A 46,089-nucleotide genomic window follows, 5' to 3' on the forward strand; every position below is an offset into this window, starting at 1 on the left:
CACTACTTCGAGCAGGAGAACGAGGTCTCGAAGAAGGGCGTGTCGCTGGCGCAGCAGGTCGAGCAGCGCGAGACGCTGGCGATCCAGTACACGATCGAGCTGCGCAAGATGCTGTCCGAGGTGCCGGTGCAGGACGGCGTGCGCGACTTCCTGTTCCAGGTCTGGGCCGACGTGCTGGCGGTGACCGGCGTGCGCTACGGGCCGCAGGCCGAGCAGACCAAGGCGATGAAGCGCGCCGCGGCCGACCTGATCTGGTCGGCCAGCGCCAAGGTGTCCCGCGAGGACCGCGCCGAGGTGATCCGCCGCCTGCCGCCGCTGCTGAAGACGCTGCGCGACGGCATGGGCCACGCGGGCATGAGTCATGAACGGCAGGATGAACACATCCGGTCGCTGAACAATGCGCTGGCCGCGGCGTTCACCGCCAAGACCGCGGCGATCCCGCGCGAGCGGCTCGACGATCTGATGAGCCAGCTCGAGACGCTGGAGGCGATGCTCCCGTCGCCGGAGGCCGGCGAGATCAACGAGACGCTGGTGCGCGACCTGTCCACGCACGAGTGCGAAGGCCTGGAAGTGGTGGCCGAGGGCGGCGCCGCGCCGTCGCCGGCCATGGTGGCCTGGGCGCGCGAGCTGCAGGTCGGCAGCTGGTACATGCTCGACTATCGCGGCCGCGTGGAACCGGTCCAGCTGGTGTGGCGCGGGCTGCGACACCACCTGATCCTGTTCGTGTCGCCGCAAGGGCGTGGCGTGCTGTTCCAGCTCAGCCGGCTGGCCGCCTTCCTGCAGGCGGGCCTGATGCTGCCGGCGCAGGATGAGTCTCTCACCGTGAAGGCGACGCGCAACGCGCTCGCCAAGCTCGAGGTCGATCCGAGCCGGTTGCTGGCCTGACGCGGCGCGCATTCGCGCGCGGACCTCAGTGGATCAGGCGCTCTTCGGGAGCGACGAACAACTCGTCGAGGATCAGCGCGTCGGGTTCCTCGCCCAGACTCCAGAACACCATCAGCACGATGATCTTCAGGTCCTCGAGGTCCAGCGGGCCGCCGGGGATGGCCATCGCGCGGTCGATCACCATCTCGCGCATCGCGGTCGGCAACACGCCGGCCGAGGCCAGGAAGCTGATGAAGCCCATCGAGCCTTCGCCCAGATGGTCCTGTTCCTCGCGGGTGTAGATGCGCAGGCTGCGGTCGCCGGGCTCGCCGTGATGCGACTGGGCCGAGGCGGCCAGGCCGTCCAGCCAGGACAGCGCGTCGCGGATTTCGTCGTCCTCGAAACCGACTGCCGACAATTTCCGGGTCAGTTGCGCGTGATCCGGGCAGGCGTCGGGGCGCCAGTAGGTTTCGTACAGATAGACGAGGACGTCAAACATGGCGGGGACTATACCCCACGGGTAGAAAGCCCTTCCCGCCGAAATGAACCGCCCGCGGCGCGGAAATTCCCCGAGGGATCCGCATCCGTCAGGCCCGGCGGCGGCGCTGGAAAAGGGCGCCGGGCAGCCGCGCGATGCGGCCTTCCAGTTCGAGGTCCAGCAAGGTCGCGTTGAGTTCGTCCTGCGGCCAGCCACTGCGCTGAGCAAGCTGCTCCAGCGATACCGTATCCGCGCCGATGGCGCGCAGCAGTGGGTGATCGTCGGCGGGCGGGTCGGGCTCGGAGGTCGCATCGGGAGCGAACGCCAGCGGCTCGCCGCGCGGCAGGCCGCCGGCGGGAAGCTCGGCGAGCAGGTCGTCCAGTTCCTGTACCAGGCAGGCCCCCTGCTTGAGCAGGTAGTGACAGCCCTTGGATTGAGGGGCATGGATCGGACCGGGCACCGCGAACACCTCGCGGCCCGCCTCCGAGGCCTGCCGGGCCGTGATCAGCGAGCCCGACTTCATCGCCGCCTCGACGACCAAGCAGCCCTCGGACAGCCCCGCGATGATGCGGTTGCGCTGCGGGAAGTTCGGCGCCATCGGCGGCGTGCCGACAAAGTACTCGGTGACCAGCAGACCGCGGCGCGCGACGTGGCGGGAGAGGTCGGCGTGCTCGAGCGGGAAGACCTTGTCCGGGCCGGTGCCCAGGACCGCGATCGTGCCACCGGGCGTGTGCAGCGCCGCCTCGTGCGCCGCCCCGTCGATGCCCATCGCCAGCCCCGACACAACGCAGAAGCCGGCTTCGCCCAGGCCAGCAGCGAAGTGCCGGGCGTTCTCGTCGCCTTGCGGACTGGGCCGCCGGCTGCCGACCACCGCGACGCAACGGCTGCCCAGCAGTTCACGGCGGCCGTCGAGGTAGAGCATCAACGGCGGATCGGCCGTGTGCAGCAGTGGGTGGGGATAGTCGGCGTCGCCAATGACCAGAAGGGAGCGGCGGTCTCCGCCGCTCAGCCACGCCTCGGTGCGGCGGATGCGCTGGTCGAGGTCGGCGGGCTTGGTGGCCAGGCGGTCGGCCTCTTCGGAACTCAGCAGGCCGCCCCAGCCGGCGCGGCCCGCCTTCAGCGCCGCGCCGGGAGCACCGTGCCGTGCCAGCAGGCGGCGCGCGGCGCCGCGGGTGGCGCAGGAGAGCAGATGGAGCCAGCCGCGCAGGTCGTCAGGGCTCATCGGTGCGGTCCTGACTGCGACCCGGCCGGCGAGCCCCGGCGCTCAGGGCTGGGTGAAGCGGTCGCCCGGGACGACCGCGCCGTCCGACGACAGGATCAGCGCGTACGAGACCCGATCGAAGACCTGGAACACGAACAACTGGCCTTGGCGCTCGTCGGGGAGGCGCACTTCCTCGCGGCGCGGCGTCGTCGGATCGCGAACGATGCGGCCGGCATGCCACAGCGCCAGCACATGGCCGCGCTCCAGGCCATCGCGCTGGCCCTTGTTCAGGGCCACGATCTGATTCGGGCCGGCGTTGATCGCGTCGCCGTAGATCGAGACGATGCGGCCATCGAGCGCGCCAGCGGGCGCGTGCGGCACGTAGCTCGTGTAGCCGCGCGGCGGCACCGGCGCGAGCCGGTCGCCGGCCTGCACTTCCTGACGGACCTGGGTGATCGTCAACGTGGCGGGCACTTCATCCTTCGTGCCGGCGCCGCTGCCGGCGCGGGTCAGGTCGGCGGTGCCGACGTAGACGGCCTCATAGCCCAGGACTTCCTTGGTGACCGGATCGCGCAGCGGCTTGGGCTCGCGGAACACGCGATAGGCCTGCTGGTCCGGTGCCATCGTGCCGCGCGCGTAGGCCAGGTCGCCCTTGGACATCCAGACGCGGTTTTCCTGCGCCGAGATCACGCGCGGCGCGGTCGCCAGCTCATTGCCGTTGAGCACCACCGCCTCGTTGAGGAAGGGCTCGATCAGGTGTTGCGGGATCGCGGCGATGGAGCCGTCGTACAGCGACTCGGCGCGCACGCGCGGCGACAGCTTCACGGTACCGCCCGGCGCGCCGCCGACGTCGCGGCCGACCTGCAGCCGCGCGCGGCCGTCAGACTTGATCAGCATCAGCACCTGGCCCGGATAGATCAGGTGAGGGTTGCGGATCTGGTCGGTGTTCATGCCCCAGAGCTCGGGCCAGCGCCACGGGCTCTTCAGGAACAGGCCCGAGATCGCCCACAGCGTGTCACCCGACTTGACGGTGTAGGTGTCGGGGGCGTTGGGCGCCAGCTCCGACAGCGGCACGCCCGCCTGGGCGACCTGCTGCGCCGTCTGGCGTTGGTCGGGGGTGATGGGATAGTTGCCCGCCGCATGGGCCGGCATGGCGGCAAAGGTGCCCGCCAACAGGGCTGCAGAAATCATCGTCAAGCCCAGCGGCCGCCTTTGCGTCATTCCTTGTTCTCCTGCGCCGTGATCGAAGGCCCCTCGCGGCCAATGGCGCTTTTGTGGCGAGGGCCGGATCGACCGCCAAATCGGCGAAAATCGGCCACTTCGCTGGCGGCGATTCTGCCCCGGTTCAGGGGCACCCGCAATGAAGGTGCCCGCCGTCCCTTGCAAGCCCTTACAAACAGGCGTTGTGCGCTGTCCACAGCGACGCACGCCGTCTCGCGTCCTCACCATGGCGAAACTCTCCATTCTTCGATATCCCGATCCGCGCCTGCACACGGTGGCCAAGCCCATCGCCGCCGTCGATGACCGCATCCGCGCGCTCGCCGACGACATGCTGGAGACGATGTACGACGCCGAAGGCGTCGGTCTGGCGGCCACGCAGGTGGACGTGCACGAGCGGCTGCTGGTGATGGACGTGTCCGAAGAGCGCGACCAGCCGCTGGTGCTGATCAATCCGGAGCTGGTCGCGCGCAGCGAGGAGATGATCGAAGGCGAGGAGGGCTGTCTCTCCGTGCCCACGATCTACGACAAGGTGATGCGCCACAAGAAGGTCACCGTGCAGGCGCTGGACCGCGAGGGTCACACCTTCCAGTTCGACGCCGAGGGCCTGCTGGCCGTGTGCGTCCAGCACGAGATGGATCACCTCGCCGGCAAGGTGTTCGTCGAATACCTCAGTCCCCTCAAGCGCGAGCGCATCAAGACCAAGCTGGTGAAGAAGGCCCGCGAGGACGCGAAGCGCTGATGGCCGCGCCGCTGCGAGTCGCCTTCGCGGGCACGCCCGAGTTCGCCGCCGTCGCCTTGCAGGCGCTGCTGGACGCGCGCTTCGAGGTACCGCTGGTGCTGAGCCAGCCCGACCGGCCGGCCGGTCGCGGCATGAAGCTGCAGGCGTCGCCGGTGAAGCAGCTCGCGGTGAGCCGCGGCATCGCCGTCGCGCAGCCCCGCAGCCTGCGCCTGGACGGCAAGTTCCCCGAAGAAGCCGCGGCGGGCCGCCAGGCGCTGCTGGACGCGCGTCCCGACGTGCTGGTGGTTGCCGCCTACGGGCTGATCCTGCCGCAATGGGTGCTGACGCTGCCCCGCCTGGGCTGCCTGAATATCCACGGCTCGATCCTGCCGCGCTGGCGCGGTGCAGCCCCGATCCACCGCGCGATCGAGGCCGGCGACGCCGAGACCGGCATCACCATCATGCAGATGGACGAGGGTCTGGACACCGGCGACATGCTGCTGATCGAGCGCCTGCCGATCGAGCCGGCGGACACGACGGCGTCGCTGCACGACAAGCTGGCGGCGCTGGGCGGCCGGATGATCGTCCAGGCGCTGGAGTTGGCCGCCCGTGGCGGCTTCCATCCGGTGAAGCAGCCCGAAGCAGGCGTCACCTACGCCCACAAGATCGAGAAGGCCGAGAGCCAGATCCGCTGGACCGACGAGGCCGCGCAGATCGCGCGCCGGCTGCGCGCCTTCGATCCGTTCCCGGGCGGTGTCGCCCAGGTGGACGGCGAGGCCGTCAAGGTCTGGCGCGCCGAGGTCGTCGAGGCCTCGGGGACGCTGGGCGAACCGGGCACCGTGCTGGCGGTCTCGCCGGACGGCCCGGTCGTCGCGTGCGGCGCCGGCAGCCTGCGCCTGACCGAGCTCCAGCGCGCCGGCGGCAAGCGGCTCCCCGCGGCTGCCTTCCTGCAGGCGCGGGCGCTGGCGCCGGGCGCCCGCTTCGCTTAACCCTGACTGAACCGGCGGCGAAACCGGCTTGAACCCGCCGGCCTCGCCGTCAGGTGGGACAAGCTGGGCGGTGTACCGTTCAGGACTGTGTCCGTCCGCGGCTCCGGCCGCCTTTTCCGAGGAGGTGTTTGCATGTTCAACCTGATGAAGACTGCCATCCTGATGGCCGCCATCACCGCGCTGTTCATGGCGATCGGCTCCGTGCTGGGCGGCCAGACCGGCATGCTGATCGCGCTGGTGGTCGCGGTGGGCATGAACTTCTTCAGCTACTGGTTCTCCGACAAGCTGGTGCTGAAGATGTACAACGCCCAGGAAGTCGATGCCCGCAGCGCGCCGCAGTTCTACAACATGGTCAAGGAGCTGGCCGAGCGCGCCCAGCTCCCGATGCCCAAGGTCTACCTGATCCAGGAGGACGCGCCCAACGCCTTCGCCACCGGCCGCAATCCGCAGAACGCCGCGGTCGCCGCGACCACCGGCATCGTGCGCGTGCTGTCCGAGCGGGAGCTGCGCGGCGTGATGGCGCATGAGCTGGCCCACGTGAAGCACCGCGACATCCTGATCTCCACCGTCAGCGCGACGATGGCGGGCGCGATCTCGATGCTGGCCAACTTCGCGATGTTCTTCAGCCCGCGCGACAGCGAGGGCCGCCCCGCCAATCCGATCGTCGGCCTGCTGGTGGCGATCCTGGCGCCGATCGCGGCCTCGCTGATCCAGATGGCGATCAGCCGCGCGCGCGAGTTCGAGGCCGACCGCGGTGGCGCCGAGATCTCCGGCGACCCGCAGGCGCTGGCCTCGGCGCTGGACAAGATCCATCGCTATGCCCAGGGCATCCCGCTCGAGACCGCCGAGCGCCATCCGGAGACGGCCCAGATGATGATCATGAATCCGCTGTCGGGCGGCGGTCTGCGCGGGCTGTTCAGCACCCACCCGTCGACGGAGGAGCGCATCGAGCGCCTGATGGCGATGGCCCGCCGCTGAACCGCGGCGTGCCGCAAGCACGAAACACCGCCTTCGGGCGGTGTTTTTCATTGGATCGGCGCACAGGGCGGCGGGCGCGCCGGCGGCACAATCGTCCGTTCGAGCATTCTTCAAGCGATCGCCCCCGGCGGCCGATAAAGGACAGCATGAAGGCTTCCCTCCGCTCCCTCACCGCGACCGCGCGTCCCGCGCTGACGGCGGCGCTGCTCGGCGCCGGCGCGCTGCTGGCCGGCTGCGACCAGCTTGGCATCGAGGACCCCGCCAAGGTGGCCGCCGCCAAGGTGGCCGAGGGCAAGGCCATCGGCGGCGCCTGCCGCAATGCGCTGCGCGCCATCGAGGACTGCTACGCCCTCAATCCGAAGGCGCAGAAGGCGGCGGTCTACGACGGCTGGCGCGAGATGGACGAGTACATGCGCGAGAACAAGCTGGAGGGCACGCGCCCGCTGGTGGCCAATCCTCAGGCGAGCCGCCCGGCCGGGGCCGCGCCCGACGAAGAGGAGGAGTCGCCGCGCTCGGCCAAGGGCAAGGTCGGCGAGAAGGGCGCGGACAAGGGTTCGGACAAGGGCGCGGACAAGCCGGCCGACAAGGGCGGGCACTGAGCGCCGGACCGTCGGTCGGCCGCGCAGTTGATGCCGTGGATGATGCAGTTCGTCATCCACCGGTCGCGGCCGCGGAGGGGCGCGGCGATGATGCGATCATCCGACAGATAGGAGATCGCTCATGACCACCATGTCCTTCCGCGCCACCCGCCGCCTGTTCGCCGTCGCCGCGCTGAGTCTGGCCGCTGCCGGCACGGCTCACGCCTGGTCGCTGACCTTCGGCAGCTCGCAGCGCGTCGAAGGCAACGGCGACGTCGCCAGCGAGGCGCGCGACCTCGGCGCCTTCGACGCGGTTTCGCTGTCGGGCGACTTCAAGGTCTTCGTCCGCCAGGGGCCGGCCGACAAGGTCGAGGTGAAGACCGACCGCAACCTGCTCAGCTACATCGAGACCAAGGTCGTCGACGGCAGCAAGGGCCGCACGCTGGAGATCTCGCCCAAGCGCGGCTACAGCCTGAACGCCAAGGGCTCGCCGACCGTCACGCTGGACATGCGCCAGCTGCGCGGTCTGTCGATCGCCGGCAGCGGCGACATCCGCGTCGAGCCGATGAAGACCGGCAACCTGGACGCGAGCATCGCTGGCAGCGGCGATCTGCGCGTGCACGGCCTGGAGGCCGATCACGTGACGCTGCGCGTCGCGGGCAGCGGCGACATGCAGTTCGCCGGCAAGGCCAACGCGCTGTCGGTCAGCGTGGCCGGCAGCGGCGACGTCAAGACCCGCGAGCTGGTCGTCGACGAGGCCAAGGTCAGCATCTCCGGCAGCGGCGACGTGAGCGTCCAGGCCGTGCGCAAGCTCGACGTCCGGATCGCCGGCTCGGGCGACGTCGGCTACGTCGGCAGCCCCGAGATCAGCATGTCCAACGCCGGCTCGGGTTCGGTGCGCAAGCTGAAGTAATCCGCCGTCAGCCCGTCCCGGCTCCCTTTGGAGCCGGGCGCACTGTGAACGCCCCTCGACGCGATCGCGTGCGAGGGGCGCCTCGTTTGACGCGGCCGCGACGGACAATCGCGCCCATGGCGGAAGGACTCTGGGCGCTGGCGCGCCACCCCGAATTCAAGCGCGGCGCACGCGACATGCTCGGCATCACGCTGGGCATTTCGGCCTGGGGGCTGGTGACCGGCGTGGCCATGGTCAAGAGCGGCCTGGGCGTGGGCCTGTCGCTGCTGATGAGCCTGGTGGTCTTCGCCGGGAGCTCGCAACTGGCCTCGCTGCCGTTGCTGGCCAGCGGCGCGCCGCTGTGGGTGCTGTGGGCCACCGCCTTCTGCGTGAACTTGCGCTTCGTGATCTTCAGCGCCCAGTGGCGCCTGTACTTCGAGCCGCTGCCGCGCGCGCAGCGCCTGTTCATCGGCTATTTCGCCGCCGATCTCAACTACGTCGCCTTCCTCAAGCGCTTCCCCGACCTCAAACCCGATCCCCAGCGTCAGCTCCCGTACTTTTGGGGCGGCGTCTCGATCAACTGGTTCGCGTGGCAGGTTCCCGCGATCGCCGGCATCCTGCTGGCCGACCACATTCCGACGAACTGGGGCCTGGGCTTCGCCGGCGTGCTGGCGCTGCTGGGGCTGAGCTACTCGCTGCTGAAGGATCGCAACACCTGGGTGTCGGGCGCGGTGGCCGGCTGCGCGGCGGTCGCTGCCTATGCGCTGCCACTGCGGCTCAACATCCTGGCCGCGATCGCCGCGGCGGTCGCGGCCGGGCTGCTGATGGAGAAGTGGCTGCCGCAGAACGGCGCCGGCGGCGCGGGCGGCGCCTCGGCCGGGAGATCCGCATGAGCGCGTGGGAAGCGGTGCTGGGCATCCTCGGCATGGGCGCGATCACGGTGATCACGCGCGCCTTCTTCATGATTCCGGACCGCGAGATCCCGCTGCCCGGATGGGTGCGCGACGGCCTGCGCTATGCGCCGTTGGCGGCGCTCGCCGCGGTGATCGTGCCGGAGATCGTGATGACGCAGGGCGAGCTGATCCACACCTGGAAGGATGCGCGCCTGTTCGCCGCCGCGGCCGGGACGGCCTACTTCTTCTGCAAGCGCGGCATCCTGGGCACGATCATCAGCGGCACGGCCGTGATGCTGGCGCTGCGCATCGGCCTGGGCTGGTGAGCGCGCGGCGCCGCAAGCCTGGATTGAGCCCGGTTTCAGCCGCGTTTCGTAACCCGGCTGGTCGCCGGCCCGGGGCGCCCGGCTGTTAAGCTGCGGCCCGATTTGCCGGCCGCGGCCGGCGCCCGCATTCCAACTCCCAGAAGCTTCATCCCATGAACGTCCTGCGTTTCGCCGATCTGATCGCCGCCGGCAAGGTGGCCGACCAGCGCGTCTTCATCCGCGCCGACCTGAACGTGCCGCTCAACGACGCCGGCCAGATCACCGAGGACACGCGCGTGCGCGCCTCCATCCCCGCGATCGAGATGGCCCTGAAGGCCGGCGCCGCGGTGATGGTGACCTCGCACCTGGGCCGCCCGACCGAGGGCGAGTTCAAGCCCGAGGATTCGCTCGCGCCGGTCGCCCGGCGCCTGGGCGAACTGATGGGCCGCGAGGTGCCGCTGGTGGCGAACTGGGTCGACGGCGTCGACGTGAAGCCGGGCCAGGTGGTGCTGCTCGAGAACTGCCGCGTCAACAAGGGCGAGAAGAAGAACAGCGAGGAGCTGGCGAAGAAGATGGCCGCGCTGTGCGACATCTTCGTGCACGACGCCTTCGGCACCGCGCACCGCGCGGAGGCCTCGACCTACGGCATCGCGCAGTTCGCCAGGATCGCCTGCGCCGGCCCGCTGCTGGCTGCCGAGATCGACGCCATCACCAAGGCCCTGGCCAATCCGAGGCGTCCGCTGGTGGCGATCGTCGCGGGCTCCAAGGTGTCGACCAAGCTGACCATCCTGCAGTCGCTGTCGAAGAACGTGGACGGCTTGATCGTCGGTGGCGGCATCGCCAACACCTTCATGCTGGCCGCGGGCCTGAAGATCGGCAAGTCGCTGGCCGAGCCCGACCTGCTGGCCGATGCCAAGGCCGTGATCGAGTCGATGAAGGCGCGCGGCGCCGCGGTGCCCATCCCGGTGGACGTGGTGACCGCCAAGACCTTCGCCGCCGATGCGCCGGCCACGGTCAAGGCCGCGACCGAGGTGGCCGACGATGACCTGATCCTGGACATCGGCCCCAAGACCGCCGCGCAACTGGCCGAGCAGCTCAAGGCGGCCGGCACCATCGTGTGGAACGGTCCGGTCGGCGTCTTCGAGTTCGACGCCTTCGCCCATGGCACCGAGACCATCGCGCGCGCCATCGCGGCGTCGGACGCGTTCTCGATCGCCGGCGGCGGCGACACGCTGGCGGCGATCGCCAAGTACGGCATCGAGCAGGACGTCGGCTACATCTCCACTGGCGGCGGCGCCTTCCTGGAAGTGCTGGAAGGCAAGACGCTGCCGGCGTTCGAGATCCTGGCCAAGCGCGCCCGGGGCTGATCGCCCCTTGTCCTCCCAGGGCGGTCCCGGGTCTCGGGCCCGGGAGGCCTCAGGCCGAGGCGGAGCACACCCGGTCCCGCAGGACCGGTGCCGGCGCCGGCCGCGCCGCGGGCGCTGACGCTCGCGTGCTCAGCGTGAGCGCGGCGATGACCAGTGCCGCACCGATCCACTCCTGCCAGGCGGGGTGCTGGCCGAGCGCGACGCTCATCAGCAGCGCCGACACCGGCACCCCGTTCAGGAACAGCGTGCCCCGCGGCGCGCCGAGCTGGCGCACGCCGAAGTTGAAGGCGACCACGGCGGCCACCGTCGGCACGGCCGCGATGTAGAGCAGGTGCGGCGCGACCGGCGCCAGGTCCTGCCAGCCCGGCGCGGCGATCCAGCCCGCCGCCGTCGCGGCCGCCGCGAACCCGATCTGCCACGGCAGCGCCGCGAGCGCGGTCAGGCCGGTGTACTCGAGCGGACTCAGGTCCGGCACCTTCGCCGCGCCGCGCGTGTAGCTCACCCAGCCGATCGTGCCGAGCAGCGTCAGCGCGTCGCCGAGCAGCAGGTGCGGCGGCCCGTCGCTGCGGCCCAGCACGCCGGAGACCATCACGACGCCACTCAGCGCCAGCACCGCCGCGCCAGCGACGCCCAGTCCCGGCCGGTGCCCGTCCAGCACCCAGCGCAGCAGCAGGGTCGTGAGCGGCATCGTCGCCATCAGCACCGCGCCGTGCGACGGCAGCGAGAGCTTGAGCCCCTCCAGCACCAGGATGCCGAAGAAGCCGTAGCCCAGCACGCCAAAGCCGGTCAGCAGCCGCCAGTGCGCGCGCAGCTTGGCCCAGGGCCGCTGGCCGAAGACGGCCACCAGCAGCGCCATGCCCACGCCCGCGAGCAGGTAGCGCACGGCGGTGAACCAGATCGGGTCGAGCCGGCCCAGCACCGGCTTGCCCACGAGGAAGAGGCTGCCCCACGAGATGGCGGCGAACAGCATGGCCGCGGTGGCGGCATAGGGATTGGCGGGAGTCATGGATCCCTTCGCTTTCGGAGAGGTCGATGGGAGGCAGTCTGGGCGCCGCCTCGCGCGCGGTCCATGAGCATCTTTGGAAGGGGCGTTTGAAGAATCCGAACGCGCGCCCGCGGCGACTCGTCACAATCCCGGCCCATGGAGCTGTACCAGCTGAAGAGCTTTCTGGCCGTCGTGGCCGAACGGAACCTGACCCGCGCCGCGGAGAAGGTGTTCACCAGCGTGCCGGCCGTGAGCGCCCAGATCAAGGCGCTCGAGGAGGAGCTCGGCGTGCAGCTGTTCGAGCGCAGCTCGCGCGGCATGGCGCTGACACCGGCCGGCGAGCGCTTGGCCGAGGAGGCGCGGCGCACGCTCGACGCGGCGCAGCGCCTGCGCCAGGCCGCCGCGCAGATCCGCGGCGAGGTGCGCGGCCTGCTGCGCATGGGCACCGTCACCGACCCGCTGGCGCTGCGCCTGGGCGAGGTGATGGTCAAGCTCGCCGAGCGCCATCCCGGCATCGGGCTGCAGCTGCTGCAGCGGCTGTCGCTGCACAGCGTGCAGGCCCTGCGCCGTGGCGACGTGGACTGCGCCTACGTGCTGTATGACGGCGAGCGCGCCGACGGGCTGATGGTGCACCGGTTGCGCCGCATGGAGCTGGCCGTGGCCGTGCCGCGGCGCTTCGCCGACCGCGAGTGGCCGGTGTCGCGCGACGCGCTGCTGGCGCTGCCGTGGATCGGCACGCCGCCGGACTGCGGGCTGCGCCCCGCGGCCGAACGCCTGTTCCAGAGCGCTGGCCGCGAGCCGCCGCACAGCCTGATGGCCGAGACCGAGGCGGCCGTGCGCGGCATGGTCGCCAGCGGTCTCGGCGCGGCGGTGCTGCGCATCGATCAGGCGCAGGCGGCGGTGGAAGCGGGTGAACTCCGCATCTGGCCGCACTGGCAGGACGAGACCTGGCTGTGCTGGCTCCAGCAGGAGGGGCCGGAAGATCACGCGCTGGCCGTGCTGCGCGAACTGGTCCAGGAAGCCTGGGAAGACTGAGCGGGTCGTCTGAGCGCTGAGCGGGTCATTCCTCGACCGACCGGTCGGGCTGCGATACTCCGTCGACAACAACGGAGACCGACCACGTGGACACCCTGCAGATTGCGACCGATGCGCGCGGCGTCGCGCGCGTGACGATGAACCGGCCGGAGGTGTTCAACGCCTTCGACGAGGCCATGATCGCGGACCTCGATGCCGCCTTCGAGCGCCTGGGCCGCGACCCGGCCGTGCGGATCGTCGTGCTCGACGGCGCCGGCAAGGCCTTCAGCGCGGGGGCGGACCTGCAGTGGATGAAGCGCGCGTCGGAGGCGACGCAGGACTGGAACGTCGAGGACGCGCGCCGCTTCGCCGGCATGCTCGACCGGATCGCGCGCTGCCCGAAACCCACGATCGCGAAGGTCCATGGCGTCGCGCTGGGCGGGGGCGTCGGACTGACGCTGGCCTGTGACATCGCGGTCGCCGCGGCCGGCGCGCAGTTCGCGGTCAGCGAGGCCCGCTTCGGCATCCTGCCGTCGGTGATCGGCCCCTATGTGATGAACGCCGTCGGCCCGCGCGAGGCGCGCCGGCTCGCGCTCACCGCCAGCCGCATTCCGGCCGCCGAGGCGCTGCGCATCGGCCTGCTGCACGAGGTCGTCGAGAGCGACGCGGCCGGCGGACTCGATGCGGCCGTCGAGCGCTGGATCGCCGAGCTGCTGATGAACGGCCCGCGGGCGCAGGCGGAGATCAAGGCGCTGTTCGCGCAGCTCGAGGTCGGGCCGGTCACGGCCGAGGTTCGCGAGTTGACCGCCCAGACCATCGCCCGCGTCCGCATGGGCTCGGAGGCCAAGGAAGGCTTTGCCGCCTTCCTGGGCAAGCGGCCCGCGGCCTGGGTGCCGAAGGCCGGCGGCGGCGCGGACTGACGCGCGGCGTCCACTCTTTCCGGATTCATCGGGATCGATCTTGGAGACAGCAATGACGGCATCGACGGGAACGTGGCGCATCGCGAGCGCCGACGCGGCGCAGGCACCGGTGGCGGTGATCGGCGCGGGCGTGATGGGCGCGGGCATCGCGCAGGTGGCGGCGCAGGCCGGCCATCCGGTCCGGCTCATGGACCTGCGCGAAGGCGCCGCCGCGGCGGCGATCGCGCAGATCGGCAAGGCGCTCGACAGCCTGGTGGCGAAGGGCCGCATGGCCCAGGATGCGCGCGACGCGGTGCTGGCGCGCCTGTCGCCGGCGGCCTCGACCGCGGAACTCGCGGACGCCGCGCTGGTCATCGAGGTGATCGTCGAGAAGCTCGAGCCCAAGCAGGCGCTGCTGCGCGAACTCGACGCGCTGCTGCCGCCCGATGCGCTGATCGCGTCCAACACCTCGTCGATCAGCATCACCGCGCTGGCCAACGGCATGGCGAGCCCGCGCCGGCTCGTCGGCATGCACTTCTTCAACCCGGTGCCGCTGATGAAGCTGGTCGAGGTCGTCTGGGGCGCGGAGACGGACGAATCGGCCGCGCAGGCGATCGAGGCGCTGTCGCGCCGCTGGGGCAAGACGCCGGTGCATGCGAAGTCGACGCCCGGTTTCATCGTCAATCGCATCGCGCGCCCGTATTACGCCGAGACGCTGCAGCTGCTGCAGGAGCAGGCCGGCAGCCCGGCTCAACTGGACCGCGCGCTGCGCGGGGCCGGTTTCCGCATGGGTCCCTGCGAGCTGATGGACCTGATCGGCCACGACACCAACTACCTGGTCACGCAGTCGGTCTTCGAGGCCAACTTCGGCGACAAGCGCTATCAGCCCTCGCTGGTGCAGAAGGCGCTGGTCGATGGCGGCCGCCTCGGGCGCAAGGCGGGGAAGGGCTTCTACGACGGCGCGCCCGAGAGCGCCGCGCCGGTCGCGGTGATCGATGGCGACGTCGGCGCGGTGACCCTGTCGGGACGCGGTCCGCTGGTGGAGTTGCTGGGCGGCTGGATGGCCACGCGAGACCTCAGCTTCGAGCGCGACGAGACGGCTGACTGGCAAGGCGTCGCGGTCGAAGGCGTGCAGCTGCATTTCACGCGCGGGCGCTGCGCCGCCCAGCTCGCGCGGGAGCGCAGCCAGCCCGGCCTCGCGGTGATCGACTGGCCGCTCGCGCCGGACCGGATCGACGGACTCGCGATCGCTTTCGGGCCGCGCGTCGACAACGTCCAGCAGACCCATGCCGAGACGCTGTTGCGGCGGCTGGGCTGGGCGCCGCTGGTGCTGCGCGACGTGCCGGGGCTTGCCGTCGCCCGCACCATCGCGATGCTGATCAACGAGGGCGCCGATGCCGTCTGGCAGGGCGTCTGCGACGAGTCCGGCGCTGACACCGCAATGAAGCTGGGCGTGAACTATCCCGCTGGGCCCTTCGAGTGGCTCGCGCAATTGGGCGCGCCACTCGTCGTCGATGCGCTCGAGGGGCTCTTCGAGGCCTATCGCAGCGAGCGCTACCGGATCAGCCCGCTGCTGCGCCAGCGCCTCTGGGCCTGAACGCGGCGCTTGCGCTCGCACATGCAAAAAGCGCCCCGAGGGGCGCTTTTTCGTGGGGTCTCTGAAGCCTCAGAGCAGCATGCGCAGATGCGCTTGCGCCTGCAGCAGCGGAGGCAGGCAGTGCTCGACCATCTGCTCCATGCTCATGCGGGTCGCGTGGACGCTGATGGCCATCGCGGCGACGGTGTCGCCCTTGTAATTCTTCAGCGGCACGGCCACCGTGCGCAGGCCCTGCTCCAGTTCCTGGTCGATCAGCGCATAGCCCTGCGCGCGGGCACGGGCGATCTCGATGCGCAGACGCTCCGGATGCGTGATCGTGTGCGGGGTCAGCGCGGTCAGCTCCTGGCGCGCGATGAAGGCGTCGACTTCCGCCTGCGGCTGCGCCGCCAGCAGCACGCGGCCGTTGCCGGTGCAATAGGCCGGCACGCGGGTGCCCGGCTGCAGCGTCGGCGAGACCACGCGGCCCGCGCTCGTCGCGGAGATGCAGATCACGTCATTGCCATCGAGCACGCCGGCCGAGGAGGCCTCCTTCATCGCGTAGGCCAGCTTGTGCAGCTCGGGCTCGATGATGCGGGGCAGGCGGGCGGAGTGCATGTAGCTTTGACCCAGGCGCAGCACCTTGGGGGTCAGCGCGAACATCTTGCGGTCCTGCGAGACGAAACCCAGGTGGGTCAGCGTCAGCAGGTAGCGGCGCGCGGCCGCGCGAGTCAGGCCGGTGCGGCCGGCGACTTCGCTGATGGTGAGGCGGGGACGTTCCTGATCGAAGGCTTCGATCACGGCCAGGCCTTTTTCCAGGCCGGCGACCAGGTCACGCTTGAGCGGACCGGTACGGACTTCAGCGTCGGGGGAGGGAGTGACCGCCGTGATGGCGGTCAGGTCTTCATCGTGGGCTCGAGCAGCGGACATAGGGGAGGGGGTGGACGTGCGTTTGACGCCCAAATCTGCTGGGCGTAAGCAGGTGATGTCCAGGACTATAGGGACAACCCTGTCAAGAATGTTTGCCAGGGCAATTGTTTTGATCCGCAAATCGCACCGCTATGCATCATTTTGGTGCATTTGCCGTGCAGCACGCCCCGCGGCCTGTTCAAGGTCACGTGAGAGGGCGTTCAGCGGGAAAAAAGGCGCGAAACCGCGATCGGTTGGACGCTAAGCGGGTCGTCAATAGTCAGACATCATGCTTGTCGCCGCACACCCTACATATATGAGCGGTATGCGCCATCAAACTTGTTCAGTATCCCACGCCCTGTGCGATTGGCGCCTGCGTAGTCCTACGGGCGCCCATGACTATTTTTTAATCGCCCCAAACCGTTGGATATGGATGGACGGACGCTGGGCGAGGCCGCGCTGCACCAGGATGAGGTCGTACAACATCCGCCCGCCCAGCGGGATGGATGGAAATTGTCAGACTATTGAAGCCGGATCGGCCGCGCGCCTGCTGGCGCGCGGCGAGCCGTTCAGACGCGCTCGATGACGAGCGCAATGCCCTGGCCGACGCCGATGCACATCGTGCAGAGCGCGTAGCGGCCGTTGATGCGGTGAAGCTGGTTGATCGCCGTGGTGACCAGGCGGGCGCCGCTCGCGCCCAGCGGATGTCCGAGCGCGATGGCGCCGCCGTTCGGGTTCACGCGCGGATCGTCGTCACGCAGGCCGAGGTCGCGCAGCACGGCCAGTCCCTGGGCCGCGAAAGCTTCGTTGAGCTCGATGACGTCCATCTGATCCAGCGTCAGGCCGACCTGCGCCAGCACCTTGCGGCTGGCCGGCGCAGGGCCGATCCCCATGATGCGCGGCGCCACACCGGCCGTGGCCATGCCCAGCACGCGGGCCCGCGGCGTCAGGCCGTGGCGGGCGATCGCCGATTCGCTGGCCATCAGCAGCGCGCAACTGCCGTCGTTGACACCGGACGCGTTACCCGCGGTCACGCTACCGTCCGGTCGGACGACGCCCTTGAGCCTGGCCAGCGCCTCCAGGCTGGTCTCGCGCGGATGCTCGTCCTGGCGCACGATGACCGCGTCGCCCTTCTTCTGCGCAATGGTGACCGGGCAGATCTCGGCGTCGAAGAAGCCGCTGCGCTGGGCCGCCAGCGCCTTGGTCTGGCTGGCCAGCGCCATGCGGTCCTGGGCCTCGCGCTCGATGCCGAAATCGGTGGCGACGTTCTCGGCCGTCTCCGGCATCGAATCGACGCCATACCGCGCCTTCATCGCCGCATTGACGAAGCGCCAGCCGATCGTGGTGTCGTAGATCGCGTTCGCGCGCGAGAACGCCGATTCGGCCTTGGGCATGACGAACGGGGCGCGGCTCATGCTCTCGACGCCACCGGCGATCAGCAACTGCGCTTCGCCGGCGCGGATCGCGCGGGCGGCGCTGCCGACCGCATCCATCCCCGAGCCGCACAAGCGGTTCAGCGTCACGCCCGGCACGTCGATCGGGAGTCCGGCCAGCAGCGCCGACATGCGCGCCACGTTGCGGTTGTCCTCGCCCGCCTGGTTCGCGCAGCCATAGAACACGTCATCCAGCGCTTCCCAATCCAGCGCGGGATGGCGCGCCATCAAGGCCTGGATCGGGACGGCGCCCAGATCATCCGCGCGGACAGCCGAGAGGGCCCCGCCGTAACGCCCGAACGGTGTGCGCTGGGCGTCGCAAACGAACGCGTGCATGCAAAGTCTCCTGAATATTTATGAGAATGGCGGTTCCGGGGGATCATAGGGGCCCCCAGGAAAAACCTGTGACAAGTTGCACGGCGGCGCCGGGATCATGCGGGAAGCCGCGCGGCTGACCCGCTTTTCATTTAAGTTGCGCCCCAAGGCAGCCGAAGCTGCAGGACGAGGGCGCCTGAACCCGGGCGCGGAACCACCAGAATGAAGGACAGATCGGCCGATCCGCTCATCGATGTGAACCAGCTGAAAGTCGGGATGTTCATCCATCTCGACCTCGGCTGGATGTCACATCCGTTTCCGCTCAGCAGCTTCAAGCTGAGCTCGGAAGAGCAGTTGCTGATCCTGCGCCGGCTGGGGCTCAAGCAGGTGCGCTGGAGCCCCGGCAAGAGCGACCTGCCGTTGGAGGCGACGCCGATGCCGTCGCCCGTGCCCGCGCCGGCGGTGGTCGCCGAATCCCATGGCGCCGAAGACGACGCCCGGGAGCTCCATCGCCGCCAACTGGCCGCGCAGCGCGAGGCGCTGCTGCTGTGCGAGCGCCAGTACGCCGAAGCCGCGACCGCGCTGCGCGACCTGATCGACCTCGTGCCCCGCGATCCGGCGGACGCGCGTGATCGATCCTCCGCGCTGTCCCGCGCCTTGCTCGACAAGATGCTGGTCGAGGGCGACATCAACATCCGTCTGCTCAATGAGGGCGCCGGCGACCGGGGCACCGCGCATGCGCTGAACGTGGCGGTGATCGCGCTGCTGCTGGGCCGCGCCTTCGGGCTGGGCCGCGACGAGATGCTCGATCTCGGCCAGGGCGCCCTGCTGCACGACATCGGCAAGATGGAGCTCACGCCCCGCTTCCGTCATCGCGATGACAGCTTCACCGCGGCCGAGGTCGCCGCCTACCAGCAGCACGTCGCCAAGGGCGTGATGTGGGGACAGAAGATGGGCATCGGCGCCGGTCCGCTGCTGATCATCGCGCAGCACCACGAACACGCCGACGGCAGCGGTTTCCCGCAGCGCCTGAACGCCGATCGCATGAGCATCGGCGCGCGCATCGTGGCCCTGGTCAACCGCTTCGACGGCCTGTGCAATCCGCTGTTGAGCTCCAAGGCGATGACGCCCCACGAGGCGCTGTCGCTGATGTTCGCGCAGGGCCGCAGCCGCTTCGACGCGACCATGCTCAACGCGTTCATCCGCATGATGGGCGTGTACCCGCCGGGCTCCGCGGTCCAGTTGACCGACGACCGCTATGCGCTGGTCGTGGCCGTCAACTCGTCGCGTCCGCTCAAGCCCAAGGTCATGGTTCACGATCCCAAAGTGCCGCGCGACGAAGCGCTGGTGCTGAATCTGGAAGAGCTGCCCGACCTGGGCATCCGCCGCAGCGTGAAGCCGCAGCAACTGCCGCGCGCCTCGCTGGACTACCTGAGCCCGCGCAGCCGCATCGCCTATTTCTTCGAGTCGGCCGGTCCGATGTCGGCGCCGCCACCGCCGCCCGGAGAGATGGCCGCATGAGCTTCCCGGCCGCCCGAGTCGCCGCCGCGCCGCCCGCGGCGTTCAACACCGCTTTCCTGCCGCTGATCGACGGGCTGCAGGAGGCGGTGTGGCTGGTCGACGCCCGCACCCATTGCGTCGTGGCGGTGAACGCGGCCTCGCTGCAGCTGCTCGGCCTCCCGGCGAAGGAACTGGTGGGCGCGAGCATCGAATCGCTGGCCTCGACGCCCGAGGACGCGCTGTTCTGGATGGACGCCGCGATCGGCCGCCGCGAAAGCCTGCACAGCGACACGATGATGCGGCACGCCGATGGCCGGATGCTCTGGGTGTCGCGCCGCATCAGCCATGTCTCGCAGCCGCAGGGAGATGGGCTGTGGCTGGTCGCGATGCGCGACCAGACCCAGCAGCGCCAGCACGACGAGGAACGCGAGACGCTGCTCGCCGAGCTCCGCGCGACGCTCGAATCGACCGCCGACGGCATCCTCGTCACGGACCTGGCGGGCCGCATCCGCAGCTTCAATCAGCGGCTCGCTTCGCTGTGGGGCATCCCCGAGGACCTGCTCAACGAGCGCAACGACGAGGCCGTGCAGGCCTGGATGCGGCGCAGCGTCGTCGATGGCGCCGCCTACGCGATGCGGCTCGGCGCGATCCAGGAGTCGCCGCTGCTGCACACCAGCGACCACCTCAAGCTGATCGACGGCCGCGTGCTCGAGCGCGTGTCACTGCCGCAGTGGAGCCGCGGACGGCCGATCGGCCGCGTGTACTCGTTCCGTGACCTCAGCGAGAAGCTCGCCGCGCACCAGCGCATCGAGGAGCTGTCGCACAACGACATGCTCACCGGGCTGCCGAACCGCCGTGCGCTGATGGAGCGCGTCGACTACGCGCAGGCCATGGCGCGCCGCGAGACCACGCCCTTCGCGCTGCTCAACGTCGACCTCGACCGCTTCAAGCAGATCAACGACACGCTGGGTCATTCGTACGGGGACCGCGTGCTGAAGGAAGTCGCGCTGCGCCTGAAGGAATCGCTGCGCGAGGTCGATACCGTCGCGCGTCTGGATGGCGACGAGTTCGCGCTGCTGATCCATCAGGCCGACGCGCGGGGCGCCGAGCACGCCGCGCGGCGCGTTCAGGAGGCGATGTCGCGGCCGTTCTGCTTCGACACGCTCAGCTTCACCGTCACCTGCAGCACCGGCATCGCGCTGTTCCCGGGCGACGGCGCGGGCGCCGAGGCGCTGCTCGCCAGCGCCGAGCGCGCGATGCACTGGGTCAAGGAGAGCGGCCGCGGCGCATTCCGCTTCCACCAGCCGCGCAAGGACGTGGACCTGCTGTCGCGCATGCGGCTCGACCATGCGATGCGTCAGGCCTTGCAGGAACGGGAGTTCCGCCTGCACTTCCAGCCGCAGGTCGCGCTCGAGACCGGTGAGCTGATCGGCGCCGAAGCCCTGATCCGCTGGCGCGATCCGCTGCGCGGCGACGTGCCGCCGTCCGAGTTCATCCCGGTGGCCGAGGAGAGCGGCTTCATCGTCGCGATCGGCCAATGGGTGCTGCAGCAGGCCGTGGCGCAGGCCGCCGCATGGCTTCAGCAGGGGCTGCGCGTGCCGGTGGCGGTCAATGTGTCGGCGCTGCAGTTCCAGCAGACCCAGTTCGTCGAACAGGTCGCGCAGGCGCTGCGCACCTATGACCTGCCGCCGTCGCTGCTGGAGCTGGAACTCACCGAGTCCGTGCTGCTGCGCGACGCCGAGGAGGCGCTGCACCGGATGCAGGCCTTGTCCGAACTTGGCGTGCTGATGGCGATCGACGACTTCGGCACGGGCTATTCCAGCCTTGGCTACCTGAAGCGCTTCCCCATCCAGCGTCTGAAGATCGACCGCAGCTTCGTCAAGGGGCTGCCCGGCGATGCCAGCGACGCGGGCATCGTCAACGCGATCATCCAGATGGGTCGCGCGCTGAATCTGAAGGTGATCGCCGAGGGCGTCGAGACCGAGGCCCAGCGCGAGTTTCTGGCTCGCTGCGGCTGCCATGAGTACCAGGGTTTCCTGTGCGCGCCGGCGCTGGAGACGCGTGCCTTCGAGGAGCGCCACGCCCAGATCACGGCGCAGGCCGAGGCCGCGAAGGCAGCAATCGCCCAACGCGCGGCGCCGCGTCCGGCGCGGGCCTCGGTGCATCTGCTGCGCGGCGGCTGAGCGCCGGCGCGACAGCGGCGGGAATCCGGTCCGACCCTGAGCGGGGTCGGGAGACCTCTCCACAGACACGCGCGTGAGGGCGGCACAATGCGCCGATGGCCGCCGTCAACGGCCGGGAGACAAGCGTGCTGTACAAGTTCAAGTCGAAGGCCGGTGCGGACGTGATCATGCTGGCCGCTCACGGTGACCGGGCGCTCGAGGCGCTGGGCCGGAGCGCGTCGCCGCAGGGCATCTTCCAGTCGGCCGACCTGCCCGGGCTGATCGCGCGGGGCGAGGCGGCCATCGCCCAGGAGCAGCAGGCGCACGAGCGCGCCGCCGAGGAAGCTCAGGCCGAGGGCCGCAAGCCACCGCCCAAGCCGGAGGTCATGCTCCGCCAGCGCCTGTGGCCGCTGCTCGAGCTGATGCGCGCCGCGCAGGCCGCGGGCACCGACGTGGTCTGGGGCGTCTGAGTGGAGTCCACCCTGATCCTGGCGATCCGGCACGGCGAGACCGCCTGGAACCGCGAAGGCCGGTTGCAAGGCCACCTGAACCTGCCGCTCAACGAACTCGGGCTGAGGCAGGCGCGGCGCCTCGGTGAGGCGCTGGCCGATCAGGCCATCGATGCGGTCTATTCGAGCGACCTCGACCGCGCGGCGGTCACCGCGCGCCATCTGGCCAGGCCGCACGGCCTGGAGGTTCGCCTGGACGAGCGGCTGCGCGAGCGCGCGTTCGGCGTCCACGAGGGCAGGCTCTGGACCGAGATCGAGGCCACCTTCCCCGAGGACGCGCTGCGCTGGCGCCGCCGCGATCCCGATTTCCAGCCGCCTGGCGGCGAGAGCCTGACGATGCTCGACGCGCGGGTCACCGCCGTCGTGTCGGAGCTGGCGGCTCGGCATGCCGGCCAGACCATCGCGGTGGTCGCGCACGGCGGCGTGCTGGACTGCCTGTACCGCGTCGCGACCCGGATCGACCTGCAGGCGCCCCGGAGCTGGGTGCTGGGCAATGCCAGCGTCAACCGGCTGCTGCATTCGCCGCAGGGCTTCACGCTGGTGGGCTGGAACGACGACCAGCACCTGCAGGGCCTGACGCTCGACGACCCAGGCGTGCCGGGATTCATCCCCGCCACGCCGCAGGCGCTCAAGGCCTGACCCTGGAAAGGCGGCCGCAAGCCGCCGGCATCGAAAGAGGCGCCGCATCGAGCGCCCGTCGAGGAGACCATGACCGACGCACAGATCATCGTGCTGGCCACGCCCGTGTTCTTCGCCCTGATCGGGCTGGAGTACTGGGTCGGCGTGCGCCGCGGCCGCAATACCTACCGGCTCAACGATGCGATCAGCAGCATCGCACTGGGCATGCTCAGCCAGGTGGTGGGCGTGCTGACCAAGCTGTTCACGCTGGGCCTCTACACCTGGGTCTTCGAGCGCGCGGCGCTGACGCGGCTTGACGCTGGCGCCTGGTGGGTGTGGCTGAGCGGCCTGCTGCTCTACGACTTCCTCTACTACTGGCATCACCGTCTTGGCCACACGACGGCGCTGCTCTGGGCCGCTCACGCGGTTCACCACCAGAGCGAGGACTACAACCTGTCCACCGCGCTGCGGCAGACCGGCAGCGGCTGGCTGGCCGGCTGGATCTTCTACATGCCGATGGCCCTCCTGGGTTTCCCGCCGCTGGTCTATGCCGTGGTCGCGCTGGTGGACCTGCTGTATCAGTTCTGGGTCCATACGCAGCAGATCGGCAAGCTGGGATGGTTTGATCGCTGGTTCTGCTCGCCGTCGAACCACCGTGTGCATCATGCTGTCAACGACCGCTATCTCGATCGCAACTACGGCGGAATCCTCGTGATCTGGGATCGAATGTTCGGCAGCTTCCAGGAAGAGCTGGATGAGGAGCGATGCGTCTACGGCACCCGCGACGCCTTGCGAAGCTGGAACCCCTGGACCGCCAACGTGCAGGTCTATGCGCGGCTGCTGGCCAAGAGCCGGCGCACGCCGCGCTGGCGGGACAAGCTGCGCCTTTGGTGGGAGCCCGCGCACTGGGAACCGGGCATCGGCGCGCGCATCGCGCCCGGCTACGACCCGTTCCAGCGGCCGCTGTTCGACCCCGAGGTTCCGTCCTCGCACGCCGGCGCCGCCGCCGTGGCCTTCATCGCGCTGCTCGGTGGTGTCGCGCTGTTCCTGTGGAACGCGCATCGGCTGGGCCCGCTGGCGCAGGTCGCCGTGCTGGCGGGGCTGCTGGCGGGGCAGGTCTTGACGGCCCGGCTTCTGACGCCTCGCGTCACTCAGGAACACCCCTAACGGGGAACTGTTGCAATTTCGCGTCGGGCGTGATGGGTGCGTGCAACGCACTTCTATACTCCGCACACCTTGCAGTAAAGCCATTGAGCCAGACCGGCTGAAACCTCCAACTGATGAAGGTGGGTATGAAAAAGATTGCATTCGCTGCGGCCATCGCGGCTCTCTCCGTCCCGGCGTTCGCGCAAAGCTCCGTCACGCTTTGGGGCCGCATCAACACCTCGGTGGAAAGCATCAAGCGCGGCGACAACGACCGCGTCGCCTCGGTGATCAACAACAACTCCCGTCTGGGCTTCAAGGGCACCGAAGACCTGGGCGGCGGCCTGAAGGCCAGCTTCGCGCTGGAGCACGGCCTGAACTCGGACGACGGCCGTCAGACCAACTCGGCGTTCTGGAATCGTGAAGCCAGCGTGCAGCTGTCGGGCGATTTCGGTGCGGTCCGTCTGGGCCGCTGGACCCCCGGTTCGTACTACGCCACCGCCGACTACGTGTCGATGCACAACCACGACACCGGCACGTCGGAAGACAAGCTGTACTCGGGCGCCGGCTTCACGCAGACCAACAAGGTCGGCTACTTCACCCCGAACGTCAACGGCTTCAACGGCGAGTTCGCCGTCCACGCCGGTGAAGGCGTCGATCCGCGCGGTTACGACGTCGCGCTGAACTACGACCAGGGCCCGATGCACCTGGGCGCTGGCTACAGCAAGCAAGGTTCGGCCAAGCAGTACGCGATCCGCGGCCTGTACGAACTGGGCGCGTTCACCTTCGGCGGCTACGCGCAGCGTGAAGAGTCGGGCACCCCGCAATCGCCGGGCGCCAAGGACAGCCGCTGGATCGGCCGCGCCGCTGTGATGTACACGATGGGCCAGTCGGAATTCCACCTGAACGTCGGCGGCACCAAGGCGGGCGCCTACTCGTTCAACAATGGCCGTAACGGTGGCAAGCAGTACACCGTGGCCTACAACTACAACCTGAGCAAGCGCACCAAGGTCTACGCGTTCTACACGGCCGTGGACGCGAACACCCCCAACAAGGTGGACGACCTGAGCTCGTTCGCTGTGGGTGTCCGCCACAACTTCTGATCTTCGGATCAACCAGCGGAAAGGCGCTCCTCGGAGCGCCTTTTTTCATTGGGGCCGCGCCGCCGATGGCGCGCCTTCAGCTGAGCAGCTCTTCAGTCGAAGAGCTGCCCGGCCTGCTTGGGCGGTGCGACGCCCAGGTGGCGGTAGGCTGCGAGCGTCGCGATCCGGCCGCGCGGGGTGCGCTGCAGAAAGCCCTGCTGAATCAGGTAGGGCTCGATGACGTCCTCGATGGTGCCGGGCTCCTCGCCGATGGCGGCAGCGACGTTGTCCAAGCCCACCGGCCCGCCATCGAAGCGGTGCACCACCGCCTCGAGCAGCTTGCGGTCCATCAGGTCGAATCCAAGCGGATCGACGTCCAGCATGGCCAGTGCCTTTTCCGCGATCGCGCGGGTGATGGTGCCGTCGGCCTTGACCTCGGCGTAGTCGCGCACGCGGCGCAGCAGCCGGTTCGCGATCCGCGGCGTGCCGCGCGAACGCCGCGCCACTTCCAGGGCGCCGGCCGGCTCGATCGCCGCGCCCAGCAGCGACGCCGAGCGCGTCACGATGCGCTGCAGCTCCTCGGCGGTGTAGAACTCCAGCCGCGCGACGATGCCGAAGCGGTCGCGCAGCGGATTGGTCAGCATGCCGGCGCGCGTGGTCGCGCCCACCAGCGTGAAGGGCTGCAGGTCCAGTTTGATCGAACGCGCCGCAGGCCCCTCGCCGATCATGATGTCGATCTGGTAGTCCTCCAGCGCCGGATACAGGATTTCCTCGACGACCGGCGACAGCCGATGGATCTCGTCGATGAACAGCACGTCGTTGCGCTCGAGGTTGGTCAATATCGCTGCGAGATCCTTGGGCTTCTCGAGCACCGGCCCGCTGGTCTGGCGCAGGTTCACGCCCAGTTCGGCGGCGACGATGTGGCTCAGCGTCGTCTTGCCCAGCCCCGGCGGGCCGAACAGCAGCACGTGGTCAAGGGCCTCGCGCCGCTTCTTCGCGGCGCCGATGAAGATCTCCAACTGCTCGCGCGCCTTGGCCTGGCCCACATATTCGTCGAGCAGCTTGGGCCGCAACGCGCGCTCGATCGCGTCCTCGTTCGGCGAGGCCGGGTGCGCGCTGATCAGGCGCGCCTGCTGGGGCGCGGGCGTGAAGTCGTCGGTCTGGATGCTCATGGCGCGGGGTGGGGCGGGGCGGACGTCGCGGGTCGGCCGATCATGACAGGTGCTTCATCGCCAGCTTGATGCCTTCGCTGACGCCGATGTCCGCTGGCAGCGTCTTCAGCGCGGCGCCGGCTTCCTTCTCGCTGTAGCCCAGCGCGACCAGCGCCTGCAGGATGTCCGCCTGCGCGTCGTTGGCGACCGACACAGGGAGCGACAGGTCCGGGCTCAGCTTGCCCTTGAGTTCCAGCAGCAGCCGTTCGGCGGTCTTCTTGCCGATACCCGGCACTTTCACCAGCCGGCCCGCCTCCTGCTTGGAGATTGCCTGCGCCAGGTCGCCCACCGACATGCCAGAGAGCAGCGACAGTGCCATCTTCGGCCCGACGCCGCTGATCTTGATCAGCAGGCGGAAGGTGTTGCGCTCCTCGGGGGTCAGGAAGCCGAAGAGCACGTGCGCGTCCTCGCGGATGCTCAGGTGGGTCAGCAGCGAGGCGCGTTCGCCCAGGCCAGGCAGGTTGAAGAAGGTGCTCATCGGCACGTCGACTTCGTAGCCGACGCCTTGCACGTCGATGAGGACCTGCGGAGGCGATTTTTCCGCGATGACGCCGGTGAGCTTGCCGATCATGGGCGGGGATTATCCGCGTTCGCCGGGCATTCGATGGCGATTTGCTGGATATCCGTCCAGTATTTTCCCGAGGCCGGCGGCAGTCGCCGGTGGCGTGGCTCAGTTGCGCCCGAACAGGCCCAGACGCTGCGCCTCCAGCGCGGCCTCGGCGCGCGAGCTCACATTGAGCTTGCGGTAGATCTGCTTGACGTAGTCGGCGATGGTGTGGCGCGACAAGCCCAGCTGCACGCCGATCTCCGGCAGCGTGAAGCCCTTGGCGACACGCAGCAGGACCTCGGTTTCGCGGTCGGTCAGGGAAACCTCATGCAGCACCTGCGCGGCCTGCGGCCGGCGCTGCGAGGTGAAGTAGGCGATGACCTTGCGGGCGATCGACGGCGACAGCGGCGGCTCGCCCTGGCTGATGCGCTGCAGCTGCTCGACCAGCAGTTCGCGCGACTGCTCCTTGAGCAGATAGCCGAAGGCGCCGGCCTGCAGCGCGGGGAAGAGGTGTTCGTCGTCGTCGTGGATGGTGACGATGACGGATTGGACTTCGGGCTGCTTCTCGCGCAGCGCGGAGATCACTTCGACGCCAGAGCCGTCCGGCAGGCCCAGGTCGAGCAGCGCCAGCGTGAAGCGCTGGCTGCTCACCTGCTGTAGCGCATCCTGCACTCGCGAGCATTCGGTGACGACCGCGTTGGCGAAGACCTGCTTCACCAGCACCTTGAGCCAGGCGCGGATTTCGGGAATGTCTTCGAGGAGCAGGATGTGGTTCATGGCGCGGGATTCTTGCTCAGGAAAGCGACACCCGCCGGGATGCTGGCGGGTGTTTGCAACGGTACGGCTTTCTCGCCGGGCTGACCATCCCGATCAACGCCCGAGTGTGGCGCCGGCGGCAATGGATCACGCCGCGGCCCCGATCGCGGCGGCCCGTGCGGCGCCAGGCGCGATCAGAGCGGGATCGTCAGCCGGATGACGGTGCCCCAGCCGGGGCCGGACTCGACCAGGCACTGGCCATGCATCTGCTTGGCGCGCGCCTTCATGCTGGCCATGCCATGTCCCTTGTCCAGGCGACCCTCGAGTTCGAGCGGGATGCCCTGACCGTTGTCCTGGATCACCACCGAGAAGTAGCCGTCCTGCGCCGAGCAGCTGATGACGCAATGGGTGGCGCCGCTGTGCTTGATGATGTTGCTGACCGATTCGCGCAGGATGCGCGTGGTCTGGACATAGGCGCGGGCGGGGAAGGTGTGCTCGATGTCCTCCGCGGGGGATTTCCATTCGGCCAGGATGTTGGCCTGCGCCAGCCGGGAGACGACCTCCGCGCGCCAGTCGCCGAGCGCGTCCAGCAATTGGACCGGCTTGCCGGTCAGGCCGCGCACCGACAGGCGCATCTCTTCGAGCGCCTCGCGCGCAAGTGTCGAGATCCGGTCCGATTCGCTGGTGTGGACGATGGTCAGCAGCTTGGCGCCGAGGTCGTCGTGCAGGTCGGCGGCAATGCGCTTGCGCTCGCGCTCGGTGACCTGCTCCAGCTTGGCCTCGGCGACCTGGTCGAAGTGGCGTTCGAGTTCGGCGATGCGTTCCTGCAGCCGCAGCTCGCCTTGCAGCACGGCCAGCTCCGATTGCGTCAGCGCGCGGGCGAACTCGCGCACGCGCTGCAGCCCCAACCCGATCAGCGACAGCGGCCCCAGGATGCCGGCCAGCCCGCTGCCGGGCAGGGCCCAGGCGGACACGACCGCCAGCGCGCCGAAGCCGATCAGCACGCAGCTGATGACGAAATCGGAGGGCGGATAACGCTCCTCCAGGGTGGGCAGGAACATGTCCTGCCACCGTTGCCACAGATGCCAGCCCATCACGATCAACAACTCGGCGCCCAGCCACCAGAGCGCGAAGGCGGCGACGCGCGCCGCCGGTATCGGAAGCAGCAGGGCGGCGGGAAAGAGCAGTGCCTGCGCGATCAGCAGGCGATGCAGGCGCCGGTCGCGGCGGCGCATGCGCCGCATCAGGTAGTGCACCGCGCACCAGAGCATCCAGGGGGCGAGGATCACGGCGATCGCCGATGGCCAGGGCGCCAGCGGCGCCAGCCCCACCATGAGGATCCAGCCTGGCATCAGCGCCAGCAGCCAGCCGATGTGGCGTTGCGCGCGGCGCTGCCAGATCAGCAGTCCCAGCACGAAGGCCATCAGCACCAGCGCCGACTGGAGCCCATAGGCCAGCAGCGGCGCCAGCCGGGCCCAGACCGCGGCGAAGGTGCCGGGAGCGGCACCGGCGCTGTTCCCGGTCGCCGCGTCGGCCACCTGCGCCAGGCACACCGGAACGGCCAACGACAGCGTCACGGCGATACCGGTCGCGGCACGCCGGGATCGGCCTCCCCGTCCGTGCGCGGTCTCGTCGCGGCCGGCCGTGCTCCCCTGTTGTTCTGTGGTCCGCTGCATGGGGGGCGATTGTGCAGGCGGGACAGGCACGCGGCGCACCGGCGCGCCACAATACCGCCCTCAACCCCCCTGAATACGGAGCCCGCGCCGCTTTGAACCTGCGCCACGCCTTCACCCCCGCCGACAACCGGCGTCTGTCGCACCTGTGCGGCCCCCTGGACGAGCACCTCCGCCAGATCGAGGCGGCACTCCCCGTGCGCATCACCCATCGCGCCGAGCATTTCAATGTCGAGGGCGATCGCGCCGCCGCGCAGCGGACGGTGACGCTGCTGGAGACGCTCTACGCGCGCGCCGACCGCGCCATCCCCGGCGAGAGCCTGCGGCTGGCGATCGTCGAAGCGGCCAACGATGTCACCGCGCCAGCCGCTGGCGCCGGCGCGCAGGACCCGGACGGCGACAACGTCGTGCTGCGGACCCGCCGCGCGGATCTGGCGGGGCGCACGCCCAACCAGCATCACTACCTGCGGCGCATCCTGTCGCATGACATCAGCTTCGGCATCGGTCCGGCCGGCACCGGCAAGACCTTCCTGGCGGTGGCCTGCGCGGTGGACGCGCTGGAGCGCTCGACGGTGCAACGCATCATCCTGACGCGGCCCGCGGTCGAGGCCGGCGAGCGGCTGGGCTTCCTGCCCGGCGACCTGACGCAGAAGGTCGATCCCTACCTGCGGCCGCTGTACGACGCGCTCTATGACCTGATGGGCTTCGATCGCGTCACCAAGGCCTTCGAGAAGGGTCAACTGGAGATCGCGCCGCTGGCCTTCATGCGGGGCCGGACGCTGAATCACGCGTTCGTGATCCTCGACGAGGCGCAGAACACGACGCCCGAGCAGATGAAGATGTTCCTGACGCGCATCGGCTTCGGCAGCAAGTGCGTGGTGACCGGCGACACCAGCCAGATCGACCTGCCGCGCGGCATGCACAGCGGGCTGGTCGATGCGGAGCAGGTGCTGGACGGCGTCGAGGGCATCGCGATCACCCGCTTCAACCGGACCGACGTCGTGCGGCATCCGCTGGTGGCCCGCATCGTGCAGGCCTACGAGGATCGCGCGGAAGTGGCGGCGCGCGAGGAAGCCCGCGAGCAGCAGGAGCGCGAGGCCCGCTTCGCTGAAGAGCGCGAGGAGCGCCGCCTGCGCGCGATCCAGTTGCGCGAGGCGTCCACCCGCTTCGACGACGAACCCGCGACGGCGCCCGCGAAGCCCGCCGCGAAGAAGCCAGCCGCAAAGCGTGCGGTGGCCAGGAAGAGCGCCGCCAAGGCGCCTGCCGCGAAGAAGCCTGCCGTGAAGAAGCCTGCCGTCAAGAAACCCGCGGCGAAGAAGCCGGCTCGCAAGGGAGCCGCCCGATGAGCCGTCCCGAACTGAGCCTGTCGCTGCAATTCGCCGACCCCCGCCACAAGGCGCAACTGCCGCGTCACAAGGTCATCCGCTGGATGCGCGCGGCGCTCGAGCTGCCGGGCGAGATCACCGTGCGCATCGTCGACGCGCAGGAGGGCCAGGCGCTCAACCGCGAGTACCGCTCGAAGGATTACGCGACCAACGTGCTGACCTTCGACTACGCGCACGAGCCGGTGGTCGCGGCGGACCTGGTGATCTGCGCCGAGGTCGTCGAGCGCGAGGCCAGGGAAATGGGCCTGGACCTCACGGCGCATTACGCGCACATGCTGGTCCATGGCACGCTGCACGCGCAGGGCTATGACCACGAGGAAGACGACGAGGCCGAGTGCATGGAAGCGCGCGAGACGGAGATCATGCTCGGCCTGGGCTTCGCCGATCCCTACGCCAAGCGCTGAGGCCGCCGCCCCGGGCGCTACTGCTGCGTCCCGAGGTAGCGCTTGCGCCAGAAGAAGGCGCCGAGCGCGATCGCGGTGACGCCCATCACGGCGACGGCGATCCAGAAGCCGGTCGCGCGGTGGATCAGCGGCAGGGTGTCGAAGTTCATGCCGAAGATGCCGGTGATCAGGTTCAGCGGCAGGAAGATCGCCGTGAGCACCGTCAGCGTGCGCATGATGTTGTTGGTGCGCTCGCCGGTGAGCGAGAAGTGCATCTGCACCGAGGTCTCGGCCGAGGTCTCGAGCCGCCGCACATGCGTCAGCACGCGCTCCACATGCTCGAGCACGTCGCGCGAGCGCACGCGGAGCAGCTCGCGCTCGCGCTCCGCGCGCGCGTCGCCGGCCGGCCATTCGCCCAGCGCGTCGATCCACTCCTGCACCGCACTGCGCTGGTCCTCGCACAGGTCCTCCAGGCGCGAGAGCGTGTCACGGGCGTGCAGCACGACCTGCCAGTCGCGGAAGTGGCCGCGCCGGTCCAGCAGCAGACCCTGCAGCGTGGTGAGCTGGCGGGTCAGCAGCCGGCGCAGGTCCAGGTAGCTGTCGACCATGTGGTTGACCATGCGCAGCATCAGCTCGGCGGGGCTGTTGGGCAGCCGGGTGCTGCCGCGCAGGTCGCGGCCCTCCTGCTGCGCGCCGAGCTTGCCCGCGAAGTAGTCCCGCAGCGAGCATTCGCCCGGATGCACGGTGATCAGCACGCGGTCGAACACGGCGAAGCCGACCGGGCTGGTGTCGATCGCCTGGAGCGCCTCGTTGGCGGCCGCGGCGGTGCGGGGGCCGTCCTCGGCCAGGTACTGCTCGCTGCCCGGCATGGTCGCGAGCCGGCGGAACACCATCAGGTCGTACCAGCTCGTGTAGTCGAAGTGGGACGGCAGCTGCGGGTTCATCAGGTCCGACACATGCAGATCGAGCAACTGCGCCCCGGTCCAGCGCAGCAACCGCTGCTGCAGCGTGCCGAGCTGGAGCTCGAACTCGCGGCGCGGCAAGCCGATCCAGAGGAAGCCCTCGGGCGGGAGGTCCTCCGGCAGGGCGGCGAGTTCCTCGTAGACCGCGTCGCTGAGATGGAACAGACGCATGCGTCGGGCGGGCAGCCGGCGTGCCGCGGGTCAGTAGCCGGCCTTGATCAGGCGTGCCGCGTCCATCGCGAAGTAGGTCAGCACGCCATCGGCCCCGGCGCGCTTGAAGGCCAGCAGCGCCTCCATCATCACGGCGTCGTGGTCCAGCCAGCCGTTGGCCGCGGCGGCCTTGATCATGGCGTACTCGCCGCTGACCTGGTAGGCGAAGGTGGGGACGCGGAACTCGTCCTTCACGCGGCGGACGATGTCCAGATACGGCATGCCGGGCTTGACCATGACCATGTCGGCGCCTTCGGCCAGGTCCAGGCCGACCTCGCGCAGCGACTCGTCACCGTTGCCCGGGTCCATCTGATAGGTCTTCTTGTCGGCCTTGCCCAGGTTGGTGCGCGAGCCCACCGCGTCGCGGAACGGCCCGTAGAAGGCGCTCGCGTACTTGGCGCTGTAGGCCATGATCCGCGTGTGGATGTGGCTGTCGGCTTCCAGCGCGGCGCGGATCGCGCCGATGCGGCCGTCCATCATGTCGCTGGGCGCGACGATGTCCACGCCCGCCTGGGCTTGGACCAGCGCCTGCTGGCGCAGCAGCTCGACCGTGCGGTCGTTCAGGATGTAGCCCTGCTCGTCGAGCACGCCATCCTGGCCATGGCTGGTGTAGGGATCGAGCGCGACGTCCGTCAGCACGCCCAGGCCCGGGACCCGCTCCTTGAGCGCGCGCACGACGCGCGGGATCAGGCCGTCCGGATTCGTCGCCTCGATGCCGTCGGGCGTCTTCAGCGAGGGATCGATCGCGGGGAACAAGGCCATCACCGGGATGCCCAGTTCCACGCATTCCTCGGCGACGGGGAGCAGCCGGTCCAGGCTCAGCCGCGACACGCCGGGCATCGACGCGATGGGTTCGACGCGGTTCTCTCCCTCATGGACGAAGACCGGGAAGATCAGATCGCTGGCGTGCAGGCGGTGTTCGCGGACCAGCGCCCGGGTGTAGGCATCGCGGCGCAGGCGACGGGGGCGGCTGGCGGGATAGGGGGCGGGAAGTTGCATGGTTTCCGAGAAATTCCACCGGTTCGAGGGACCGCTACATGGAAAGACGTAGATTTCGAAATTCGGCAGATCTGTTAAAGTCGCTCTTGAATGATAGCCGCTCGGTTGTCATTCCCTGCTTTTCCTCCCTGAGCAGGAGCCTTAACGTGATGACAGCGATAAGGCTTTCCGACCCCGGCTGTGAAGCCGGGGTTTTTTTTCGCGCCATCCATAATGCCGCGATGCTCTGGATCAAAGCCCTCCACATCATTTTCGTCGCCGCGTGGTTCGCGGGACTGTTCTACCTGCCGCGGATCTTCGTGAACCTGGCCATGGTCCCCTCCGACAGCCACGCCGAGCGCGAGCGCCTGCTGCTGATGGGCCTGAAGCTCTACCGCTTCAGCACGATGCTGATGGTGCTCGCGCTGGTCTTCGGGCTGACGCTGTGGGGCTATTACGGCATCGGCCGCGGGCCGGGCAATGGCTGGATGCATGCCAAGCTGGGCCTGGTGGTGCTGGCGATCGGCTACCACCACGTCTGCCGGGCGTTCCTGCGCAAGTTCGAGTTGATGGCCAACCGCCGCAGCCACAAGTGGTTCCGCGTGTTCAACGAGGCCTCGATCCTGCTCTTCGCGGCGATCGTGATCCTGGTCGTGGTCAAGCCCTTCTGATCCGGCAATGCAGCGGCGCAGCTCCGCCACCTGGCTGGCCCTGTGCTACGCCGTGCTGGTGCTCTACGCCAGCCTCTACCCGTTCTGGCCCTGGCGCCTGCCGCCCAGCCTGCCCTGGCCGGGCGTGATCGGGCTGCCCTGGCCGCGCTACTGGGGGCGCTTCGACATCTGGGTGAACGTCGCCGGCTACTGGCCGCTCGGGCTGCTGTGCTTCTCGGCCGTGATCCGCAGCGGCGGCGGCCTGATGCGCGCGCTGCTGCTGTCGCTGGCGGGGCTGCCGCTGCTGTCGTTCTCGATGGAGACGCTGCAGTATTTCCTCCCGGGACGGGTGCCCTCGCTGGCCGATTTCCTGCTGAACAGCGCCGGCGCCTGGCTCGGCGCCTTCTGCGCCTGGGTGCTGCTGCGGCTGGGCGGGCTGGCGCGCTGGAGTGGCTGGCGCGAGCGCTGGTTCGTGCCGCACAGTGCCGGCGCGCTCGCGCTGCTGGCGATGTGGCCGGTCGGCCTGCTGTACCCGGCGCCCTTGCCGCTGGGGCTGGGCCAGCTCTTCCCGCGCCTGCGCGAATGGGCCGAGACGCTGCTCGAGAACACGCCCTGGGAGCTGGCGCCGCAGGAGCTCCTCGACGACCTGCCGCTGCCGCCCGGCCTCGAGGCCATCGCCATCGCGATGGGCCTGCTGGCGCCGTGCCTGCTGGCGCTGTCGGTGGCGCGGCCGGGCTGGCGACGCTTCCCGCTGGTCCTGGGGGCGGCGGCGATCGGCGTCACCACGACCGCGTGGTCGACGCTGTTGAACTTCGGCCCCGATCACGCTTGGGCCTGGCTGACCGCGACGACCGCCCCCGGTCTCATCCTGGGCGGCGTGCTCGCGCTGCTGGCGGCCTTCATGTCACGCCGCGCGAATGCGGCCTGGGGCCTGGTCGTGCTGACGGCGCTGATCGCGCTGATGGCCGAGGCGCCGGCCGATCCCTACCTGCTCGAGAGCCTGCAGTTCTGGGAGCAGGGCCGCTTCGTCAACATGTACGGCCTGGCGCAATGGGTGGGCTGGCTATGGCCCTTCGCGGCGCTGGCATGGCTGCTCTACGGCGTCACGCAGAGCGACCGCGCGGCCGATCGCACGGCCCCGCCCCCGCCGCCGGCCGCCGATGGGCGCTCTGAAGGACAAGCGGGCCGTGACGGATCGCACGGACGGCCGGTCGGTGAAAACCCTGAAACTACAATCCAACGATGAGCTCGACCAGCTATTACCAGCGCCACATCTTCTTCTGCCTGAACCAGCGCGAGAACGAGAACGCCTGTCTCCAGCACGGCGCGCAGGAGGCCTTCGACCACTGCAAGAAGCGCGTGAAGGCGGAAGGCCTCGCGGGCAAGGGCGGCGTGCGGGTCAACAAGGCGGGTTGCCTGGACCGCTGCGCCGGCGGCCCCGTGGCGGTCGTGTATCCGGACGCGGTCTGGTACTCGTTCGTCGACAACAGCGACATCGACGAGATCGTCGAGCGCCACCTCAAGCAGGGCGAGATCGTCGACCGGCTGGTGCTGGACGACTCGGTCGGCCGCTGACCGGGAGCCCGCATGAATGCCCAGACCCAGCGCCAGCAGATCGCCGGCCCGGCCGGAGACATCGAATGCGCCGTCGATGAACCCGCGGTGGACGCCGGCCCGCTGCGCGGCGTCGTCGTGATCTGCCACCCCAATCCGACGCAGGGCGGCACGATGGACAACAAGGTGGTGCAGACGATCGCGCGCGCCTTCGTGCACCTCGGCTATCGCGCGGTGCGCTTCAACTTCCGGGGCATCGGCAAGTCCGCCGGCGCCTGGGACGAGGGCCGCGGCGAGGTCGACGACGCGCTGGCCGTGATCGCCGCCTTCCGTGACGCGTCGGAGCCGCTGGCGCTGGCGGGTTTCTCGTTCGGCGGCTTCGTCGCGTCGCAGGCGGCGCTCAGGCTGGCGCAGCCGGCCGAGCGGCTGCTGCTGGTCGGCCCCGCTGCGAGCCGCTTCGGCGTCGCGGCGGTGCCGGCCGACACTGTCGTGATCCACGGCGAACAGGACGATGTGGTGCCGCTGCCGGCGGTGCTCGACTGGGCGCGCCCGCAGGCGCTGCCGGTCATCGTGGTGCCCGGTGTCGGGCATTTCTTCCATGGGCAGTTGCCGCTGCTCAAGAACCTCGTGACGCGCAGCTGGCATGCCGCCGGCGTGGCGCGCGCCTGAGGTGTCCCTGAGGATTTCTCCCGCATGAAACGATTCTTCGCCTCCCTGGCCCTCGGCGTGGGCCTGTCCAGCTTCCTGATGGTGACCGGCGCGGCCGCGCAGGCGCCGACGCCGCCCGAGGTCGCGGCCCGCAACTTCATCCTGCTGGACCTGACGACCCACCAGACGCTCGCCGAGCGCGATGCCGACACGCCGCAGGATCCCGCCTCGCTGACCAAGCTGATGACGGCCTACGTGGTCTTCGACGCGCTCAAGGCCAAGCGGCTGACGCTGGACCAGACGCTGACGATCTCCAAGCGCGCCTGGGACGAGCGCAAGGGCGATCCGTCGCTGATGTTCATCGACACGACGATGACGCCCAAGGTCGACGAGTTGATCCGCGGCATGATCATCCAGTCGGGCAATGACGCCTCGGTCGCGCTGGCCGAGGGCGTGGGCGGCACCGTCGAGCAGTTCGTCGCGATGATGAACAAGCAGGCGCAGGCCTGGGGCCTGAAGAACACGACGTTCACCAACGTCACCGGCATCACCGCGCCGGGTCACAAGACGACGGCGCGCGACATCGCGGTCATCTTCTCGCATGTGATCCAGGACTATCCGGAGTACTACGCCGAGTACTACTCCAAGCGCGAGTACACCTTCAACAAGATCCGCCAGTTCAACCGCAACATGCTGCTGGGCCGCGATCCGTCGGTGGACGGCGGCAAGACCGGCTTCACCGATGCGGCGGGCTACTGCCTGGCGGCCAGCGCGCAGCGCGAGGTGCCCAACGGCAAGCGCCGCCTGCTGAGCGTGGTGATGGGCACGGCCTCGAAGGAGGCCCGTGCCACCGAGAGCCAGAAGCTGCTGAACTGGGGCTACGCGGCCTTCGACGCGGTGCGCCTGTTCGAGAAGAACCAGCCCATCACCACGGTGAAGGTCTGGAAGGGCGCGGCGCCGGAAGCCAAGCTGGGCGCGGCGGATGCGGTCTTCGTCGCGGTGCCGCGCGGCGAGGGCGGCAAGCTCAAGACCGACATCCAGCGCACCGATCCGCTGGTCGCGCCGCTGGCGCTGAACCAGCGCGTGGGCACGCTGAAGGTGACGACCTCGGGCGGCGCGCCGGTGGCCGAGGTGCCGCTGGTGGTGCAGCAAGAGGTGCCGCTGGCGGGCATCTTCGGCCGCGCCTGGGACGCGATCCGCCTCTGGATCAAGTGACGGCACGCTGAGCGGCCCAGAAGGACCGCTCGGCAAGGCCCCCCGCTTGCCGGGGTTGGCGGGCCGGGCTGGCGGCGTACAGTCGATGGCTCGGCGTGACCACATTGCGGGAGCCACCGATGACACAGTCCTGGGTCGATCTGCCTTGCTACCTGAACGGCCATCTCGGCCGGCTCGGCGATGCCCGGGTGCCGGTGATGGATCGCGGTTTCCTGTTCGGGGACGGCGTCTACGAGACGATCCCGGTTCACGGGCGCCGGCTGTTCCGCGTCGACGACCACCTGGACCGGCTCGGCCGCAGCCTGAAGGCGCTGCGCATCGAGGATCCTTACGAGCGCGAGGCCTGGCTGGACCTGCTGCGCAGCCTGGTGGCGCATCTGCCCGACGTCGAGGACCAGACCATCTACCTGCAGGTCACGCGCGGCGTCGCGGCGCGCGGCCACGCGATGCCCGCGGACATCGAGCCGACGGTGCTCGCGTACACGCAGCCGCTGATCGCGCTCTCGCCGGAGCAGCGGCATCAGGGCCTGAGCTGCGTCACGGCGCGCGATTTCCGCTGGCAGCGCGGCGACATCAAGAGCACCTCGCTGCTGGGCAACGTGCTGGCGCGGCAGGTGGCGGTGGACCAGGGCGCCGACGAGGTCGTGCTGATCCGCGACGGCTTCGTGACCGAGGGCTCCAGCAGCAACGTCTGGATCGTGCGCGACGGCGCGCTGCTGACGCCGCCACCGGGCGAATCGCTGCTCGAGGGCGTGCGCGTGCGGGTGCTGAAGGAGCTCTGCGAGGAACTGGGCATCGCCTGCAACCTGCGTCCGATCGCCGAGACCGAGCTGCCGACGGCCGACGAGATCCTGCTGACCTCCGCCAGCAAGGAGGTCGCGCCGGTGACGCGGCTCGACCACGAGCCGGTGGGCCACGGCGCGCTGCGCGGCAAGCCCGGACCGGTGTACGCCAAGCTCTACGAGGCGTACCAGCGGGCCAAGGCCTTGCAAAGCCTCTGACCGGCTTCATTTGAGATTCCCACCATGACGACTTCCTTCACCAACGCCCCGATTCCGCCTGATCAATCGCTGATCGAGTACCCGTCCAAGTTCCCCATCAAGGTGATGGGCGCACAGGTGGAGGGCTTTCTCGAGGCGATCGTCAGCGTCGCGCGGCAATTCGATCCGGCGTTCGACGCAGCGACGGTCGAGCAGCGCCCGAGCAAGGGCGGCAACTACCTCGGCCTCACGATCACCGTCACCGCGACCAGCCGCGAGCAACTCGACGAGCTCTATCGCACGCTGACCACGCACCCGATGGTCAAGGTCGTCCTCTAAGCCCCTCTAAGCCGCGCGCAGCCCCGCTTCGGGCAGCCCGCGTCGTTGCAAATCCTCGCCATAGCGCTGCTATGGCTCCGGTTTGCGCCTAGCGGGCCCTCCCGAAGCGGGGCCGCGCGCAGCTTAGAGGCATCATCCGTCAGATCGTCCCCGCATCGGCGGCGAGCGCGTCGTCGACGGCTTTGAGCTTGTAGGGCGCGGCTTCGTCGCCGTTGCGCGCGGCGACGTCGTACCAGTAGCGCGCCAGGCGCAGGTCGCGCTCGACGCCCAGGCCCGATTCGTACATCGACGCGATCAGGTACTGCGCACCGACGTCACCACCCTTGGCCGCCTCGCGGTACCACTGCGCAGCCTGCGGGAAGTCCTTGGCCGCGCCGCGGCCCAGGTAGAACGCAGTGGCCACGGCCACCTGCGCGTCGACGCTGCCATGCTCCGCCGCCTTCAGGTACCAGGACTGGGCCTGGACCAGGTCGGGGCGGCCGTCCTCGCCCTGCTCGTGGAACTGGCCCAGCGCCAGTTCGGCGCGCACCAGGCCCCGGCCCGCGGCGCGCACGAGCAGCGAGCGCGCGAAGCGGGGATCGGGCTTCGGCACCTCGGACCGCAGATGCATCATCGCGAGGTTGTAGTCGCCCAGCGCGACGCCCTGCTGCGAGAGCTGCCGGAACTGGCGCTCGGCAGCGGGCAGGTCGCCGCGCTCGTAGGTGGCCAGCGCCTGTTCGAGCGTCGTGCGCGCGGCTGGCGTGGAGGCCGAGGCGGCAGCGGGCAGCGCGAGTCCGAGGGCGATCGCGGCGGCGGCGAGGCCAGTGAAGTGGCGCGTGAGGTGGCGCGGCATGGCGCACTCCTGAATGTCCCGATGGCGGCGATGCTAGGCCCATCGCGGCTAGCATGCCGGGATGCTGATCAAGACCCTGGGCCGCGTCGACTATGCGGCCACGCTGGACGCGATGCGCGCGTTCACCGAGGCCCGCGGCCCCGACACCCCCGACGAACTCTGGCTCTGCGAGTTCGATCCCGTCTACACGCAAGGCCTGGCGGGCCAGGCCGATCATGTGCTCGACGCCCAGGGCATTCCTGTCGTCCAGACCAATCGTGGCGGGCAGGTGACGTATCACGGGCCGGGGCAGGTGGTCGCCTATCCGCTGGTGGACCTGAAGCGGCTGGGGATCTTCGTCAAGGAGTACGTGTTCCGCCTCGAGACCGCGGTCATCCAGACCCTGGACGGTTTCGGCGTGACGGGCCACCGGGTGGCCGGCGCGCCCGGCATCTACGTGCGGCTGGACGACCCGGGCGCGCATGGCGCGCTGACCGGGCCGGCCGATCCGGCGGACCCGTTCCGGGGGCTGGGCAAGGTCGCGGCGCTGGGCATCAAGATCAGCCGGCACTGCACGTACCACGGCGTGGCACTGAACGTGGCGATGGACCTGAAGCCCTTCCTGGGCATCAATCCCTGCGGGTACGCGGGGCTCCAGACGGTGGACCTCGGTACACTCGGGGTTTTCACGGACTGGGCCACGGTGGCCCGGCGGTTCGGAGATCGGCTCAGCGCCCAGCTCCAACCCTGAGGCCCCAACGCGGCAACCGAGAGAGCGCCTGATGGCAACCGAGAACGTCACCCACGAAGCCAAGAGCGCGTCCGACTACGACGCGACCGCCAAGCAGAAGGCGCAAGCCAAGACGGCGCGGATCCCGATCAAGATCGTCCCGGCCGAGCAGCTGAAGAAGCCGGACTGGATCCGGGTGAAGGCCGGCAGCCCGTCGACCCGCTTCTACGAGATCAAGCAGATCCTGCGCGAGCACAAGCTGCACACGGTGTGCGAGGAGGCGTCCTGCCCCAACATCGGCGAGTGCTTCGGCAAGGGCACGGCGACCTTCATGATCATGGGCGACAAGTGCACGCGGCGCTGCCCGTTCTGCGACGTCGGCCATGGCCGGCCGGATCCGCTGGACGTGGATGAGCCGCTGAACCTGGCCAAGACGATCGCGGCGCTGAAGCTGAGCTACGTGGTGATCACGAGCGTGGACCGCGACGACCTGCGTGATGGCGGCGCCGGCCACTTCGCCGAGTGCATCCGCAAGGTCCGCGAGCTCAGCCCCGCGACGCAGATCGAGGTGCTGGTGCCCGATTTCCGCGGCCGCATGGACCGCGCGCTGGACATCCTGAAGGCGGCGCCGCCGGACGTGATGAACCACAACCTGGAGACCGCGCCGCGCCTGTACAAGGAAGCGCGTCCGGGGTCGGACTACCAGTTCAGCTTGAACCTGCTCAAGCGCTTCAAGGAAGAGGTGCCTGGCGTGCCGACCAAGAGCGGCATCATGGTCGGCCTGGGCGAGACCGACGAGGAGATCCTCCAGGTCATGCGCGACATGCGCGAGCACAACATCGACATGCTGACGATCGGCCAGTACCTGGCGCCGTCGGGGCATCATCTGCCGGTGCGCCGCTACGTGCATCCGGACACCTTCAAGATGTTCGAGGAAGAGGCCTACAAGATGGGCTTCACCCACGCGGCGGTCGGCGCGATGGTGCGGTCGAGCTACCACGCGGACCAGCAGGCGCATGCGGCGCTGGAGAAGGCCGAAGCGGAGAAGGCCTCAGCGGCCTGATCCCGGTCTACGCCCCATGACGGACGGCTCCTGCGGGAGCCGTCGTCGTTTGCGTGTCCACTGCACGTCCATCAGGTGGCGGGGATTTGCAAGCGTTCGAAGAATGCGCGATTGCGCTTCTTCGCATCGTTGAGAACCTTGTCGTACGAGACGATCTCGATGTAGCAACCCTGGCTCTGGTGGTACTTGAAGTAGCCCTCGTTGTCAGGCGTCCTCACGAAGTCGTGGTCCTCGGCGATCGCGCGCATCCTCGGCGTGAGACTGCACAGGATGTAGGCGTAGAACGGAATCGCGCGAGGTCCGGCTCGTCGCGGCTGTCCACGTCGATGGCGGTGAGCCGGCTCATGGGCAGGTCCGACGCGAGATGCGTGTGATAGGCCAGGCGCTCGTCGACGACCCAGAGGTTCTGGCGGGCGAAATCGACCTCGTCCGAGGTCGTGCGCATCGGAAAGATCAGGCTGTGGATCAAGTCCTCACGCGCGTAGGCGCCGGTGTCCTGCACTTTCAGCGCGTTCTCGAGCATCTCGAGGATCGTGCGCCGGTGGACGACGTAACGGGCGAGCGCCGCTTTGCCCAGTTCGTTCTCTTCATCGAGGTAGTGCCGGTACAGCGCTGCGTACTCATCGCATCCGCTGGTCGAGCCCAGCGGCATTGCCCGGATGCTGGCCGCGCGTTGCCGGTGGTCCAGCTCAATGTCCTTCTGGACCTTGAAGAGCTCGATGTCCAACTGCTCCTTGCTCAGATTCGCCGGAATGCACGCGAGACGTTCGCGGTACTGCGGCCGCAATTGGATGCGGTACTGCGGCGCGTGCTGGGTGATGTAGGTCTCGATGACGTCGAGCCGCACAAGGTCATTCGCCGCACGATGCGGCTCGGCCACGTCGCGCAAGGCCTCGACCGCCTCGGTGTTGATTGCCATGCCATCTCCTTTCGCGACGTCGTCGCGAATCGATTCAGGGACGCGTTGCCGCGTCCATTGAGAGGCATGCTAGGGCTGCTTCCGACCCCTCGATGTCGAGGGCCATCGCAGTCGTTGCGCGTTGAAGACAACCCGGTTGTCCCCCGAAATCCGTGGCGTGCAAGAGGAACTGGATCTACGCCGGCGTCCACCGTCCCGCCACGTTCTTCAGCAGCAGATTGATCGCCGCCAGCTGCCGGTTACGCACCGACAGCAGCGAGGCTTCCGCGTTGAATGCGCTGTTCTGCGCGGTGGTGACGTCGAGGAAGGACACCGTCCCCGCGCGGTACTGGTCCGTCACCAGCTCCAGATTGCGCTGCGCTGACTCCAGCGCCTCCTGCTGCAGTTGCGCCTCTTCACGCAGGTGGTCAGCCAGGATGAGGTTGTCCTCCACTTCCTGCAGCGCCGTCAGCACCGTCTGCCGATAGGTCGAGGTCGCGACCTCCGCGCTGGTGCGGGCCTGCGCGCTGGCGAGCTTGCGCTGCCCGCCGTCGAAGATCGCCGCCGCCAGCGACGGCCCGATCGACCAGAACAGATTGGGCGCCGACAGCAGGTTGCTCAGCGTGCTGTTGCGATACCCGCCGCTCGCCGACAGCGTCAGCGACGGAAAGTACGCTGCGTCCGCCACGCCGATCTGCGCGTAGGCCGCCGCCACGCGCCGCTGCGCCGCGGCGATGTCGGGGCGCCGCTCCAGCAACTGCGACGGCAGCATCGCCGGCACCTCCGGCGCCTTGGGCAGCGCCGCGTTCTTCGTCATTGCGAGCGCCGACGGCGGCAGCCCCAGCAACACCGCGATCGCGTGTTCCAACTGGCCGCGCGTCGAGCGCGTCTCCAGCAGCTGCGCCTGTGCCGTGCGCAGCTGTGTCTGAGCCTGCAGCACATCGCTGCGCGCCGCGACGCCGCTCTGATACCTCGCCTGCGTCAGATCCAGGAAGCGCTCATACGCCTTCACGCTGCGGTCGTAGAGGGCTTCCTGCGCCTCCGCCGTGCGCAGCGAGAAGTAGGTCTGCGCCAGCGTCGCCTGCGCGCTCAGCCGCGCCGCGGCCAGATCGTCCGCACTCGCCTGCAGCGAGGCATTCGCGCCTTCGCTGGCCAGGCGCAGCTTGCCCCACAGGTCCGCTTCCCAGCTCGCGTTCAGCGACACCTGCACGCTGTTCGTTGGTCCGCGGCTGACCGAGCCGTTCGTGCCATTGCTATTCGCGGCGTTGCCGTTCCCCCCGTTGCTGTCCGGATTCGCGCTGCGCGTGCCCGAGAAGCCGGCCGACAGCGTCGGGAACAGCGCCGAGCGGCTCGCCTCCAGCGCCGCGCGCGCGCCGGTGACCTGCGCCACCGCCGCCTTGAGGTTCTCGTTGCCGATCACCAGCCGCTGCTGCAGATCGTCGAGCACCGGATCGCCGAACAGCGTCCACCATTGCTCGGGCACCGGCTCGGCCGTGGCGGGCCGCGCCTTCTTCCAGAGCCCGTCCTCCTTGTACTGCGCCGGCGCGGAGACTGGCGCGGGCGGATCGACGCGCGTCACCGCGCAGCCGCTCATCAGCGCGACGAGCACCGCCGCCGCCACGGCTGGCAGCGAGGGACGAAGGAATGAAGTCGAGGTCATCGGGGTCGGCATGTTTCAGCCCTGCAGGGTCGGAGCCGCGGGCGGCTCGGGATTCATCGAAGTCTTGTTGAACGCGCGGCGCTTCATCACGCGCTGGCGCAGCCGCTCCATCGTGACGAACACGACCGGCGTCGTGTACAGCGTCAGCAGCTGGCTCAGGATCAGCCCGCCGACGATCGCGATGCCCAGCGGCTTGCGCAGCTCGGCGCCGTCGCCGCTGCCAACGGCCAGCGGCACCGCGCCGAAGATCGCCGCGAAGGTCGTCATCAGGATGGGCCGCAGCCGCAGCTTCGCGGCGCGGAAGATCGCCGCGCCCGCCGTCAGGTGCGCGGTCGTGCGCTGCCGCGCGATGGCGAAGTCGATCATCATGATCGCGTTCTTCTTCACGATGCCGATCAGCAGGATCACGCCGATCAGGGCAATGATGGAGAACTCCGTGTTGAACATCATCAGCGCCAGCAACGCGCCCACGCCCGCCGACGGCAGCGTCGACAGGATGGTCACCGGATGCACCAGGCTCTCGTAGAGCATGCCCAGCACCAGGTAGATCGCGACGATGGCCGCGCCGATCAGGATGGGCTGCGACTTCAGCGCATCCTGGAACGCGTTGGCCGTGCCCGCGAAGGTCCCGCGCAGCGACACCGGCACGCCCAGCTCCGACATCGCGTTGTTGATCGCATCGGTGGCCTGGGACAGCGACACGCCCTCGGGCAGGTTGAAGCTGATCGTCGAGGCCGGCGTGCCGCTCTGGTGATTCACCGACAGCGGCGTGTTGGTGGTCTCGAAGCGGCTGAACGCCGACAGCGGCACCTGCGCGCCGGTGCTGCTCGTGACGTAGAGCTTGCGCAGCGTCTCCGGCCCCTGCAGGTAGGGCGACGCCAGTTCCATCACCACGCGGTACTGGTTCAGCGGGTTGTAGATCACGCCCACCTGGCGCTGGCCGAAGGCGTTGTTGAGCGTGGTGTCGATCGTGCTCACCGTGATGCCCAGCCGCGCCGCCGCGTCGCGGTCGATGACCAGCGAGGTCTGCACGCCCTTGTCCTGCTGGTCGGTGTTGACGTCGGTCAGCTCCGGCAGGTTGTTCAGCGCGTTGCGCACGCGCGGCTCCCACTCGCGCAGCACCGCCAGGTCGTCCGCCTGCAGCGTGAACTGGTATTGCGCGTTGGCCTGCCGGCCGCCGATGCGGATGTCCTGCACCGGCACCATGAACAGGTTGGCGCCGGGCTCGTGCGCCATCTTGTCGCGCAGGCGGTTCACCACCTGGTCGGCCGACACGCCGCGTTCCTTCAGCGGCTTGAGCGTGATGTAGAAGTTGGCCGAGTTGCGCTGCCCGCCGCCGGTGCTGCCATTGACGTTCTGCACCGCCGGATCCGACAGGATGATCTCCATGAAGCGGTCGACCCGCTTGCGCATCATCTCGAAGGAGCTGCCCTGGTCCGCCTGCACGCCGCCGATCAGCACACCGGTGTCCTGTTGCGGGAAGAAGGTCTTGGGGATGGCGCCGTACAGGTGCACGTTCAGCGCGATCACCGCCACCAGCGACAGCAGCGCCACCGGCTGGTGCCGCAGCGTCCACATCAGCGAGCGCCGGTAGCCGCGCGCCAGGCTGCGGTTGAAACGCGCCGCCAGCCGCGCGAACCGGCCTTTGCGGTGGCGCGCGCCGGGCTCGGGCTCCTGGCGCGCCTTGAGCACGCGCGAGGCCATCATCGGCGTGGTCGTCAGTGAGACGATCATGGACACCAGGATCGCCGAGGACAGCACCACCGCGAACTCGCGGAACAGCCGCCCCACGACGCCGCCCATCAGCAGGATGGGGATGAACACCGCGATCAGCGACAGGCTGATCGAGATCACCGTGAAGCCGATCTCGCGCGCGCCGCGCAGCGCCGCCTCGACCGGCTTGAGGCCCTGCTCGATGTAGCGGGTGATGTTCTCCAGCACCACGATCGCGTCGTCGACGACGAAGCCGGTGGCCACTGTCAGCGCCATCGCCGACAGGTTGTCCAGGCTGTAGCCGCACAGGTACATCACGCCGAAGGTGCCCGCCAGCGACACCGGCACCGCCACCGCCGGCAACAGCGTTGCGCGCCAGCTGCGCAGGAACAGCAGCACCACCAGGATCACCAGGCCGATGGCGATGGCCATGGCGCGCTGCACCTCGTCGAGCGAGGCGCGGATCGTCGGCGTGCGGTCGCTGATGACCTTGAGCTCGATGGCCGGCGGGATCGAGGCCTGCAGCCGCGGCAGCAGCTCGCGCACCCGCGCCACCGTCTCGATGATGTTGGCGCCCGGCTCCTTCTGGATGAACAGCAGGATCGCCGGCTGGCCGTTGGAAGCGCCGTAGTTGCGCACGTCCTGCACCGAGTCCACCACCTCGGCCACGTCGCGCAGCCGCAGCGCCGCGCCATCGCGGTAGGACAGCACCACGGGCGCGTACTCCGAGGCGGCGCGCGCCTGGTCATTGGCGCCGATCTGCCAGTAGCGGCCGGATTCCTCGACGGCGCCCTTGGGCCGGTTCGCATTGGTGTTGCTGATGGCCTGCCGCACCTGATCGAGCGCGATGCCATTGGCGGCCAGCTTGTCCGGGTTGAGCTCCACGCGCACGGCGGGCAGCGCGCCGCCGCCGACGTTGACCTGACCCACGCCGGCCACCTGCGCCAGCCGCTGCGCCAGCACCGTCGAAGCCGTGTCGTACATCTGGCCGCGCGTCAGCGTCTGCGAGGTCAGCGCCAGGATCATGATCGGCGCGTCGGCCGGGTTGACCTTGCGATAGGTCGGATTGCTCGGCATGCCGGTGGGCAGCAGGGTCC

At 69.3% G+C, this 46,089-nt stretch carries 44 protein-coding genes and 2 pseudogenes; 29 read left to right on the forward strand and 17 right to left on the reverse strand.

Annotated features, from left to right (window positions below; all coding sequences use genetic code 11):
- Positions 1-885 (forward strand): DUF1631 family protein (locus ABDW61_RS23465; protein WP_343642231.1); only part of this gene is annotated, 885 nt, incomplete at its 5' end.
- A 25-nt stretch (positions 886-910) separates the two neighbouring features.
- Here the strand turns inward: ABDW61_RS23465 and ABDW61_RS23470 are convergent.
- From ABDW61_RS23470 to ABDW61_RS23480, 3 genes are all read right to left on the reverse strand, one after another.
- The gene (locus ABDW61_RS23470) at positions 911-1,363 is read right to left on the reverse strand and encodes a DUF494 domain-containing protein (protein WP_343642232.1); all 453 of its coding nucleotides are present in this window, start codon (positions 1,361-1,363) and stop codon (positions 911-913) included.
- A gap of 88 nt (positions 1,364-1,451) precedes the next feature.
- Complete coding sequence (gene dprA, locus ABDW61_RS23475) at positions 1,452-2,564, reverse strand: DNA-processing protein DprA (protein WP_343642234.1); 1,113 nt, start codon at positions 2,562-2,564, stop codon at positions 1,452-1,454.
- A 42-nt stretch (positions 2,565-2,606) separates the two neighbouring features.
- Positions 2,607-3,764 (reverse strand): LysM peptidoglycan-binding domain-containing protein, encoded by a 1,158-nt coding sequence (locus ABDW61_RS23480; RefSeq protein ID WP_343642236.1) that lies wholly within the window; start codon positions 3,762-3,764, stop codon positions 2,607-2,609.
- Positions 3,765-3,990: 226 nt separating this feature from the next.
- Here ABDW61_RS23480 and def point away from each other — a divergent pair, with 226 nt between their 5' ends.
- From def to ABDW61_RS23520, 8 genes are all read left to right on the forward strand, one after another.
- Positions 3,991-4,503, forward strand: a complete 513-nt coding sequence (def, locus tag ABDW61_RS23485; RefSeq protein ID WP_343642237.1) for a peptide deformylase — start codon at positions 3,991-3,993, stop codon at positions 4,501-4,503.
- An 11-nt stretch (positions 4,504-4,514) separates the two neighbouring features.
- Complete coding sequence (gene fmt, locus ABDW61_RS23490; RefSeq protein WP_343642297.1) at positions 4,515-5,471, forward strand: methionyl-tRNA formyltransferase; 957 nt, start codon at positions 4,515-4,517, stop codon at positions 5,469-5,471.
- A gap of 132 nt (positions 5,472-5,603) precedes the next feature.
- On the forward strand, positions 5,604-6,449 hold the full coding sequence (gene htpX / locus ABDW61_RS23495) for a zinc metalloprotease HtpX (RefSeq protein WP_343642238.1): 846 nt from the start codon (positions 5,604-5,606) through the stop codon (positions 6,447-6,449).
- A 146-nt stretch (positions 6,450-6,595) separates the two neighbouring features.
- On the forward strand, positions 6,596-7,048 hold the full coding sequence (locus ABDW61_RS23500; RefSeq protein WP_343642239.1) for a hypothetical protein: 453 nt from the start codon (positions 6,596-6,598) through the stop codon (positions 7,046-7,048).
- Between the two features lie 121 nt (positions 7,049-7,169).
- Positions 7,170-7,940, forward strand: a complete 771-nt coding sequence (locus tag ABDW61_RS23505) for a head GIN domain-containing protein (protein ID WP_343642240.1) — start codon at positions 7,170-7,172, stop codon at positions 7,938-7,940.
- Positions 7,941-8,056: 116 nt separating this feature from the next.
- The gene (locus ABDW61_RS23510; RefSeq protein WP_343642241.1) at positions 8,057-8,812 is read left to right on the forward strand and encodes an AzlC family ABC transporter permease; all 756 of its coding nucleotides are present in this window, start codon (positions 8,057-8,059) and stop codon (positions 8,810-8,812) included.
- A complete protein-coding gene (locus tag ABDW61_RS23515; protein WP_343642242.1) occupies positions 8,809-9,138 on the forward strand; it encodes an AzlD domain-containing protein in 330 nt (109 codons plus the stop codon). The genes ABDW61_RS23510 and ABDW61_RS23515 overlap by 4 nt, the downstream gene beginning before the upstream one ends.
- Before the next feature lie 152 nt (positions 9,139-9,290).
- Positions 9,291-10,484: a phosphoglycerate kinase gene (locus tag ABDW61_RS23520; protein WP_343642243.1), complete on the forward strand. Its 1,194-nt coding sequence runs from the start codon at positions 9,291-9,293 to the stop codon at positions 10,482-10,484.
- A 49-nt stretch (positions 10,485-10,533) separates the two neighbouring features.
- Here the strand turns inward: ABDW61_RS23520 and ABDW61_RS23525 are convergent, their stop codons facing one another.
- Entirely contained in the window at positions 10,534-11,490 is a 957-nt protein-coding gene (locus ABDW61_RS23525; RefSeq protein ID WP_343642244.1) for a DMT family transporter, read from the reverse strand.
- A 135-nt stretch (positions 11,491-11,625) separates the two neighbouring features.
- Here ABDW61_RS23525 and ABDW61_RS23530 point away from each other — a divergent pair, with 135 nt between their 5' ends.
- The 3 genes from ABDW61_RS23530 (at position 11,626) to ABDW61_RS23540 (ending at position 14,979) form a co-directional block, all read left to right on the forward strand.
- Positions 11,626-12,504: a LysR family transcriptional regulator gene (locus ABDW61_RS23530; protein ID WP_343642245.1), complete on the forward strand. Its 879-nt coding sequence runs from the start codon at positions 11,626-11,628 to the stop codon at positions 12,502-12,504.
- A gap of 86 nt (positions 12,505-12,590) precedes the next feature.
- Entirely contained in the window at positions 12,591-13,403 is an 813-nt protein-coding gene (locus ABDW61_RS23535) for an enoyl-CoA hydratase-related protein (RefSeq protein ID WP_343642246.1), read from the forward strand.
- Between the two features lie 52 nt (positions 13,404-13,455).
- On the forward strand, positions 13,456-14,979 hold the full coding sequence (locus tag ABDW61_RS23540) for a 3-hydroxyacyl-CoA dehydrogenase (RefSeq protein WP_343642248.1): 1,524 nt from the start codon (positions 13,456-13,458) through the stop codon (positions 14,977-14,979).
- Positions 14,980-15,048: 69 nt separating this feature from the next.
- On the opposite strand, the gene ABDW61_RS23545 is transcribed toward ABDW61_RS23540, so the two are convergent.
- Positions 15,049-15,885, reverse strand: coding sequence for an IclR family transcriptional regulator C-terminal domain-containing protein (locus ABDW61_RS23545; protein ID WP_343642250.1), 837 nt, complete (start codon positions 15,883-15,885; stop codon positions 15,049-15,051).
- Between the two features lie 548 nt (positions 15,886-16,433).
- Complete coding sequence (gene pcaF / locus ABDW61_RS23550; RefSeq protein WP_343642251.1) at positions 16,434-17,633, reverse strand: 3-oxoadipyl-CoA thiolase; 1,200 nt, start codon at positions 17,631-17,633, stop codon at positions 16,434-16,436.
- Between the two features lie 201 nt (positions 17,634-17,834).
- Between pcaF and ABDW61_RS23555 the strand changes: the two genes are divergently transcribed.
- The 6 genes and pseudogenes from ABDW61_RS23555 to ABDW61_RS23580 all read left to right on the forward strand — a co-directional run bounded on the left by ABDW61_RS23555 (position 17,835) and on the right by ABDW61_RS23580 (position 24,647).
- Complete coding sequence (locus ABDW61_RS23555; protein ID WP_343642253.1) at positions 17,835-19,133, forward strand: DUF3391 domain-containing protein; 1,299 nt, start codon at positions 17,835-17,837, stop codon at positions 19,131-19,133.
- Positions 19,130-21,295, forward strand: a complete 2,166-nt coding sequence (locus tag ABDW61_RS23560) for an EAL domain-containing protein (protein WP_343642255.1) — start codon at positions 19,130-19,132, stop codon at positions 21,293-21,295. Before ABDW61_RS23555 ends, ABDW61_RS23560 begins: the two co-directional genes overlap by 4 nt.
- 95 nt (positions 21,296-21,390) lie before the next feature.
- Positions 21,391-21,744: a DUF1840 domain-containing protein gene (locus ABDW61_RS23565; RefSeq protein WP_343642257.1), complete on the forward strand. Its 354-nt coding sequence runs from the start codon at positions 21,391-21,393 to the stop codon at positions 21,742-21,744.
- Positions 21,745-22,422, forward strand: coding sequence for a histidine phosphatase family protein (locus ABDW61_RS23570; protein WP_343642259.1), 678 nt, complete (start codon positions 21,745-21,747; stop codon positions 22,420-22,422).
- Positions 22,423-22,491: 69 nt separating this feature from the next.
- Positions 22,492-23,481, forward strand: a pseudogene (locus ABDW61_RS23575) (sterol desaturase family protein); the annotation flags it as partial.
- A 212-nt stretch (positions 23,482-23,693) separates the two neighbouring features.
- The gene (locus ABDW61_RS23580) at positions 23,694-24,647 is read left to right on the forward strand and encodes a porin (RefSeq protein ID WP_343642261.1); all 954 of its coding nucleotides are present in this window, start codon (positions 23,694-23,696) and stop codon (positions 24,645-24,647) included.
- A gap of 92 nt (positions 24,648-24,739) precedes the next feature.
- Here ABDW61_RS23580 and ruvB read toward each other — a convergent pair whose 3' ends face one another.
- The 4 genes from ruvB to ABDW61_RS23600 all read right to left on the reverse strand — a co-directional run bounded on the left by ruvB (position 24,740) and on the right by ABDW61_RS23600 (position 28,816).
- Positions 24,740-25,798: a Holliday junction branch migration DNA helicase RuvB gene (ruvB, locus tag ABDW61_RS23585; protein WP_343642263.1), complete on the reverse strand. Its 1,059-nt coding sequence runs from the start codon at positions 25,796-25,798 to the stop codon at positions 24,740-24,742.
- A 40-nt stretch (positions 25,799-25,838) separates the two neighbouring features.
- Positions 25,839-26,408 carry a Holliday junction branch migration protein RuvA gene (ruvA, locus tag ABDW61_RS23590; RefSeq protein ID WP_343642265.1) on the reverse strand — a complete coding sequence of 190 codons (570 nt, stop codon included), beginning with the start codon at positions 26,406-26,408 and terminating at the stop codon, positions 25,839-25,841.
- A gap of 99 nt (positions 26,409-26,507) precedes the next feature.
- A complete protein-coding gene (locus tag ABDW61_RS23595) occupies positions 26,508-27,161 on the reverse strand; it encodes a response regulator transcription factor (RefSeq protein ID WP_343642267.1) in 654 nt (217 codons plus the stop codon).
- Between the two features lie 173 nt (positions 27,162-27,334).
- Positions 27,335-28,816: an ATP-binding protein gene (locus tag ABDW61_RS23600; protein WP_343642269.1), complete on the reverse strand. Its 1,482-nt coding sequence runs from the start codon at positions 28,814-28,816 to the stop codon at positions 27,335-27,337.
- Positions 28,817-28,908: 92 nt separating this feature from the next.
- Between ABDW61_RS23600 and ABDW61_RS23605 the strand changes: the two are divergent.
- Together ABDW61_RS23605 and ybeY are read left to right on the forward strand one after the other, a co-directional pair.
- A pseudogene (locus tag ABDW61_RS23605) lies at positions 28,909-29,856 on the forward strand (PhoH family protein); the annotation flags it as partial.
- A gap of 299 nt (positions 29,857-30,155) precedes the next feature.
- Complete coding sequence (gene ybeY, locus ABDW61_RS23610; protein WP_343642270.1) at positions 30,156-30,602, forward strand: rRNA maturation RNase YbeY; 447 nt, start codon at positions 30,156-30,158, stop codon at positions 30,600-30,602.
- 17 nt (positions 30,603-30,619) lie between these two features.
- Here the strand turns inward: ybeY and ABDW61_RS23615 are convergent, their stop codons facing one another.
- Both ABDW61_RS23615 and hemB read right to left on the reverse strand, forming a co-directional pair.
- Positions 30,620-31,714: a magnesium transporter CorA family protein gene (locus ABDW61_RS23615; protein WP_343642271.1), complete on the reverse strand. Its 1,095-nt coding sequence runs from the start codon at positions 31,712-31,714 to the stop codon at positions 30,620-30,622.
- A gap of 30 nt (positions 31,715-31,744) precedes the next feature.
- Complete coding sequence (hemB, locus tag ABDW61_RS23620; RefSeq protein ID WP_343642273.1) at positions 31,745-32,752, reverse strand: porphobilinogen synthase; 1,008 nt, start codon at positions 32,750-32,752, stop codon at positions 31,745-31,747.
- A gap of 221 nt (positions 32,753-32,973) precedes the next feature.
- Here hemB and ABDW61_RS23625 point away from each other — a divergent pair, with 221 nt between their 5' ends.
- The 7 genes from ABDW61_RS23625 (at position 32,974) to ABDW61_RS23655 (ending at position 38,117) form a co-directional block, all read left to right on the forward strand.
- Positions 32,974-33,402 (forward strand): CopD family protein, encoded by a 429-nt coding sequence (locus tag ABDW61_RS23625; protein ID WP_343642275.1) that lies wholly within the window; start codon positions 32,974-32,976, stop codon positions 33,400-33,402.
- A 7-nt stretch (positions 33,403-33,409) separates the two neighbouring features.
- On the forward strand, positions 33,410-34,627 hold the full coding sequence (locus ABDW61_RS23630; protein WP_343642276.1) for a VanZ family protein: 1,218 nt from the start codon (positions 33,410-33,412) through the stop codon (positions 34,625-34,627).
- Positions 34,624-34,956: an NAD(P)H-dependent oxidoreductase subunit E gene (locus ABDW61_RS23635; protein WP_343642277.1), complete on the forward strand. Its 333-nt coding sequence runs from the start codon at positions 34,624-34,626 to the stop codon at positions 34,954-34,956. Before ABDW61_RS23630 ends, ABDW61_RS23635 begins: the two co-directional genes overlap by 4 nt.
- Positions 34,957-34,968: 12 nt before the next feature.
- On the forward strand, positions 34,969-35,604 hold the full coding sequence (locus ABDW61_RS23640; RefSeq protein WP_343642279.1) for an alpha/beta fold hydrolase: 636 nt from the start codon (positions 34,969-34,971) through the stop codon (positions 35,602-35,604).
- A gap of 24 nt (positions 35,605-35,628) precedes the next feature.
- Positions 35,629-36,798, forward strand: coding sequence for a D-alanyl-D-alanine carboxypeptidase family protein (locus ABDW61_RS23645; protein WP_343642280.1), 1,170 nt, complete (start codon positions 35,629-35,631; stop codon positions 36,796-36,798).
- A gap of 119 nt (positions 36,799-36,917) precedes the next feature.
- Complete coding sequence (locus tag ABDW61_RS23650; protein ID WP_343642281.1) at positions 36,918-37,799, forward strand: D-amino acid aminotransferase; 882 nt, start codon at positions 36,918-36,920, stop codon at positions 37,797-37,799.
- 24 nt (positions 37,800-37,823) lie between these two features.
- Positions 37,824-38,117 (forward strand): DUF493 family protein, encoded by a 294-nt coding sequence (locus ABDW61_RS23655; RefSeq protein ID WP_343642283.1) that lies wholly within the window; start codon positions 37,824-37,826, stop codon positions 38,115-38,117.
- A 139-nt stretch (positions 38,118-38,256) separates the two neighbouring features.
- Here ABDW61_RS23655 and ABDW61_RS23660 read toward each other — a convergent pair whose 3' ends face one another.
- Positions 38,257-38,949 carry a tetratricopeptide repeat protein gene (locus ABDW61_RS23660; RefSeq protein ID WP_343642284.1) on the reverse strand — a complete coding sequence of 231 codons (693 nt, stop codon included), beginning with the start codon at positions 38,947-38,949 and terminating at the stop codon, positions 38,257-38,259.
- A gap of 61 nt (positions 38,950-39,010) precedes the next feature.
- Here ABDW61_RS23660 and lipB point away from each other — a divergent pair, with 61 nt between their 5' ends.
- Both lipB and lipA read left to right on the forward strand, forming a co-directional pair.
- Positions 39,011-39,679 (forward strand): lipoyl(octanoyl) transferase LipB, encoded by a 669-nt coding sequence (lipB, locus tag ABDW61_RS23665; protein ID WP_343642286.1) that lies wholly within the window; start codon positions 39,011-39,013, stop codon positions 39,677-39,679.
- 31 nt (positions 39,680-39,710) lie between these two features.
- Complete coding sequence (gene lipA, locus ABDW61_RS23670; RefSeq protein WP_343642287.1) at positions 39,711-40,721, forward strand: lipoyl synthase; 1,011 nt, start codon at positions 39,711-39,713, stop codon at positions 40,719-40,721.
- Between the two features lie 71 nt (positions 40,722-40,792).
- On the opposite strand, the gene ABDW61_RS23675 is transcribed toward lipA, so the two are convergent.
- From ABDW61_RS23675 to ABDW61_RS23690, 4 genes are all read right to left on the reverse strand, one after another.
- Positions 40,793-40,939, reverse strand: coding sequence for a hypothetical protein (locus ABDW61_RS23675; protein ID WP_343642289.1), 147 nt, complete (start codon positions 40,937-40,939; stop codon positions 40,793-40,795).
- Positions 40,936-41,640, reverse strand: a complete 705-nt coding sequence (locus ABDW61_RS23680) for a hypothetical protein (protein WP_343642291.1) — start codon at positions 41,638-41,640, stop codon at positions 40,936-40,938. Before ABDW61_RS23680 ends, ABDW61_RS23675 begins: the two co-directional genes overlap by 4 nt.
- 175 nt (positions 41,641-41,815) lie before the next feature.
- Positions 41,816-43,279, reverse strand: a complete 1,464-nt coding sequence (locus tag ABDW61_RS23685; RefSeq protein ID WP_343642294.1) for an efflux transporter outer membrane subunit — start codon at positions 43,277-43,279, stop codon at positions 41,816-41,818.
- Between the two features lie 15 nt (positions 43,280-43,294).
- Positions 43,295-46,089 (reverse strand): efflux RND transporter permease subunit (locus ABDW61_RS23690; RefSeq protein WP_343642296.1); only part of this gene is annotated, 2,795 nt, incomplete at its 5' end.

The sequence above is a fragment of the Roseateles sp. genome (assembly GCF_039595595.1).
Lineage (GTDB): Bacteria > Pseudomonadota > Gammaproteobacteria > Burkholderiales > Burkholderiaceae_C > Roseateles.

Excerpts from the sequence above, each read along its gene's own strand:
- ABDW61_RS23470 (WP_343642232.1), bottom strand. The coding sequence starts at position 1,363 with ATGTTTGACGTCCTCGTCTATCTGTACGAAACCTACTGGCGCCCCGAC.
- dprA (WP_343642234.1), bottom strand. The coding sequence starts at position 2,564 with ATGAGCCCTGACGACCTGCGCGGCTGGCTCCATCTGCTCTCCTGCGCC.
- ABDW61_RS23480 (WP_343642236.1), bottom strand. The coding sequence starts at position 3,764 with ATGACGCAAAGGCGGCCGCTGGGCTTGACGATGATTTCTGCAGCCCTG.
- def (WP_343642237.1), top strand. The coding sequence starts at position 3,991 with ATGGCGAAACTCTCCATTCTTCGATATCCCGATCCGCGCCTGCACACG.
- htpX (WP_343642238.1), top strand. The coding sequence starts at position 5,604 with ATGTTCAACCTGATGAAGACTGCCATCCTGATGGCCGCCATCACCGCG.
- ABDW61_RS23500 (WP_343642239.1), top strand. The coding sequence starts at position 6,596 with ATGAAGGCTTCCCTCCGCTCCCTCACCGCGACCGCGCGTCCCGCGCTG.
- ABDW61_RS23505 (WP_343642240.1), top strand. The coding sequence starts at position 7,170 with ATGACCACCATGTCCTTCCGCGCCACCCGCCGCCTGTTCGCCGTCGCC.
- ABDW61_RS23510 (WP_343642241.1), top strand. The coding sequence starts at position 8,057 with ATGGCGGAAGGACTCTGGGCGCTGGCGCGCCACCCCGAATTCAAGCGC.
- ABDW61_RS23515 (WP_343642242.1), top strand. The coding sequence starts at position 8,809 with ATGAGCGCGTGGGAAGCGGTGCTGGGCATCCTCGGCATGGGCGCGATC.
- ABDW61_RS23520 (WP_343642243.1), top strand. The coding sequence starts at position 9,291 with ATGAACGTCCTGCGTTTCGCCGATCTGATCGCCGCCGGCAAGGTGGCC.
- ABDW61_RS23525 (WP_343642244.1), bottom strand. The coding sequence starts at position 11,490 with ATGACTCCCGCCAATCCCTATGCCGCCACCGCGGCCATGCTGTTCGCC.
- ABDW61_RS23530 (WP_343642245.1), top strand. The coding sequence starts at position 11,626 with ATGGAGCTGTACCAGCTGAAGAGCTTTCTGGCCGTCGTGGCCGAACGG.
- ABDW61_RS23540 (WP_343642248.1), top strand. The coding sequence starts at position 13,456 with ATGACGGCATCGACGGGAACGTGGCGCATCGCGAGCGCCGACGCGGCG.
- ABDW61_RS23545 (WP_343642250.1), bottom strand. The coding sequence starts at position 15,885 with ATGTCCGCTGCTCGAGCCCACGATGAAGACCTGACCGCCATCACGGCG.
- pcaF (WP_343642251.1), bottom strand. The coding sequence starts at position 17,633 with ATGCACGCGTTCGTTTGCGACGCCCAGCGCACACCGTTCGGGCGTTAC.
- ABDW61_RS23555 (WP_343642253.1), top strand. The coding sequence starts at position 17,835 with ATGAAGGACAGATCGGCCGATCCGCTCATCGATGTGAACCAGCTGAAA.
- ABDW61_RS23560 (WP_343642255.1), top strand. The coding sequence starts at position 19,130 with ATGAGCTTCCCGGCCGCCCGAGTCGCCGCCGCGCCGCCCGCGGCGTTC.
- ABDW61_RS23565 (WP_343642257.1), top strand. The coding sequence starts at position 21,391 with ATGGCCGCCGTCAACGGCCGGGAGACAAGCGTGCTGTACAAGTTCAAG.
- ABDW61_RS23580 (WP_343642261.1), top strand. The coding sequence starts at position 23,694 with ATGAAAAAGATTGCATTCGCTGCGGCCATCGCGGCTCTCTCCGTCCCG.
- ruvB (WP_343642263.1), bottom strand. The coding sequence starts at position 25,798 with ATGAGCATCCAGACCGACGACTTCACGCCCGCGCCCCAGCAGGCGCGC.
- ruvA (WP_343642265.1), bottom strand. The coding sequence starts at position 26,408 with ATGATCGGCAAGCTCACCGGCGTCATCGCGGAAAAATCGCCTCCGCAG.
- ABDW61_RS23595 (WP_343642267.1), bottom strand. The coding sequence starts at position 27,161 with ATGAACCACATCCTGCTCCTCGAAGACATTCCCGAAATCCGCGCCTGG.
- ABDW61_RS23600 (WP_343642269.1), bottom strand. The coding sequence starts at position 28,816 with ATGCAGCGGACCACAGAACAACAGGGGAGCACGGCCGGCCGCGACGAG.
- ybeY (WP_343642270.1), top strand. The coding sequence starts at position 30,156 with ATGAGCCGTCCCGAACTGAGCCTGTCGCTGCAATTCGCCGACCCCCGC.
- ABDW61_RS23615 (WP_343642271.1), bottom strand. The coding sequence starts at position 31,714 with ATGCGTCTGTTCCATCTCAGCGACGCGGTCTACGAGGAACTCGCCGCC.
- hemB (WP_343642273.1), bottom strand. The coding sequence starts at position 32,752 with ATGCAACTTCCCGCCCCCTATCCCGCCAGCCGCCCCCGTCGCCTGCGC.
- ABDW61_RS23625 (WP_343642275.1), top strand. The coding sequence starts at position 32,974 with ATGCTCTGGATCAAAGCCCTCCACATCATTTTCGTCGCCGCGTGGTTC.
- ABDW61_RS23630 (WP_343642276.1), top strand. The coding sequence starts at position 33,410 with ATGCAGCGGCGCAGCTCCGCCACCTGGCTGGCCCTGTGCTACGCCGTG.
- ABDW61_RS23635 (WP_343642277.1), top strand. The coding sequence starts at position 34,624 with ATGAGCTCGACCAGCTATTACCAGCGCCACATCTTCTTCTGCCTGAAC.
- ABDW61_RS23640 (WP_343642279.1), top strand. The coding sequence starts at position 34,969 with ATGAATGCCCAGACCCAGCGCCAGCAGATCGCCGGCCCGGCCGGAGAC.
- ABDW61_RS23645 (WP_343642280.1), top strand. The coding sequence starts at position 35,629 with ATGAAACGATTCTTCGCCTCCCTGGCCCTCGGCGTGGGCCTGTCCAGC.
- ABDW61_RS23650 (WP_343642281.1), top strand. The coding sequence starts at position 36,918 with ATGACACAGTCCTGGGTCGATCTGCCTTGCTACCTGAACGGCCATCTC.
- ABDW61_RS23655 (WP_343642283.1), top strand. The coding sequence starts at position 37,824 with ATGACGACTTCCTTCACCAACGCCCCGATTCCGCCTGATCAATCGCTG.
- ABDW61_RS23660 (WP_343642284.1), bottom strand. The coding sequence starts at position 38,949 with ATGCCGCGCCACCTCACGCGCCACTTCACTGGCCTCGCCGCCGCCGCG.
- lipB (WP_343642286.1), top strand. The coding sequence starts at position 39,011 with ATGCTGATCAAGACCCTGGGCCGCGTCGACTATGCGGCCACGCTGGAC.
- lipA (WP_343642287.1), top strand. The coding sequence starts at position 39,711 with ATGGCAACCGAGAACGTCACCCACGAAGCCAAGAGCGCGTCCGACTAC.
- ABDW61_RS23680 (WP_343642291.1), bottom strand. The coding sequence starts at position 41,640 with ATGGCAATCAACACCGAGGCGGTCGAGGCCTTGCGCGACGTGGCCGAG.
- ABDW61_RS23685 (WP_343642294.1), bottom strand. The coding sequence starts at position 43,279 with ATGACCTCGACTTCATTCCTTCGTCCCTCGCTGCCAGCCGTGGCGGCG.